The sequence below is a fragment of the Soehngenia longivitae genome (assembly GCF_004684055.1).
In the GTDB taxonomy this organism is placed as follows: Bacteria; Bacillota; Clostridia; order Tissierellales; family Tissierellaceae; genus Soehngenia; species Soehngenia longivitae.
The window spans coordinates 1-57671 of sequence record NZ_SRIB01000002.1 but is presented as its reverse complement, the minus strand read 5'-3'; the positions used below and the strand labels follow the sequence as shown (position 1 = coordinate 57671).

Below are 57671 nucleotides of genomic sequence, written 5' to 3'. Positions count from 1 at the left end.
AATCTTTCAATGTAAAATCAATAGCTGGATCTTTTGCTTCTAATTCTGGTTCATCGTTAATTATTGGGTTTTCAACTTCATTATTGTCTGCAGGAGTTTGGGTGTATATTGTTTCTCCCTCTTCAGCTACTTCTTCATTATCATTCAAAATCCAAATTCCAATAAGTGATACCGCTATGATTACTGCCAATATAATAATAGTTTTCTTTTGCATAAATGATAAACCTCCTATAATAATAAACTGGATAAAACAACTAACTTATCAAAAAATATCAATATTCCAAAGACTACTAAAATACCTCCTCCTATTAACGGAATTACTTTTAGCGCTTTCTCATATTTTGAAAGTAAAAGCGTGAATTTCGATATAAACAGTGCAGTTAATATAAATGGCACTGCCATGCCAATAGAGTAAATAAACAGCAAAATTCCTCCTTTTAATACTGAACTATCCATCGAAGCCATAAAAAGTATTGAGCCAAGTACCGGCCCAAAGCAAGGACTCCACCCACCAGCAAAAGCCATTCCCATGAAAGTTGAGCTAATCATGCCATTTACTTTCTTCGGAGCTTTTAATCTTTTGTCTTTGCTTAAAAAGCTGAAGTTTAATACCCCCATGTAATTAAGCCCAAAAATAATTATTATAATTCCACTTAACTTCATAAATAAAGATCTATTCTGAGAAAATATTTGTCCTACAAACGAGGCGCTCAATCCCATTATTATAAAAATAATTGTAAACCCTGCTATAAAAGCTAAAGTTCTTTTCAATACAATCGCCTTACTATCATTTGCTCCTTCTATATCGCCGAGTCCCGAGATATACATAATATATGCTGGTATCATAGGCAAGAGACAAGGAGAAAAGAATGACACTAAACCCGCAAAAAAAGCAGAATAACTTGTAATTTCTGTCATGACCAAACCTCCGGAATTTTTATATATAAAATTATACCCTATACAGGTATACCTGTATAGGGTATAATAAAAAATTTTATTCAAATTTAACTACTATATTTGGGTCTAATACTCTAAATGTAAATGATTCAGTTGCAAAGAATTTAACTTTATCTTTATCAGCATCTAAAAATCCTATTGCAAAATCTTGTCCAATAGTTAGTTCTAAATCTTCTGAATCAAATGGTACTAGAAAAGCTCCTTTCACTGCTTTTGCAAGTACTATATCTCCTTCTATTAGTGCAGTTATTTTCTTTTCTAATGGGTATCCTTTGTCACTTAATATAATATTTACATATTCTTCTTCTCCTACTATAAGTGAATATGGTTTATTGACATAAGCTTCTTTTAATTGTGCTACTCCCTTAGCTATAGCATTGACTATTGAATCTCTATCTTTTCCTAATGGAATAGCCTTTTTACCTGCTTTTGCTAATCCTTCAATTCCTACATCTTCAAGCCCATAATAAACAGCTTTTTCTTCAAATAGAGCCAGTTTCTTCATTGCTTCTTCCAATGGTGTTAAATCTGGGTCTTTTGCTCCTCGAAGTATATTGTCCAATTCTTTTCTATCTAACTCGAACTCCACTCTAACTTCTGTAAGTGGTTTTACATCGTAGTTTGAATAAAAAATCGCATCTGCTTCCTTTATTTCCTTTAATCTTCCTTCTCCTAAAGAATTGAAGTCCAAACCTTTTGGCCCATTAACTCTAACTACTCTTCTAGCTGTAAGGTAACTTCCCAAAACTTCTTTAGCCCTTGTATCTATTTCTTCCCAAACTTTATCAGATATTGGTGCCATATTCCTGTTAAGCATATTATCCTCCTCCTATTTCATATCTCCTATTCCTAAATCTTTGTCTTTTTCATTCGTTTCGGAACTGCTTTCTTCTACCTCAAGAATATTTTCGGTGGTAAATAGGTATTTTCTCAAGTTTTCATCCCACACGTCCATATTTCTTCTCAGCCATTCCAAAGTCATAACTGCATGTTCAATCTCTTCATCTCTATTGTGAGCTAAAACTTCTCTTAATGTCTCATCTTCACTTGCAGATACCCTTTGATTGTACCAATCAACGGCTTCTATTTCCTCTTTTAAGCTCATCAAAGCTCTAGTTATATTCATTGTTTTTTCATCCATTTTTTCAACTGGTTCATGATACTGTGTCATATATATCCCTCCAAACATTTAATAGTTACACATTGAATTTACCCTTACAACATATTTTTAAACAACTAGTTTGTAAGATTTTCTTTAATGTATTCCAAAACTTCTTCTGGGTGTGGCCCAGGTTTTACATTTCTAAATTCCTTTACTAGTTCCCCAAATTTATTGAATACAAAGGTACTTCTTTCTATGCTTTTAACTTCTTTTCCAAACATTTTTTTATTCTTTAACACTTCATACTTTTCTAAAACTTCTCCAGATTCATCAGTCAACAACATAAAATTTAAATCGTATTTTTTCTTGAAATTTTGATGCGACTTTGTAGAATCTCTACTTATTCCGATAATAACAGTATTGTGTTTTTCAAACTCTTGATTTAGATCCCTAAATCCGTTTGCTTCAATCGTTCAGCCAGGCGTATTATCTTTTGGATAAAAATAAACTACGACATTTTTACCCCTGAAATCTTCTAAAGATACTTCTTCCCCAGAATCAGATATTAACTTAAAATCATATTTACCCAAAGCTATCTCCTCCTAAGAAATTACCATTTTCAATTTGTTAATTCTCCTATCCTTTTCAACTAATGATTTTGTCTCCCCTACTTTTATTGCACCCATTTTTTCGTAAAATGGCATAACTTCATTAGACGCAACAAAATCTAATTCTAAAATCCCTCTGTTTTTACAAAACTCTATTAAATGATCCCAAAGTATTTTGCCGTACCCTTTTCTTATATAGGAGGGATCAATATAGAAATACTCTAAAACAACACCTTCTCCACTTTCTATTATGCTGTAAAATCCAATTAATTTATCATTTTCTTCTAAGACAAAAGTTGGGTTATTTATGATGTAGTCTTCACTTATTTTATATATTACTTTAAAAGTATCAAGAAATTTCTTATCATAACCCCAATAAGCTTCTGATTCTACAGCTAAATCTGTTAAAATATCAGCTTCTTTCGGATAAGCTCTGCGTATGTTCATATATTCCCCTCCCTTTTGATATTTTATACCCACAACTAAAAAAATATAGACCATTATGGTCTATATTTTTTCTAATCTATATCTATATCTACTAATTTTTCTTTTGGTTCTAATTTAAATCCTGAAATTTTATTTACTATAACTGCTATAGCTCCGTCGCCTGTAACATTGCAAGCTGTCCCAAAGCTATCTTGTGCAAGATATAGTGCTATCATAAGAGAAAGCATCGTCTGATCAAATCCCAATATGCTCTCTAAAATTCCCAATGCCGCCATGACTGCTCCACCAGGTACTCCAGGAGCTGCAACCATTGTTACCCCTAATGCTAAAATAAATCCAAAATAAGAGCCAAAGCTTAAAGGTATATCATTTAACATCATAATAGCCATAGAGCAGCTAACTAGTGTAATAGTACTTCCAGAAAGATGTATTGTCGCACATAGAGGAATTACAAACTCTGCGACTCCTTCGTTTACTCCATTTTTCTTAGTTTGCACTAGAGTTACAGGTATAGTCGCTGCAGATGATTGAGTGCCTATAGCTGTAAAATAAGCAGGTAACATGCCTTTTATCAACTTAAATGGATTTGCTTTTGCAGTAGTACCTGCTACGCTATATTGAATTATGATTATTATTATGTGAAGAGCTATAACTAATATGAATACTCTAGAGAAAACACTTAAAATCATAGCTGTCTGTCCGGAAAAAGTGAGATTTGCGAATATCCCCATGATGTGAATAGGCAAAAGTGGAATAATTATTTCCGATATCAATTTACTCACTATGTTTTGAAACTCATCCATAAATCCTTTTATGTATTTTGAATCTATGGCAGCCATTCCTATCCCCAGTGTAAAAGCTATTATAAGTGCTGTCATTACTTCCATAATAGGAGGAATGTTCATTTCAATAAAAGAAGCGGCCATGGTTTCTTCTCCTATACCACTTACATCAAATGTCCTATCTGTTAAAAAAGTAGGCAGTATAAGTGAGTTTGCAAAGTAAGCAACCGTTCCTGAAAAAATAGTAGAGACATAAGCTAAAATTGCGGTAATTGCTAAGATCCTACCTGCGCCTTTACCTAATTCGCCAATCCCAGGGGCGATAAACCCAATGATGATCAGTGGGATTGCAAAGCCTAAGAACTGTCCAAAGACTGCATTAAATGTGGCTAGTACTCTAACCAATGTTTCTGGAAATACCATCCCAAATACAATACCTAAGATAATTGCAATGATTAGTCTTGGCAGTAAGCCAATCTTTTTCTTTTTCATTTTTCTCCTCCTTTTTTTTCGTATCTTAATTGTTTAAGTATCTTAATTGTTTAATTTATCACAATTTTTATTCTATTTCAACCCCTTTTAGAATTTGTAAGGAATTTTTAATAAATGGGCAAAGAAAAAAGAAATGAAGTGATGAGGAAAAATGGCTGGAATCCAGATAAATTAATCACTTTCATTTCTTAACTCTTATTATTTTAGCTATTAATATCCCTATGATATAATTAAGTCAAACGGAGAACAAATAAGTATTTTGTTATACAAGCTACAATAAATGATCCCTCTAACTTCTTTAATTTTCTTTAATTTTTATTGGTATTGCACATTTTCATTTTATAGAGATTTTTGTCCTCTTTGCAATATCATCCATTTTTATCAGAGCATACATATATTGTACTTTTATTGTACTTTTAGTTACTATTGTTATATCTTATTTGTTACTTTTTATCAAACAAGTTTTTAAATTCTTCCAAATCAACATATTTTATACGTCGCCCTTGCTCAGTATCTACCATATCTAATAAGATATATATTTCCTTTTCATCATTTTTATTATCTACATTTGTAAATTTTATCTTGGCTGAATATGAATCTGAATCATTGGTTTTTTTAAGTTCTTCAATACTGTATTGGACTTCTTTGTATTCTTTCAAATATAAATTTGGTAATAATCTGTTCTTAATTAATCTATCAATTTCTTCTACTGTTAAAGTTTCTTCCCATGTTTTCATCCAAGAATCATCATCTAAATTGTTTAACATTTCTAGATCTATTTCATCTTTACCTAATCTAATCATTTCTGCATCTAATTTTTCAATTAAATTTTCCCAATCTTCTTCAGAATAATTAAATTGTTCAAAATATGAATTTAAAAAACTCTCTATTACCTCTTTATCTTCATCTGGTATATTTTCTTCATCATTTGAATTTATGCAAGATGTTAAAAGGATCACAATTAATAAATTTACTAGAACTATGGATATTATTTTTATTTTTCTCATATCTTAGTTTAGCGCCTCCTTTACCTATAAAATAACTTGCAATATGGAACTTTTGAATCATTTGTATATTTAATATTTTCAGGAGAAGCCTCCATAATAAGCCCATAAAGAGGAATTTCATTACCCATATATCTCATACAATAATAACCTACTTTTCCAACTGCTAATGGATCATACTCTGTAACTAATACTTCATAACACCATTTGCATTGCCAAGCAGCACCACCATTGAAAACAGTTTCTCTTGAACCATCATTATTTACTCTAATTAATTTCCCCCAACCACTACTTAGCATTTCATGATCTCCTCTCCCTGGACAAGCATCATAAACAGTTGGATACATGCTAGAAATATGATTTAAGTTTATGGGTAAAAACTCCATTTTAGTCTCATCAATTTTGAATTCTTTAAGTTCTATTTTTCTATATTCATCTTTTGAAATTAATTCTCCTGTATTCCCAAAAGCAAAATTAGTAAATGTAATAACAAGCAACAGCGACATAATTATAGTTTGTTTGAAAAATTTCATAGTATAAGCCTCCTTATTTGAGTCTAATTTTTTTTACTCTGTTTTTTCATAAGCTACTTTACAGTATCTTTTGATCCAAAATATCTTTTCATTTCCTAGATATTATTAAATTTAGATATTAACATGCTTATGATATAATTAAGTTAAACAGATGATAAATAAATATTTTTACATACAACTTACTAAATCATCTCGATGCTCTTTTAAATTTCATTGGAATCAGATCCTTTCATTTTATAGAGCTTTTCTCCTCTTAATCAATCTAATATATTTTTTGTCAGAACATGTATTGTAATTTCTTTAGCATAGGTATATCTCATTAATTGTTTGATCAAACAATTAATGAATTCAATATCACCAATTAATTAATTTAGAAAACAATTATATAATAACTTTCTAAATTAATATTAAATAATAATCCTGTATTTATATGTTGTAATAACCTACAATCCATATTTTAAACAAGTCTATTCATCTAAAAAAATAGATTTTCTAATGTATATTATTAAAAATATGATACTATTGACATGTCTTTGTGCCATCATCTACTTCTTTTCTTGATATATATGGTAGTATATCATTGTATCTGAGCCTATATTAATTATGTACCCTATCAGTCATCTTTAAATCTAATTCTAAAATTCTTTTTTATTTCATCTTTTTTGTTCTAATGCTTGTGTAATATTCTCTTATGCTTCCCCCGTTTGCTTTGTATGTTCGCATTCATGCCATTTCATCAGCTCCTATTTCACTCCATCCCATGGGCCTTGAGCTTAATCGAGAATCCTCGTAATGAACAGTCTTTACCTCAACCTAGATTGAATGAAGTCGGTATACCACTTTTCCCCTATGATTCTTCATTACCTATGATTTACAATGGTATTACCCGTGTACTCCACCTAAATTCAGAGCATATATTGTACTTTTAGTTACTATTGTTATATCTTATTTGTTATTTTTTATCAAACAAGTTTTTAAATTCTTCCAAATCAACATATTTTATACGTCGCCCTTGCTCAGTATCTACCATATCTAATAAGATATATATTTCCTTTTCATCATTTTTATTATCTACATTTGTAAATTTTATCTTGGCTGAATATGAATCTGAATCATTGGTTTTTTTAAGTTCTTCAATACTGTATTGGACTTCTTTATATTCTTTCAAATATAAATTTGGTAATAATCTGTTCTTAATTAATCTATCAATTTCTTCTACTGTTAAAGTTTCTTCCCATGTTTTCATCCAAGAATCATCATCTAAATTGTTTAACATTTCTAAATCTATTTCATCTTTACCTAATCTAATCATTTCTGCATCTAATTTTTCAATTAAATTTTCCCAATCTTCTTCAGAATAATTAAATTGTTCAAAATATGAATTTAAAAAACTCTCTATTACCTCTTTATCTTCATCTGGTATATTTTCTTCATCATTTGAATTTATGCAAGATGTTAAAAGGATCACAATTAATAAATTTACTAGAACTATGGATATTATTTTTATTTTTCTCATATCTTAGTTTAGCGCCTCCTTTACCTATATAAAAACTCCCTAATCGAACTTCTTATGAATCTAATTTTTATTAATTTGTATGCTAATATTATTTTAATCTTATCGCTTTATCTTAATTGTTTAATTTATCACAATTTTTGTTCTATTTCAACCCTTTTAGAATTTGTAAGGAATTTTTAATAATGGTAAATTTTAACTTGTCATTTAATAATTTATAAATTAGCCGATATGAATAAACAGGAATAATATACTAACACTAAGAGGATGGTGAATATGAAAGGTACTGTAGTAAATATATGGTTTAACACTATAGAAAAAATAATGGGCAAAGAAAAAAGAAATGAAGTGATGAGGAAAAATGGCTGGAATCCAGATAAATTAATCACTCCTCTGGAAGAGATAGATGATCAAAAAATACTTAGTCTTATGAGTGCATTCGCGAAAGAAAACAACATGAGTTCAAATGAAATGTGGAGAGTGCTTGGACAAAATAATATAAATTCTTTTTATAACTGGTTTCCATCGTATTTTGAAAAAAATTCTGCAAAGAGTTTCCTAGCATTGATGGATAAAGTGCATACTCAACTAACTAAAATGATTCCAGGAGCAATCCCTCCAAGGCTCATTCCAGAAGATGTTGATGACAAAACTTTAATACTTACTTATAAGTCCAAAAGAGGTTTAATTGATTATTTCTTAGGTCTTATAGAGGGCACTGGAGAATTTTTTAATGAAAAAATCGAATCCGAAGTTTTAGATAGAGAAGTAGATAAAGACGGCGTCCATATCGTAAGAGTGAAATTGCATTTCGAAAAGGGAAATAAGAAACATAAAACCTATAAGGTATCAAAGATATTGTCGCTCTCATTTATTAAATATGCACCACTAAAAATTGCTATTTACCCAACTCTATTGACATTTGCACTTATTGCAATTTTAAATGGTTTCAATGACTATGTTCTTCTTTCTGGTGTTCCAGCTATTGTATTGATTTCTACAGTATTTGTATCTAAATCAATCATTAAGCCATCTTTAGATTTGCCAGAAGAAATTAAAAAGCTTGGTGAAATTCAATTGGATGAAGATTTGATTGTCCACACCAATGATTACAACGAAATGTTATTTCAATCTGTCAATGAATCTAAGAATAGACTTAGAGAAGAAATCACTTATTTTAAAGGTGGCATGGATGATTTATATTCATTTATTGAAAAATTCTCTAAAGTTGCAGAGAATTTAGGAGATGTTTCAGACTCAATATCTAAAGCAGTTCAAGAAGTAGCAGACGGAGCAGTTCATCAAGCAAACGAGGCAGAAAATTCTGTGAGCATACTTTCTGACAATATCGACATGATAGATAAAATAAGCAAAATGCAATTAGATGGAAAGGAAAGTCTAGGCAAAGCTGTCGACCAAATTGAGACTTCTTTTGAAAACCTTGAAAAAGTTTCTTCTGATCTTGAGGAAGTAAAAAATAATTTTTCAAATGTCAACAAGCAAGGTCAAGAATTAAGTAAAAATATAAAAAATACTATTGAAATAGTAAACACAGTTGAAAGTATTGCCGAACAAACAAATCTCTTAGCTTTAAATGCTTCCATTGAAGCCGCAAGAGCAGGAGAAATGGGCAGAGGTTTTAGTGTTGTTGCAGAGGAGATCAGAAAATTAGCTGAAAACTCTAAAGGAGCTGTTAATACAATAAACTCAAGCCTAAACGAATTCACAAAAAGTGTAAACAGCATGGTAAGTAAGATCAACGATCAATTCATTCAACTTGAAAATGGGACTCAAACTGTCGCTGGAGTAGTTAAAGACAGTAGATTAGCTTCAAATATGATAAACGAGGTTAAAGATATGATTTCAGATATTTCAGAAATGCTTCTATCAGAAACTAAAAAAATCGATAAAGTCTTTGAAAATATAAATAATCTTGCGGCAATTACAGAAGAAAATAGCGCTACATCAGAGGAAATGAGCGCAAATGTAAGTAATTTTTCTGCAGAAATAATGAATTTAACTGAAAATATAAAAGAACTAGAAGAAGTAGTTTTATTCTTAAAAAAAGAATTAAGCAGGTATACCCTTTAAGAAAAGCCTCTGGCTTTTCTTCTTTTTGTTGAAAGTATTCGCTTTTTAATATACTATCTAAATGTGACTATACAATAAATGGGAGGTAATAAATTTGAGTAAATTTGCTTTTAAAGGTGGCCTCTTGATAGATGGCAGTGGTAAAAATCCCATAGATAATTCTCTTGTGTTAGTTGATGGGGGAAAAATAATTTATGCTGGAAAACTCGTTGAATTTGCTGATGATTATGAAATTATAGACATAACTAATAAAGTGATCATGCCGGGATTAATTGATACTCATCTCCATTTCAGTGGCAATCTCTCAGACAATGACAGTGAATGGGTCTTAGAGCCAGTTGAACAAAAGGCAGTAGTCGCAGTAAGCCAAGCTAGAGAAGCTCTACTTCATGGCTTAACATCTGTTGGAGAAATATCCAGATTTGGGATACATATTAGAAATATGATAGAACAAGGAATTATAGAAGGTCCTAGAGTAATCGCAACTGGGCTTGGCTTTTGTAGAACTTCAGGGCATGGAGATAGCCATAGACTCCCATTAGAATATAATAATTTATCTCACCCCTGGGCAGAAAGAGTCGATGGCCCTTGGGAGTTGAGAAAAGCTGTGAGAAAACGCCTAAGAGAAAATCCTGATGCCATAAAGATATGGTCTACAGGAGGTGGCATTTGGAAATACGATGCAAAAGCATACACTCACTACACATTGGAAGAAATCCAGGCAGTTGTAGATGAGTGTAAAATGGTAGAAATACCCGTATGGTCTCATGCAGAAGGATATGAGGGAGCCTTATTTTCTGTAAAAGCCGGTGTAGATGTGATCATACATGGTCAAGAATTAAACGAAGAATGTTTGCAGATCATGAAAGAAAAAGACATAACATTTTGCCCAACACTTCAGTTCTTCTACGAATGGTTCACTGTTTATGAACCTCCTTATAGAAAAATACTGGATAATTACGAGGGAAATACAACTGCAGAGAAAGAATTAAATCGCATAATTGACAATCTAAGAAACGCAAAAGAAAAGGGAATTAGGATAACTGTTGGTTCTGACTCATTTTGTTCGAGCTTAACTCCATATGGAAAATATGCGATTACTGAAATGTACGCACTTAAAAATGCCGGATTTAGTGAAATGGAGGTAATAGTTGCTGCTACAAAAAACGGCGCAGAAATGCTAAGAATTGATGACGTGACAGGAACTGTAGAAGCTAATAAATTTGCAGATTTACTAGTCTTGGATAAAAATCCTCTAGAAGACATTAAAAACTTAAATTCTGACAATATGAATATGATAATGAAAGAAGGAAAATTTGTAAAAAAAAATTAGGCTAGGGAAATCCTAGCCTTTTAAAATTCAATTCCATGTTCAAATATATCTTCGTCTTCTAAAACTAGATTATTGTATGCAGTTATGAATGCTCTTCCAGTGATTTCAGGAATTATGCCTTTAAAACCTCCTACCTCAACTTCTCTTCTAACTTTTCCTCTTAGCAAACTTCCTAAAACACTCATAGATGAAATACTCTCATCAATCCCTATTTCATTTTTATGATACATCAAAGCAAGTTTTGCAGATGTTCCCGTTCCACAGGGAGATCTGTCAAATTGATCTTCTCCAAATACTACTATGTTTCTATACCCCTTCTCAATGTCTTTTAATGGTTCGTAAAACTCAACTAAATCTACCGTATTGATACTAGGCAGAAGAGGATGAACTACTTCAAAGTGTTTATTGATGTAATCCCTTATCTTTATTCCTAAGTCTCTGAATTTATATATATTTTCTTTGTTTATTTCAAGCCCAAAGACTTTTGCAGGTACCATTGCAAAGAAATTTCCCCCAAAGCATATATCTACATTAAAACTTAAAAATTCATCTAAATCTACTTCTATATCAGTGGCATATACAAATGATGCTACATTTAAAAAACTTATTTCTTCAACTTTTTCGCCATTTACTTTTGCATTTACGTCTACTAGTCCTGCTGGAGTATCTATTTTAAAACTTGTGATCGGAGATTGTTTTTTAATAAGCCCCATTTCCAAAGCAACTTTAGATGTTCCAATAGTACCATGACCGCACATATTTAAGTATCCTCCATTGTCCATAAATATGACACCTATTGAGGCTTCTTTATGAGTAGGTTCTGTGATTATCGAGCCAAACATATTGTCATGTCCTCTCGGCTCTCTCATTAAAAATTTTCTCAAATCATCTAGGTTATCGCTTAAATACTTTCTCTTTTGTGCCATATCTTCACCTAATACAGGAGGAAATCCTCCGACTACGACTCTAGTAGGTTCCCCTGCTGTGTGAGAGTCAACTGTGAGTATATTCCTTTTTAGCTCCATTTTATCGTCCTTTCTTAAACTTTCGCAATGTATTCGTAATCCAATGGCACTATAGTCGCTGGTGTGGTTATCTCTACTAGAGCTTTTAATGTGTCTCTTAAAATTCCCATTTGCATTTTAACATTGTTTGGTTCACCAACATTTGCGCCCATCGGAACTCTAGGTGCAACTACTCTTGGTGCTCCATTTTGTTTGGCTACTGGAGGTAAAGCTGCTATCAAAACTGTTGGTATACCTATTTTCTCAATTGCTCTCTGCAAAATCACGGCAGAGCGATGACAAGTACCTCACCCTGCAGTTAGCACAACTGCATCTACTTTTATCTCCTTTAACTTTTCAGCGATTTCAGGTCCTGTAACATTTGTAAAAGTTTCTATATCTCCTCCACCGCCCATAGTTCCAAAATTTAATTCAGCAACTTCTTTTATAAACCCTTCTTGAACTAATTCTTTAAGTCTATCTATTGGAAACATAGAATTAATGTCTTTATTTACATCTGCATTGTCGTATCCTCCATGGCTTACCATTAAATCTTTTCCACTAGCTTCTCTTGGTATTACCCTGTAACTCGGATCTCCTGCTAAATTGAATCTTTTATCTGTTTTTAAATGTACACCAGCACCAGTCACTAAAGCTATTTTCATCTCGTCTAGTGGTTTTTTTACAGGTGCCCAAACTATTTCCGGCATTAAGGGAACGTATATTTCTGATTTTAAGTTCTTTACTACTGTTAGTTTCATATCATAATCCCCCCATTTTTCTCTGATATAACTTCTGGGTAACTCAACATAAAAGAAACTTCATCTCCTAGTTTTATCTCTTCATCAGATATTATCATTCTTCTCGAAAGACTTAATCTGCCTAATCTTCCATTTATTTCAATAACGACAGCCATATCAGAAATCTCTGTAACAACTCCTGTGAATAATCTAGGCTCTAAATTGGTTTTAATTTCTTTCATGGTCGTCTTCCCTCTCATAAATTTCTAATCTCTTTTTGCTTTTCTCTAAAATTGTCTCATTAGGGGATAATTCTATTTTTTTGCCTGTAGCTTCTTCTATTAAACTTATATTTGAGAGTTTTACATCTGAGTTGTACTTTCTTTCTGCCTGTTTTATCTTCTCCCCTGCAATCTTTGCTTTTAACATATATATTGCTCTAATTGCATCTTCTTTAGTTAAGCAGTTGTTTTCTAATATCTCGTTTTCGATCCCCTGACTCGATTTATTCAAATCTACTAATGCATCCATATACTTATTTCCAACTACAAGTTGCCCTTGTACTCCTGCAAAAGTCATCCCCACTACCTCGATACCTCGTTTCCCGATTTGCTCTATATGGCTTGCAAAATCGATATGATTATTTCCAAAACCTTCAGTAGTCACAATAGCACCATCTACATTCATAGCTTCAACAGTGTTTCCTAAAAGTTTTGACACATAAAATTTTTCACTGTTTATCTGAGGTGAGCCCACTAATATTACGGCTGTTAAATCTAATTCTTCATCGTTTAGCATCTCCAATACGAGTGGTTCCCTAAAGTAGTGTCTTGAAGTCTCTTTTGATGCCGGTCCAATGCAAGTTAATGCATGGATACATCCATCTAAGATTTGCAGCGGTGTAACTACCACTGGGACATTTCCTAAATCAACATTAGCCTTAGCACCATCTATGCCTACAGGTTCATATGGCATAATCAAGTTGTCATGCATAGCACCTTGACCCATTATTTCTTTAACAATGACAACTTTCTTTCTTCCACTGCTCTTCTTATGTTCAAATGTCTCTTCTTTATATATTAAATCCTCGCTAGCTTTCTTTAATGCATCTCTTATCTCTTTAGTTATGACCTCTGTAGCTTTATGTGCTGCCAATGGTCCTGGTCTTTCCATATTCTTTTCTCTCTCTATAACCACTCGGGTCTTTATGAGTATATCTCCAAAATCAGGCGACCCCGCCCTGTTAAACATTATGTTTCTGTCCATTTCGCCTTCAGATGAGCCGAATTCAGATATTTGATAGCCTCTCTCATCAATTCCAGTTACTACCATACACACTCCATCTATTACCCTTGTTATGCCATCACCAATTTCCCCTGATTCTTTAACAGCAATAGGTTGAACATCCATTATTGTATCGCTGTACTTTGAGTAATCCGAGCTAGTCACTATATCTAAAGTGACATCTCTAATAAGTGGATCTATTGATTTTGCTTCCTCTATCAATCCTTTTCTCAAAGTTAATCTATTGCCTTCGATCTTAGTTTCTTCACCTAGGACTACTTCTTCTATTTTTATATGTTTTCGAGTTAACCTAGATAGTAGTTTTTCTTCTTCAACATAATTTTCATCTTGAATTTTCTCTTCGTTTTGAATATTTGATGGCAATTTCTGGACATTTTGATTCATCATAAATAAAGGAAATTCAAGTTCAATGTCTTTTCCTTCTCCGATTTTTATCTTAACACTAGGAATATTTGTTAAAATATTGCCTAAATTATTATCAATAGGAACTTCTTTTTCTTCCTCTTTATGCTCTTCCCTGTTTAAATTGTTTTCCCTATTTACTCCCTCAACATACGTTTCCGTCAAAGCTGTGAGTGCATCCGCAGTCTTTTTTAATTTTAAACCAAGCACTTCGCCAATTTTAAGTGCATTTTCGGGAATAGTAAGTAAATTTGAATCGATTAAATCAGGTATTATCTCTGGGTCTTCAAGCATTGAAGGTTCAATGGTCCTTCCTTCTTCAAATCTACAACAAGTAACAGCATAATCATCCTTGTGTAGAAGTGCTTTTTCTAAATCGATTGACATCTATATCACTCCTATAATTTTATTCTTCTGATCAGTCTATGCCCATATGCTCTTAATATGTGATCTGTGCTGTGATAAACTCCAACTCCTAACCTAGGAGCCACTTCCATTATGGTATTCGTTCAGTGTTGACAGCTACCAATTAAGAGTGCCTGAGCACCTTGTCTTTTTAAATTCAATACTGATTCTGCTTGTCCAGGACATACTCCAGGAAGATTACATCTTAATCTGTTGTTGCCTATATCTTCCATTCTCTTGCAATTTAGACTCGCTACAACTTCTGCATTCATTCCTTCTGCAATTTCCTTCAGCCTTTCAATACTCGCTCCACATTCGCATCCGAGTAACCCAAGTTTTCTCTTTTCAGTTGGAAATGGCATGCTCACAGATATCCCACCTATAACTTTTGTCACTGGATAAGAAAAATCTACTTTCTTTCCAGTAAAAGCACCTCCTGCAACTATTTCTCCAAAAGGTTCTACTACTCCTTTAGACTTATCAATCATAGCTTGAAAACTCATTCCTATTGGAACATCTAAATAGACTTTACCACTTGGCGTGTCAATTACCCTTCCCCCAACTGTCAAATCCTTATCTATGACTGGTTTTCTCTCGTCTACACAAAGTGCTATGTTTTTTAGAGTTTCGACATTTAAAACTACAGCTCCTGCTTTTATGGGAAGTTCTCCAGGCTTTAATTCAACGCCTAAAAGCTCCCTTACTAGAACTCTCTCATCCCCTGATGGGTAGAGGTCTTTTACGTATTTTATAGAAATGTTTTTAGAATAAATTGCCTTGTTTAATGCTTTAATAGCATCTTCATGCTTTTCTTTAATCGCAATTATAGCTTCATTGACATTTAGAGCTTGCATGGCTAATTCTATACCTCGAATTATCAGGTCTGAATTGTTCGTAGCTAACTCTATGTTATGATGTAAATTTGGCTCACACTCGCTAGCATTTGCGATCAATATTCCATCCACTAGATTAGATTTAAGCTTAATGTGAGTTGGAAAACCAGCACCTCCATCCCCTACAATCCCTGCATCTTCAATCATTTCAATTAATGAATCTTTCTTTTCTAATCTGATATAATCATCTTTATCAAAAGAACTAGCCTCGATGATAATAGAATCTTCATTTAATTCTTTGACAAATCCATTTGCACTTGAATGAATATTTGCACCCAATCCATTTGGGATTGCAATGAGCTGACCTCTTTTTACAAATTCACCTTTGGATACAATGGGCTTTGCTATCGCTCCAGCTCCTTGCCTCAACAGAATGTTTAGTATCATTTCACACCTCCAATCCTTGTTAATTATATATCATTTATTATTGCAATTTTCATGCCATGCACCTAAATACAGCTTTTTAAGATTAAAGCCAATAAAAAATGTCTAATATTTGACGATATCGTCAAATATTAGACACATCTATGCTGTATGTATTGATTTTATAGTGAAGCGTTGATCGAGGTATCCCTAGTATTTTTGAAGCTTTAGCTACATTTCCGTCTGTAGACTTTAAAGTGTTTAAAATCATCATCTTTTCATATTCTGATATCGCTTCCCTTAAAGTCTTTTTGTCATTATCATATTCTATTTTAGTGCTCTTAAGTATGTATTCAGGTAAATCATCTTTTTTTATCAAATCTGACGATGAAAGTATCGCAATCTGTTCGGCTGCATTTTTTAATTCTCTTATATTGCCTTTCCAACTATATTTTGTCAAGATTTTGACAGAGTCTTTATCTAATCTAAATTTCACACCTTTTTTATCTTTTTTGTCCTTGTTTACTTCTTTTAAAAAATGTTCTAATAATGGGATTATGTCTTCTTTTCTCTCTCTTAAAGGTGGTAAGTTTATCCTTATGACATTTAACCTATAATATAAGTCTTCTCTAAATTTACCTTCCTCTACTTGCTTTTCTAAACATTTATTTGTGGCAGCTATTATCCTCGTGTTTATCTCTATGTATTTCTCTGCACCTACCCTTTTTATCTGCTTATCCTCTAACGCCCTTAACAGCTTAGATTGCATAAATAGAGGTAAATCCGCTATTTCATCAAGAAATAAAGTGCCATCTTTTGCCATTTCGAAAAATCCTTTTTTCCCTGAGGTATTAGCTCCTGTAAAAGCTCCTTTATCATAGCCGAAGAATTCACTCTCAAATAAATCATTTGGTATGGCACTGCAATTGACTGGAATAAAGCTTCCCTTTACTTTGCTTTGTTCGTGGATAGCCCTTGCGAATACTTCTTTCCCTGTGCCACTTTCACCAGTTATTAGAATGCTTGCAGTGGTTGGTGCTGCTCTTTTAGCTATCTCTATCATGGTTTGCATTTTTTTGTTTTTACTTTGAATTGAGTTCCAAGAACCCGTTAACCTCATTATCTCTTCTTCTAAAAATTCTGCCCTCTCTCTTATCTTCTCAAGTTCATGATTTATGCTTTTTATGGCAGATATGTCTTTTTCTGTGCTTATAACTCCTTTAAACTCACCGTCAACGATTATTGGTGCTGCATTTATGATTATATGGCTTCCTTCTCGAGGTGAGTGATAGACATCTCGGTATATCCTCTTGTCCTTAGCAACTTTTATAGCTATTGCATTCGAGAAATAACTATCTATTCTTTCACCTACGATTTCAGTTCTATCGATATTGTAGAGTTCTTCTGCGTATTTATTCCAATACATCACGATACAGTCTTTATCTGTTATGCAGATAGCCTCTTGAAGATCATTTAAAAGTGAATCAATTATCTTTATAATACCTTTTTTGTCTTCATAAGAATACATAATTTCCACCTTTACATGTAGTTTTAATCATATTATATCACAATATGTCTACATGAATAGCAATGTGAAAAAATCAATTTTTATGCATCTTATTAAGGTTTAATTGGTAAAAATACAGTAAATACACTTCCTTCTCCTACTTTTGATCTAACTTTTACTTCTCCACCTAAGATTTCTACATTTTCTTTAACTATATATAGCCCTATTCCCTCTCCTTGTTCAGTTTCATTTAAACCTCTATAATAGGCGTTAAATATCTTATTTAATTCACCTTCTCTTATTCCTTTTCCTTGGTCCTTAACTTCTAATACAAATTTATCATTTTCTATCCTATATGAGATATTCACTTTTTTATCAGGCTCAGTGTATTTATAGGCATTTGTCAAGAGATTAAATAATATCTGTGTGAATTTATACTTATCAGTAAGGATTGTTATGTCATCATCATTGTCTATGGTAAGAAGTATTTTTTTATTTTCAAATTGATTTTTTAATCCATTGACTATTTGCTTGATTAATTTATTTATCTCAACTTCTTCTATTTTTAGATCAGCTGCGCTATCATCGTCTTCAATTATTCTATTTAAATTGCTTATTAGAAAAGTTAAATTTTCTACTTGGCTTTTTAATACCTCTATTTCTTCATGATTTGATTCAACAATTCCATCTTCAATAGCCTCAAAATGAGAATTTAAAACTGTTAAAGGGGTTCTTGTTTCGTGAATTAATTGATCTAATAATTCTTTTTTTGCCTTTTGTTTCAATTTTAGCTTAACGGATAGATCTTCAAGACTGTTTCTTAAATTATTTATCTCTTTTATCTTTGTGTTCTTTGCTTTTACAACTTTTCCTTGTTGGATCTCTGTCGCTAGATTTGATGTGTATCGTAAATCAGTGCTTATTTTTCGGCTTGTTATCAATGCAATAAACACTGAAATGAGCATTGCTATTCCAATTGATATTAAACTATTTATAAAAAGTGTACTTCTAAACATATTGGCAATTATTGAACTATCATAGTCCTCAAATCTTGTTATATAAACAGTACCAATTATTTCATTGTCATTTTTTATTTCAAACACATCAGTTGTTGTTTCTGTAGAGACTCTTCTAAAAGGCATTCGCATATTCATCCTGCCATTCATGTTTCCACTAGGAATATTAGCTATAGTTTCAACATCAGCTAATAGGGTATCGTCCTTAAAAACCCTAATTCTTACTATAGGATCCAATAGATGTGTTTCAAGTTCTGCTTCGAGCTTATCGTAATTCAAATCTTTTGAGGTCAAAGCAGAAGAAAGATAAGTAGATATCTGCTCTAAATGTTTCTCATAGGCTTTATCTAAATAATCTAAAAAATACCTATCAGTTAAAGACGCAAATATAGAGGAGTTGATGATGACAGTTATTAAACATACTCCCAAGAGTAGTATTAATAGTAGTTTTCTAATGCTCATCATTTTCTCCTCCAAACATATAACCTGCTCCGTATTTAGTTACTAAATATTTAGGATTTGCTGGATCATCTTCTATTTTTTTCCTTATTCTTCTTATGTAGCTATCAATGTTTCTGTCAAATCCTTCATAATCGTTTCCAAAACTCAAAGCTATGATTTGATCTCTATTTAATATTATACCTCTATTTTCCATAAAAACTTTCAATAAGTTAAACTCAGTAGTAGTAAGATCTACTTCTTCATCATTTTTTACCAATTTCATGCTTTTTAAGTAAAGTTTTAATTCTTTATATTCTATTATACTTTCATTGCTTTCGTTGTAAAGTCTTCTGAATATAACTTTTACTCTTTTAACTAATTCTCTAGGGCTAAAGGGTTTGACCACATAATCATCCGCACCTAGATCAAATCCTTTTAGCCTATCAACTTCTAATTCCCTTGCTGTAAGCATAATTACAGGTGTATTTGAAAATTTTCTTATTTCTTCTAATATCTGAAATCCATCAATAAAAGGAAGCATTATATCTAAAATGATAAGATGAAAGGTGTCACTGGCTATATAATCTAATGCACTTAGTCCATCATAGACGCATTCTACTTCATAGCCTTCTTTTTCAAGATATTTAGCGACAATATCACTTATGTCTTTTTGATCTTCAACAACTAATATTTTCATATTTTCACCTTCATCTTATCATTTGTTTTCTCCCAAGATACTCTGTGTTATTTCCCTCTTAGTGCTTTTTTCTTAGCTAAATATTCTTCATCTGATATCTCACCATTGATGTATTTTTGATTTAAAATTTGAACGAATTCATTGGATTCAAACTTTCTATTGTTACTCTTTTTGACGAACAACACTACCAATACAACAACTGCAACAAATACTACAAATGCCATAAATGCCATGAATATCATAGCAGGATGGAAAAAATCAAAACCTCTATTTACACCATCTTCAAAGTATCTATATCCATTTTCTCCAAAAAATCTATCAAATCCGTTATATCCCCTTAAGTGCATCATTTTTTACACCTCCTAGCTTTCAATGTTTTTCTTCATTCTCAAATATGTTTCTTCATCAATCTCTCCGTTTACATATTTTTCTTTCAATTTTCTTAAACTCTCATCTTCTTGGTGTTTAAAATCAAGTTGACCGTTTTTATACAATACAAATAGTATTAAAATCACAATTAATAATATCACTAATACTCCCTCCTTTTAGTACTATTATGTGTTTAAATTGTTGCTAAATTATGACTAAAAAATAAATCTGTAAAAAATTTATGTTTCTTTAAATTTAATTATCTTTTATTGCTTATTATTTTGCCTTTAATTCTATAACAGGCAAATGAATTCTGTTGTTTATCCTAAAAGGTATCACACTTCGCCCCAATCCTCTGCTTACTATCATTACTCCACCATTGTTTGATTTGTATGTTCCTGAAGTATATTTAGGAAAAAACCCTTGATTAGGTGCAATAAATCCTCTTTTAGTAAATGGTAATCTAAATTGACCTCCATGTGCATGCCCTGTCAGTACGAGTGATGGTATAATAATATTTGTTTCTCGGAAGTACTCATCAAATAATTCAGGTCTATGTGCTAACATCACTATTGGTTTGCCTTTGATTTTTTCTATGTTTTTTATCTTTTCTTGACTGAATTTTACATTATCTTTCAATCCTATAAAAGCAATTTCTTTTCCACCTTTAGCATATATATCAAATTCATTCTCGAGTAGATTTATGTTGTGTGTTTTTAGCAGCTCTTTATATTTCTCAATATATTTATTCCCAGTTTCATGATTACCTAATACAGCATAAACTTTTGTTATTTCTGACAAATCATCAAGCAGTAATTCTAATTGACTATAGTCTAAATTTGTTCCTCTGCTTATAGTATCTCCAGTCAAAACTATTACATCCGGATTTTCTTTCTTCACTAAATCAGTCAATTTACCTATTTCTATTTCATTTTGTGGTATATGTAAATCAGATATTTGGACAATTTTAAATCCATCCAATTCGATTGGTAAATTATTCATTTCTATTATGATTTCTTCTTTATCTAACCAATTATTCTGCGAAAATAAATATATTCCTATTATTACTAATAATAAAAAAATCTTCACTTTTTTAATCCTCAATTCCTTAATGTTATTCATATTTAATACCTTCTAAATGGTTTTTTTTAATTTATTATTTGTGATAAGTTTCATTGTTTATTATCTTAAAAGCTCTATAGATTTGTTCAATCAAAATTAATCTCATTAGCTGATGAGGAAATGTAAATTTTGAAAAAGATAATTTCAAATCGCTTTTGTCTAGAACATCTTGGGATAGTCCTAAACTTGCACCTATAATAAATGTAATAGAAGAATATCCATCTATCATAATCTTAGACAATGTTTCTGAAAATTCAACAGAATCTAAAGTTTTTCCATTTAATGCTAAACTAATTATATAATCTTTAGATTTAATATGTGAAAGTATCTTGTTGCCTTCTATTTGCTTTATTTTCTCTATTTCTTTGAATGATATATTTTCTTTTAATTTTTCATCTTGTATTTCTATTATATTTACTTTAGCAAATTTTGAAAGTCTTTTTATGTACTCATCTATGCCATCTTGTAAGTACTTTTCTTTTAATTTACCCACTGCAATTATATTTATCTCCATTGTTCCTCCTATAAAAAAAGCCTTCCAAAAGGAAGGCTTATAATAGTTCTTTTGCTACTTCTATTGGTTTATCATAGTCAGGGTGATTTGTCCCTTCTTTTACATATTCAACATACTTTACAGTGTTGTCTTTATCTAATACTATAACTCCTCTAGCTAAAAGTCTATTTTCTTCCATCACAAAGCCGTACTTAAGACCAAAATCTAAATCTTTGTGGTCTGATAAAGTTAAAACTTTATCTATATCATGAGCTGAACAGAATCTCTTTTGTGCAAATGGAAGATCCACAGATATTGTAAGCACAATCACATCATCTAGTTTTGCAGCTTCCTCATTAAACCTAATTGTTTGCAATTCACATACTCCTGTGTCTAATGAAGGTACTACTGAAATTATCTTTACTTTATCTCCAGCATCTTTTAATGAATATGGTGTTAGATCTCCCTTTAAAACAGTGAAATCTGGTGCTTTATCTCCTACTTTTATCTCTTTGCCCAAAAGGGTTACTGGTTTTTGTCCAAAAGTTATTGCGCCTTCTCTTCTTTCGATGTTATCCATTGTATCAATCACTCCTTTGTTTATTCTAATCAATTGATACCCAAGTTTCATTTTTATATTCATTTCATTTTTAGATTGAATTTACAATCAATTCTTCCAATTGCTTGATTGCATCAAAATTTGTAAAATCATACTTTAATGGGGTTAGAGTTGGATAACCATTATGAAGATAATATCTATCAGTTCCCATTACTTTTTCGCTATCATCTCTGCCAATTGCTTTATATATTATTTCTCCATTCCCATTGTGATGTGTGCTATAAAAGTCATAAATAGGTCCACCAATTTTACATATTTTCATTTGAGCTAAATCTTCTTTGAGCTTGAATGGAGTGTTTAGATTTAAGACCATAGGTGCAAATGAAAATTGTTTTAGTTTCTCAACAAGTTTCAAAGCATACTCTGCGGCTATTTCATAATTCACTTTTCCTTCTGTCCACTCAGCTGATACAGCTATACTAGGTATGCCAAATAAATTCGCTTCTATCGCAGCAGATACTGTACCAGAATACAATATATCTGTGCCAGTATTTGCGCCCATGTTTATTCCAGAAATGACTAAATCGATGTTTTCTTTTTTAAAGAGTTGCATTCCTATCCTAACACAATCTGCAGGTGTCCCCGATGTGCTATATGCTTTAGTCTCTAAATCTTCCAGTTTTACTTCTTTTATAATTAAAGAATCTAAAAAAGTTATAGTATGGCTTTGTCCGCTTCTTTCAACATCTGGTGCTACTATCATTATTTCATGCTCTTTTGACAGTTTTTTAGCCATGGTGTATAAGCCTTTTGCAAATATCCCGTCGTCATTTGTTAACAAAATTCTCATTATTTTCCCCCATTACTCAAATTCTATTGTTAAATTCAATATCTCACCATTTCGGTTGATTTCTATTTCTACTTTATCCCCCGATTGATAGTTATAGAGTTCTTTTCTTAATGCAGATAAACTGCTTATTTCTTTATCTCCAAGCTTAGTTATGACATCCATCGGTTTTATACCTGCTTTATCAGCTGGTGAATCTGGTATCACTTCAACAACCAATACTCCTTTTTCTGCTTTTATCTCTGCACCCATTTGCCTTTCATATAGGTCTATGTCGCTACCAGAAATTCCTAATGAAACAGGCTCTATATTTTTATCTCTTATTACACTTTCTATAATAGGCTTGACCGTATTTATAGGGATAGAAAATCCTAACCCTTCACCTGTTTGAATTTTAGCAGTGTTTATTCCGATTACTTGCCCTTTAGCATTTAACAGTGGCCCTCCGCTGTTTCCAGGATTTATAGAAGCATCAGTTTGAATTAAATCTTCCATTACATTGTATCTAGTAACCTGGATAGACCTATGAAGTCCGCTTATCACTCCTGCGGTAACAGTTCTTTGAAATTCAAGCCCAAGTGGATTACCAATTGCTATTGCAATTTCTCCGACTTCTAACTTATCTGAATCTCCCAATTCAGCAGCTATTAGATTTCTTGCATTTACTTTTATAATTGCTAAATCCAAAGTAGGATCATACCATATAACTTCCGCTTCCTTTGAATCTCCATTTTCAAATAACACATTTATTTCTCTTGCTTTCCCATCTGCTATTACGTGAGAATTTGTCAATATATAACCATTGCTATCGACTATTACCCCTGAGCCAACACCTTCGACTGTTCTAGACCAAATAAATTCCTGTTGTACTTGAATTGTAGTAATACCTACAACGGAGCTCATCCCTTTTTTTGCCACAGCTGAAACAGTGTTTATTTCATCTGTTGGTTTTATGTCTATTGTGTTTATTATCGGCGCTTCAGAATTATACTGATATATCTCAGGTAAAGGTATTATATTCCCATACAGATAAGTTGGTGCAACATATGCAGTTATTATTCCACCTATTATAGCGCCAATTATCGCAACTAAAAAATATGAAAATTTACTGGGTTTTTTTGGTTTTTGATAGTAATTTCCATAATTGTCCATTTGCTTTCCTCCTAAATGTGAAAAATTTCAGTGTGATTGTCCCTATTTGTTAAATAGATATTTACTTCCTTATCAACATCATATCCACTTCTTTTAAGCCCATCATGAATGATCTTATATGCTAATTGAGGAAGATTGTTTTCTTTGCTTAAATGAGCTAATAGTACCCGTTCGTTTTCTCCAACTAATACTTCATTTAATATTTCGAGGCAAGCATCATTTGATAGATGGCCTTTTTGACTTAATATCCTTTCCTTTAAATATATAGGATATGAACCATTTCTTAGCATTTCTACATCATGATTTGCCTCAATAAAAAATAAATGAGATCCTCTTATTTTTGATTTTATACCCTCATTTACGCATCCTGTATCTGTTAATATAGTGATTTTTTTCATTTCATTAAACAATAAATATCCTAATGGATCTAAGGCGTCGTGACTCACATTGAATGGATGTACGAGAATGTCTTTAATCTCAAAGTTTTTATTTGCATTAATTATTTTAATGTTTTCTGATTTTACTGTCTTTATGATTGGTTCCATCGCTATCCATGTTTTTTCATTTGCATATATGGGTATATTGTATTTTCGCGACAATATCCCCACGCCTTTAGCATGATCTATATGTTCATGTGTCACAAGTATTGCATCTATTTCTTTTGGATCCACATCGATATTATTTAAAAGCTCTATTACTCTTTTTCCAGTAAATCCAGCATCTACTAATATTTTAGCGTTTTTAGTTTCTATATATTGACAGTTACCGCTACTCCCACTTGAAAGCGAGCAAAATGAAAATGACATATTAATCCTCCTAGTTATTCTATTCGAAGTCAAGTATTATCTTATACCCATCGCTAAATTGAATTCTCCATGCTGGAATAGTTCTACCCTCAACTATTTCTTTGTATCTTGAAAAATAATCTTGTTTCTCAGGATCAAAATAATAGCATATGGATATATCTGTAATTGTCTTACCATACACTTCTTCTCTCATTAAAAGTTCCATTAGTGCTTTTTTTGCCGGTATAGTCTTTAATACAACATCTTCGATTTTATTTACATCAAGCCATGTTCTCTCCATCTTAAATACTTTTCCATTTCTAGTTTCAACAGTTGTAAAAGAAGTTTCTAGATAATTTTCATCAAAAATATTTGAATATGACAGATAACATTCTTCTGCTGTTAGACTTAAAAAAGTGAGTTTCATATCATCAGTTGAAAATCCTCTGTTCTTCATAAATTCCATAGCAATTTCATTTGCTCTCCCTGATGAATTTGGTGAATCCATAATTTCATAATCTAAATTTTCTTCTGTTTCAGTTTCTACTTCATAGATGAGAAGTTTTCCGTTTATCACTGTTACTATTTCATTTTCATGTGATACTTCATATATATCCTCATTTATATAGTTTATAGAACCTTCTCCATCAAAGAATCTTTCATTTATATCATTAGCATCATATATTTCATATTCTACTACAAGTCCATTTAACTCATTATTTCCAGTGGGTATTTTAACATCTAATAATATTCCCTTTTCATTTAATTTGTTAATCACTTCTGCTTCATCAAATTCATGTGACTTTGCTTCCATTCTTTCAATTAAAAAAATACTTCCTATCAACAAATTTACGATAATAAGTGCTATAAGTAAAATTGTCTTAGCTTTTGACCAATCCAAAAAAAACCCTCCTAATCGACATACATCAATACACCATTATATACATTAAATAAGTAATTTTTACCAAATGCTTCTATTGCCCAGACAGGTATGAGCCTTTCATTTTTTAATTTCAAATTGGGATCAAAATAAGCTGGATAAGCATCTGTTATTTCGCTTATTACCTCTTGTTTTGTTATTTTGTCTTTATCATTTATCTCCTTATTTTCTATAAATTGTGCTTTTAAATAATCATAATTTTTATCAATGATTTCCGAGTAACTTAGCATTGAAGAATTATCTTCATACGAGGTATAGCTTAATTGTTCCTTTAATTTAAATATTTGTTTAAAATTCCTTACTTCATTGTTAAATACTTCTATCACGATATCATGAGAGCTTTCTTTGTTCTTTACAAATGTTTTTATACCATTGTCCTTATAGCTTAAAATAAATTTATATCCTTTATTTTTGCCTGCTTCTATTGGTATTATCTCGTCTAGTGTAAATTCATATGGGAAGAGGGAATTTTTCGTTATGAAATTCACAGCTGTGTTCAAACTTAAAAACAAGTTTCTTTCATTTTCATCATTTTTCAATGGGCTATAATAAGACACGAGTCCATTTGGATTTATCTTTAAAACATTTGAATTATAAAAGTATATAACCGAACCATTGTCTTCTTTTATTTGTCTAATATAATATTTGTCCACTCCGAAAAATCTTTCAGCTAATTTATCTTTCTCTTCCATATTGATTAAAACAACTTCGTTTGATACATAAGTTATAGGCATCTTCATCATTATTTCGTCATGAACCAATAAATTTTTTTTCATTTGACTTAAATCCAAATTTGTCAAATTTACTTCATTTAAATTATTTTTATCTATAACTTTCTTAAATCTCACTATCATATTTGACATATCAAAATCATCATCTTGAATTAAATAATCCTTATCTTTGTTAGATAAAAGTAGAGAATATTCGCCATCATATAAATATATGCCAAAACTACTAATACTTTTTATTGTGTCTATTTTGGGATTAACTTCTTCAATATCATACGCCTTTAAAAGCAAGTTCAAGTTGATCTCATATGGATAGCAAAACACAATGTCAGGAAATTTTAGTTCTTTATTATCCTCATCTACTTCATTAATTTTTAAAGTACTCTTAGAAAGTATCTCAGACAAAGTATTCATTGCAGTATCAAAAAATTTTTCACTTGTTACATCATAAATTGTAAAAATTTTGCTGTCTGAAGTCTTTAAATAAGCTTTGTTTGGTACTAATATATCTAGGGGAGTGTAAGTATAGTCTTGTGTAATAGCAAGATTTTCTGTGTTTTTCTGTTCGATTTTATTTGCGGTAGAAAATTTATATATAAGCACTATACTATTTAACACAAGTATGATTATAAGGAGTGTCTTTAGTTTTTCTTTCATTTTATTATACTTCCCTCTTTAGATGTTATCTGATTCCTGTATTATTTCTTCTAACAACGGCAACTTAATTTTAACGATAGTTCCAGTTAAATTTTCACTTTCTATCTGAATTTTACCATCGAAAGCTTCAATTATCTCTTTAGCTATTGATAGACCTAAACCAGTACCACCTAGATCTCTACTTCGTCCTTTTTCTACTCTATAAAATCTATCAAACACTCTGTCTATATCTTCTTTTGGTATCCCTATTCCATTGTCAATTATTTCAACGACAACATAAGGGTCTTCTTTAGTCATATTTACTTTTACATATCCATTGTTTTCAGTATATTTTATTGAATTGATAATTATATTTTGAAAAACTTGTATAAGTCCATCTTTGTCAGCATAAGTATAGTAGTTCTTATCTGAGTTAAAAGTCATTGAAATGTTTTTTTCATTTGCCATGATCTTTAATTTTGATATTATGTCTTCTATTATTTCATTTATATAAAGTTTCTCTTTATTCCACTTAGTTTTTTTGTAGTCTATATTTGAAAGCTGCAAGAGATCACTTACGAGTCTACTCATTCTATCACACTCTTCATCTATTACAGTTAAAAATTTCTTTTTATAAGCCTCATCTACATCATCAATCATAAGCGTTTCAGTGTAACTTTTAATGGTAGTTATAGGTGTTTTGAGCTCATGGCTGACATTTGCGACAAATTCTTTTCTCATCTTGTCTAGATTGTGCTCTTGAGTGATATCTTGATATACTATGATAAGACCTTCTATTGACTGATTTTCGTTTCTATAAGGTGCATATTTAACTTTGTAGACATTTCCGCTTATCTCAATTAGCTTTTCTCCATTTAACGTGGTCTCATCTTTATAACTAATCCCCAATAACCCTAACTTGCTTAAATCCAAAATGTTTTTTCCATTATCGATTTCAATGTTTTCTATGCTTAGCAGTTTTTTCCCAATTGGATTGGCATGAATTAATTCTCCGTTTTTATCTATTGCTATTACGCCTTCTGCCATATAACTAAAAATTGTGTCCAATTTATTTTTTTCTAGTTCCATTTCATTCAATGTTTCATTGAGCTTTAAAGTTAGCTGATTAAACATATTAGCTAATTGACCTATTTCGTCATTGGATTTAACTGAAACATATTGATTGAAATTTCCTTGGGTCATCTCAAAAGCTTTTCTAGTTACGTCTCTTATTGGTTCAGTTATGCTGTTTGCTATCAAAAACCCCAAAAGTATAGTAGTAGAAAGCGCGATCATAGTCGCTCTGGTTAACACAGAGCGAGTATAGCTTAAAGTACTTTCCACAGTTGATAGATCAGATGTCATGTATAGTACTCCTGATATTTTTCCGCTAGTTGAATAAATTGGATATGCTATGTGTTTAAGAATCTTTCCATCTAATTCATCTGTTAACACGGCTTCTGAAATGACACCGGAAAATGTATCAATGACAAGCTTAGGGTCGATGAATTTATTTGAAAGAGCACCTTTTCCGATTAAGTAGATATCTTCTCTTGATGATGTAGCAATTATTTTGGGCACATCTTCATCGTAAATAGCATATATTGTCTCTCCTTGAGCAAGCCTCCAATCGTTTAGAGTGTTTTGTATCTGCTCTTGGTTTTCAAGCCAATTGTCACTTGTAAAATAGCTAGAAGTATAAGATATTGCTTCGATGTTATTTTTCATAGATACAGTTACATTTTCGAGCTGCTGGGCTTCCAATCTATTTACAATGAACGCTCCAACTATAGCCATTGCTATGAACACTAAGAGAAAATACACTACAATAAATCTCCATTTTATGCTTGAAAACATGTCATTCCCTCCTAAAGTAGTAGCCTACTCCTCTTTTAGTCAATATATACTTAAAATCTTCATCAGGTGTTTCTATTTTCTCTCTAAGCCTTCTCACTGTAACATCAACTGTTCTTATATCTCCGAAATATTCATAACCCCACACATTTTCCAACAGATGCTCTCTAGTAAATACTTGCCCACTATTTAAAGCTAAGTGTTTTAAAAGTTCAAATTCTCTAAGGGTTAAATTTATGATTTCTCCATTCTTTCTAACTTCGTATTTAGACAGATCTATACTAAGTCCATCGGTTTCTATGATTTCATTTAAATCCTGCTCGCCATTAAAATCTATTCTCCTTAAATTCGCTTTTACTCTGGCAATCAATTCTCTCATGCTAAAAGGCTTTATTATATAATCATCAGCCCCCAATTCTAACCCTGTTATCTTATCTTCTTCGTCTTCCTTCGCTGTCAATATGATTATTGGCATTTTATAATCTGGCCTAATTTCCTTTAACACTTCGAATCCATCTTTTTTAGGCATCATAATATCTAAAAGTATCAGTTGATAACTGTTTTCTTTAATTAATTTAATACATTCTTCACCGTCAAAACAAAGTTCAGCTTCAAATCCTTCTTTTTCCAAATTAAATTTGACTATATCTCCAATAGCTTTTTCATCATCAGCTACCAATATCTTTGCTATCATTTGATCACCCCATGATAAATTGATAATTAAATTATTACTTATATTGGTCAATAAGTCAATGTTAACCAAAACTTAATTTGGGTAATATAAATATGTATTGAATTTAGGGAGTCTTTCTACTATAATAGAGTATATCAAAAGGGAGTAGCTAGAAAAAGATAGTCGTCAATACGGTTTAAACCCGGCTATCACCTATTTAGGTAGCAAGACTTTTGTTCATGTTTATGGGCAAGAGTCTTTTTTTCTATTAGCTCATAAATATTACTAAATGAAAGAGGTGTTATTTGATGAATTGGTATAACAAAAGTGCCGATGAAGCTCTCAAAGAGCTTAATGTCGATCCTACTAAGGGCTTAGACACCGCAAGTGCAAAAGAAAGACTTGAAAAATACGGTGCAAATGAGCTAAAGGAAGAGAAAGGTAAAAGTTTCTTTAAAAAGTTATTGGCACAATTCAGTGATTTTCTTGTCTTAATTTTAATCGCAGCTGCTTTAGTTTCTTTTTTTATAGGAGAAACGCAAGATTCAATAGTTATAATTGCGATTGTAATTGTTAATGCGATGTTAGGTCTTTATCAAGAGGGAAAAGCTGAGAAAGCATTAGACGCTTTAAAAAAGATGGCCTCACCTACTGCAAAAGTAGTAAGAGATGGAAAAACTGTAGAGATAGGTTCAAGAGAACTTGTACCTGGGGATATAGTAATTTTAGAAACAGGCGACATCGTTCCTGCAGATTTGAGGATCATTGATTCAAAAAATTTAAAAATTGAAGAAGCATCTTTAACTGGTGAATCTGTAGCTGTCGAAAAAGATTCATCAAAAGTTTTAGAAGGTGAAGTTGCTTTAGGTGACAGAGTAAATATGGCATATATGAGCACTATAGTTACTTATGGAAGAGGTAAAGGTGTTGTAGTTGGGACAGCTGCTGATACTGAAATAGGTAAAATCGCTACTATGATTCAAACTTATGAAGATGAAGCTACACCCCTTCAAAAGAAATTAAATCAGCTGGGAAAAATACTAGGAATAGCAACTATTTTAATTTGTATTGTCGTATTTGCTGATGGTCTAATCCAAAACAGAGATCCATTGGAGATGTTTATGGTATCTGTAAGCCTTGCAGTAGCAGCTATACCTGAAGGATTGCCCGCAATTGTAACAATAGTACTTGCTATTGGAATGAACAAAATGGTCAAGAGAAATGCTATTGTAAAAAAATTGCTAGCAGTTGAAACCCTTGGTGCTACTTCTGTTATATGTACAGATAAAACTGGTACTTTAACACAAAATGAAATGACAGTAGTAAAGGTATACACCAATGATAAAATAATTGATATCGAGGGAGTTGGATATGAGCCTAAAGGGGATTTCAAATTAGGTGATGAAAAAATCTCTCCACTCGAAGATAAAAATGTTCAAAGCTTATTGTTGATGGGTACATTGGTAAATGATGCAGAGCTTGTCGAAAATGGCGGTCAGTATAAAATCGTTGGAGATCCTACTGAAGGTGCATTGGTTACATTGGCAGCTAAGGGCGGCATCGAGCTAGATTCTTTAGATGAGAAATACCCTAGAATTCAAGAGATACCTTTTGATGCGTCAAGAAAAATGATGACTACATTTCATGAAGGTTATATTGAAAATAAAATAACAGCTATTACAAAAGGCGCACCTGATTTATTGATTCAAAAATGTTCTCATATTCTTTTAAATGGCGAAGTGGTTCCATTTACTGAGGAACTTAAAAAGAAAGTTTCAGATACTAATATAAACTTTTCAAAACAGGCATTGAGAGTACTGGCAGTTGCTTATAAGGTGTTTGACAAACTCCCTGATAATCTAGATCCAGAGAATATAGAAAAAGACATGATATTTGTTGGATTATCGGGTATGATAGACCCTCTAAGACCAGAAGCAAAAGAAGCAATCAAATTGTGTAAAAAAGCTGGCATTGATATCAAAGTTATAACTGGAGATTATAAAGAAACTGCATTTGCCATAGCAAAAGATTTGGGTTTAGTAGAATCTGAAGATGAAGCTATGATGGGAGAAGAATTAAATAAAATTTCCGATGAAGAATTAAGAGAAGTTGTAAAAAGAGTAAAAGTATTTGCAAGAGTTTCTCCTGAACATAAAGTAAGAATTGTAACTGCACTAAAAGAAAATGGTGAAATCACAGCAATGACTGGCGACGGAGTTAACGACGCTCTAGCTATTAAGAAAGCAGATATAGGTATTTCAATGGGTATAACTGGAACCGACGTTGCAAAAAATACAGCTGATATGATTTTAACCGATGATAACTTTGCGAGTATAGTGTCTGCAGTTGAGGAAGGAAGAATAATATTTAGCAATATAAAGAAATTTGTTTTCTTCCTGTTATCCTGTAATATTGGTGAGATTTTATTAGTATTTTCAAGTATTGCAGTATTCAACTGGCCAATACCATTGTTGCCTATTCAGCTCTTGTGGTTAAACTTAGTAACTGATAGTTTCCCTGCTCTCGCATTAGGTGTGGAAAAAGGCGAACCAGATATAATGAGTCATCCTCCAAGAAATACAGATGAAGCAATTCTCGATAGAAAAATGCTTTTGGGAGTATCATTCCAAAGTTTAGCTATAGCAGCAGCATCGCTGTTATCATTCTGGTGGGCACAAAATTCTTATGGTAGTGAAAATTTAGCTCTTGTTAGAACAATAGTATTTACAACATTGATAACTGCAGAGTTGTTGAGAGCTTATTCTAGTAGATCGCAAAAATACACTCTATTTAAAATAGGATTTTTCTCAAACAGGCAAATGGTGTTAGCAACTCTCGGAGCATTTGCTTTGTTGTTAGTTGTACTTTATGTACCATTTTTACAAGATATTTTCTATACACAAGCACTCACTTTTAATGAATGGAAAGTAATAATTCCTTTAGCTTTCATACCTTTAATAGTCGGTGAATTGTCAAAAATAGTTCTATCTAGATTTCATAAATAATCGCAGATTAAAAGCTCTGGCAAATTTGCCAGAGCTTTATTTTATATCAATACCTATCATTGATAACTAATAAATATATGAAGCAGGATTTTTATTTACTCCATTTTTTAACACTTCAAAATGAAGGTGAGAACCTGTCGAATTTCCAGTGGAACCCATTTTCCCTATAACTTGTCCTTTATATACTCTCGTGCCAGAACTTACGAGTATTTTACTTAAGTGAGCATATCGTGTAGTGTACCCATTTTCATGGTCTATCTCTATCATATAGCCATAACTTCCTTGATATCCTGTGTATACAACTTTTCCCCCATCTGCGGCATAAATACTAGTTCCTACACTATTTGCAATATCTATTCCTAAGTGCATCCTAGATCCTCTATTTCCATAAGGTGATGATAATCTTCCTCTAGTTGGCATCATGAAAGTTCCTGTTGCCATTGTCTTTGGCGGCTCTTTTGTACCTTTAGCCACCACTTCTGTTCTCGGTTCTGTAATTACTGTTTCATTAACTACTTTCGTTTCAACTAATATTCCATTGTGTCTTATTTCATTTGCAGTAACTTCTGCTTCCCCTTTAGTTCCTTTAGTTATGATCTTCTTTTGGGTGTTGTACATTGAATCGTCTTCTTTAACAGTTACTTCATAATCTAATTCTTTAGTATACTCAACTTCTTCGACAGTTACTACAGTTAAGAGAGGTTGAGGTACAATCAGATTTACTTCGTCTCCGGGTTTTAAGTCTTCTGGTACTACGTCGGGATTTGCTGCTATAAGCTTCTCAACATCTGTGTCATACATCAAGGATATAGTCCATAAACTTTCGCCGACCTCAACAATATGAGTTTTCTTTGCTTCTTTTCCATCTTTTATCTTTTGAAGTACTTCTTCTGCATTCGCTATGTCAGCTACATTTACTTTTACTTTTTGTATATCAATATTCTCTAAGAACTTGACCTCTTTTAATGTACTTTCTCTATCTTTTATTTCTGTGTATGGTTTTTTGACATCTTCTAAAATTTTCTCTATCTCTGAGCTATTCTTAAATACCCCTATAGTCTCTCCATCGATTACTAATGCGAATCCATCTACCTTGAAATCAATCTCTCTTTCAACATTCTTCTTTAGATCTTCTTTATCTGTATATTTGTCTCCAAAAATATTAGTTTCTTTAAAAATAATCTCATCTTCTAGCTCGATTTTAGCATCATATGTATCTTCTAACTCTTTTTTAATTTCATCGTAAATAATTAGTGCTTCCTGCTTTTCTTTTACTACCCCCACTACATTTTCTCCTATTGAAACAGAATAAGCTTTAGTAACAGTATTTACTATTGAAAAGCTTACAATAATTACAGCAACAGCCGTAAAAGAAATTATGATTTTATGAAAGTTTTTAGTATCGTTTTTTAAATCTATTACTTTTGTTTTAAATCTATTCCAATAGGTTTTAATCGGCTCCTTTTTCATCTCTACCTCCATTGAACACCTAATGTGAAAATTTTTGTAACTGTTTTGTAACAATTACTAGTTAATTATACCAATATGAACTTTTATTGACAACTTCTTAATAAAAAACATAAAAAAAATGTAAACCAAAATATATCTGATATTTTCTTTTCTATATCAGTTATATTAACGTTTACATCATTGTCAATTTATGGCTTTATAATTATAATTAAATGTTACAAAAATTTAATATTTTATTTTTAGTTTTTTATCTTGTTTTTTGGTTTATTTTACCTCTTTATATCTTCATCGCCTGATATGTTTCTGAATTATTTAAATCCGATTTCTTTCTCTCCTCTTATTGCTCTATCTATTGCTATCATCTCTTCAGGAGATAACGGAACATTCGATTCACCATTTTTTATCGGTTTTGCAAAACTAACAGACTTTTCTCTCCCATATATACTTGTCAAAACAAACCCATTGTTGTATTTATCTAATAACGCAATTGAAAAACTAAGTTCACTTCCCATGTCAGCAAAAGCATTGTATCTTAAAAACCCAATCTTTTGAAGTGCAAATGTTAAATTTGTCTCTACAGTAAGTAAATTATTTTCAAGTTCCTTTAATTTTGAATTTATGTCATTTATATCAGAATTGATATGTATGAAAAGCTCTTCAAAATTTACTCCAGTTAGCCCTTTTGTGAGGGATTGATACTTTTCCCTCTCTTTTTTTATCCTATTGTTTTGTACTAAGACAATGATAAATAATACGGCTGTAAAAAAAGTTATTCCTAATATAATATATGTTGTATAATCTTCAACTAGTTTTAAAAATTGTTCCATTCTATCACCCTTATATTTGTTTAGTAATTTCGAATATTGCCCTTATTAAATATTCTACTTCTTCTTCTGTATTAAAAGGACCAAAACTAAATCGAACTGCTCCTTGCTCCATTGTGCCTATAGTTTCATGTGCAAGTGGTGAACAGTGAAGCCCTGGTCTTACATATATATCGTATCTATCATCTAATATATATGATATTTCAGATGAGTCCATATCCATTATATTAATTGGAACGACACCTACCCTTTGTTTTATATCAGTAGGACCATATATTTTAACCACTTCTATTTTCCTCAATTCTTCGATGAAAAATTTTGAAAGTTCTTCTTCCTTTTTTCTTATGTTTTCTATACCTGTTTCTAATATATAATTTAAGCCTTCTTTAAGCCCTACGATACCTGGCATATTCAATGTGCCACTTTCAAATTTATCTGGCATTATCTCAGGTTGGTAAATTGAATAAGATTCACTCCCTGTGCCACCTTGTATGATTGTATCTGTTCTCAAGCCGTCTCTTATGAATAATCCCCCTGTCCCCTGTGGACCCAATAGACCTTTGTGGCCGGGAAAAGCAAGGAAATCAATATTGGTTTTATTTACATCTATTGGAATAACACCAGCTGATTGGCTTGCATCAACAAGAAAAAGTATACCTTTTGATTTAGCTAATTCTCCTACTTCTTCAATGGGCATTATCGTACCTGTAAGGTTTGATACATGTGTCATTGCAATCATCTTAGTATTTGTCCTTATGGCTTTTTTTATACTATCTGTTGATATAGATCCATTTTCATCTGCATATACTATTGTATTTTCTACACCGAGTAGTTCTAAATGTTTTATTGGTCGAAGCACTGAGTTATGCTCCATAGATGTAGTTATTACATGGTCTCCTTCTTTTAAAGTTCCTTGTATGGCCATGTTAAGTGCTGTAGTGCAATTGGGCGTAAAAATTAAATTAAAGCAATCCTCAATATGAAAGAACTTGGAAATCAAAACCCTAGCATCATAAACCTCCCTATTTGCTTTAAGTGCCATTTTATGTCCAGATCTTCCGGGATTTGCTGCATATTCTTTCATTGCTTCGTAGACTTTATCGTAAACTCTATCTGGTTTTGGAAAAGTTGTTGCTGCATTATCAAAATAGTACATTTTCTTCACTCCTATGAGAGAATATCTTTATTTTATTCTAACACCCTTTTCTCCTATAAACAACATAAAACTACCTCTAATCGAAATTCATCGACTAGAGGTATTAACTTAACTCAATCTTTTATATACAATTCCAAGAATTTCTTCCTTTAGTTCTTTTCCTTTTTCCAAGCTCTCTTTAACTGCTTTTTCAATTTTTTCTCTATATTCTTCATCTTTTATACTTTTTAAGTTTATAGTAACGTTGAAAAGTGCGCCTTCTAATCCTGAATATGCGAGTAAAGTACCGACTCCTACATCGGTTATTGCATTTACATTTCCGTATTCTGCAAAGACCTTTTGTAAATTTAAAGTTTCTAAACATTTTTGAGCACATTTAAGTGGCACTTCTAGAGCTTTTTTATAACCTAATTGTATTTTTTCTGATCTTATTTGTTTCTCTTCTTCTGTAGATTTTGGAAGTTTAAATGCTTTCATTACATCATCAAATGCAGTGGAGTCCTCATCTATTATTGAGAGAAGATCATCTATTAAAAAACTTAATTTTTCTTGATTTATTTCTAACAAAGTTCTTTTTTCTTCTGGAATTTCCTCATATTTCCCTTTTCCTATCGTTAGATTCCCAACCATATTTGACAAAGCTGCGCCTAAACTACCAGCAAGGGCAGAAACACTACCTCCGCCTGGTGTCGGATTGTCACTTTTCACCTCATAGATAAAATCTTTAACACTTTTTTCAATCAACATATTATCCCTCCGTATTAAAATTTAATAATTCCCTCTATTACTTTTACAGCACTTCCTCCTACTTTTACTCTAAAACCTTCTTTGCTTTCTTCAATAAAACATTCTATTATACTTGGCCTGTCCAAAATATAACCTTGACTAACTTTTAAAGTATTTCCTTTTAAAAATCCATTTTTCTTCAAATAATATATAAGTGCTCCATTCGCAGTTCCTGTAGCAGCTTCTTCATCTATACCTACTGCAGGTCCAAAGTTTCTAGCATAGGCTTTTGAATTATCTTTTTCATCTAAAGTAAATGCATGCAATCCAACTACTCCAAGTTCTAATGAATAATCTTTTAATTTTCTTAAATCTACATTCATATTATCTAATATAACTTTACTCCTTATAGGGCATATTATGTCTTTTAAACCCGTTGAAATGATCTCTGGTATGGCAGTTTCTCCATTGATTCCAATATCTTCTTCATTAATGTTCAAAATTTCAGATAGCTTTGATATGTCATTTATAACCCCAAAGCTTTCAGGTTTTTTTTGCTCCATAACTACTGAGATTGGGAGAAAATTATCATACATTATATCAACTAAAATATCGCCTATCTTAGTATTAAAAAGGATTGATTTTGTTCCCTCTTTTATGTTAGCAATGTAGCCCTCGCAAGCCAATAAAAACACCGCTCCTATTGTAGCATGACCACAGAGGTCCACTTCACACTCGGGAGTGAAATACCTTACTTTATATTTCTCTTTTTCAACTTCAGTTACAAATACAGTTTCGGAAAGATTCATTTCTTTAGCAATCTGTTGCATTATACTGTCTGATAGCTTTTTATTTGATATGACTACTCCGGCAGGGTTTCCCCCAAAAGCTCTGTCTGTAAATGCATCAATTTGAAATATATTTAGTTCCATATCATCACCTCCAAAATGTTCCACGTGGAACATTACTTTATAATCAAGTCTACAAGCCTATCTAGATCATCTTCATTATAAAATTCTATTTCAATAGTTCCTTTAGCTTTGGTTTTGTTGATAGTTACTTTAGTTCCTAAGTTTGTGATGAGCCTTTCTTCAACTTCTTTTATATAAAGGTCTTTATCTTTGTTTTTTTTGATTTTCTTTTTTTTATCTATTAGTTCCTCAGTCTTTCTAACTGATGAATTAGTCTTAACTATATTAAGAGCCTTTTTATATTGAGCATCTTTGTCTTTTATCCCTAGTAAAACCTTCCCATGTCCTGTCGTTAAATCGTCATTTTTAATAAATTCTATTACTCTTTCGTCTAGGTTTAATAGCCTTATAGTGTTCGCCACATAAGACCTACTTTTCCCGATCGCTTTAGCTAATTCTTCTTGAGTTAAATTGTACTCATCAATTATCCTTTTATAGCCGTATGCCTCTTCTATAGGATTTAGATCCTCTCTTTGAATATTTTCAATTAAAGCTATTTTAGAGGCAGTAATTTCATCTATTTCTCTCACAATGCAAGGTATCTTTTTTAAATTGGCTATCTTAGAAGCACGATATCTTCTTTCTCCAGCTACAATCTCATAATATTCATTTTTCTTTGCAACCAGCAAAGGTTGAAGTACACCATTTTCTTCAATTGATTTTGCTAAGCTTTCTAAACTCTCTTTATCGAATTTCTTCCTTGGCTGATCCTCTTTTGGTCTTATCTTATCGATATCGAGTTCTAAAATTTTAGTGTCATTTCTTGATATGTCATTGATTAAATTGTCAACTCTTTCTTTGTCTTGTATAAGTGCAGAAAGTCCTTTCCCAAGTCCAGTCCTTTTTTGAACCATTAGTATCACCTCTATCTTTCATCTTGCATATCAAGAAACTCATTTGCTAACTCTAAATAAGATTCAGCGCCCTTTGATTTAGCGTCATAGTCGTGAACACTAATTCCATATGATGGAGATTCAGCAAGTCTTACATTTCTCGGTATGATACTAGTGAATACTTTCCCTTTGAAAAATTTCTTTACTTCTTCTACTACTTGAATTGATAGGTTTGTTCTGCCGTCAAACATGTTTAAAACAACGCCTTCTAATTCTAGATTAGGATTTTGATTTTTTCTAACCAGCTCAATTGTTTTAAAAAGTTGGCTTACTCCTTCAAGCGCATAATACTCACATTGAATTGGAATGATTACGCTATCAGCAGCAATCAAGCCAATAACGCTCAATATGCCCAATGAAGGTGGGCAATCTATAAAGCAGAAATCGAACTCTTCTTTAATACTCACTAATACATTTTTTAATGTGTTCTCCCAATCATCGACTCTAGCCAATTCAATTTCCACTCCTGCGAGTTCACTGTTGGAAGGTATAATGCTCACATTTTCGGCAGATGTGGCTTTTACAGCTTCGGCTATGCTCACTTTTCCAGTAAGGCAGTCGTAGATTTGAACATCTACATTGTCCTTATCTATCCCTAATCCACTTGAAGAGTTCCCTTGTGGATCTAAATCTACAAGCAGCACTTTTTTTCCGAGTTTACCTAGACCTGCTGACAAATTAATGCTGGTTGTGGTTTTGCCTACCCCACCTTTCTGATTAAATATGGCGATTGTTTTACCCATACGAAACTCACCTCAAATTCTATTTACTTATATGATATCATACTAAAAAAATAAATAAACAAAAAATGTTCCACGTGGAACATTTTTGTCTTGTTTATTTATTTTACAACGGATTTTTCTTTGGTTTTCCTTGTTGTCTTGGGTATTTATTTGGAGTTTGCTTAACTTTTTTTATCATTATCAATGTATGAGTTATATCCAGATATGGTAGTTTTATTTCTTTTATGCTTTCAAGTTCTCCTCCTAGTATATCAATTGCATTTTTGGATTCTTCTACTTCTTCTTTGACATCTGGTCCTTTCATCGCTATAAAATAACCGCCAACTTTTACAAATGGCAAACAATATTCAGAGAGTGTATTTAAACTTGCTACCGCTCTAGACACTGCTATATCATATTTTTCTCTGTGTTCGTTTGCTATTCCAAGTTCCTCTGCTCTTTTGTGTATTGTTTTCACATCTGATAAATTTAAGTTTTTTATAACTTCATTTAAAAATATGATCCTCTTGTTTAAGCTATCCATCAGAGTCATATCTAACTCTTCATTGTATATCTTCAGTACAAGTCCAGGGAATCCTCCACCAGTGCCTACATCAATTACTCTTTTTTTATCATCAAATAATTTTGTATTGATTAGGCTTAAGCTATCGCAAAAATGCTTTATATATATCTCGTCTTCTTCAGTGATTGTAGTAATGTTAAACTTCTCGTTCCATTCAACTAACATATCTTTATATATTTCATATTTTTGTAAAGTATCACAATCTAAAATAACACCTAATTCTTTTAGAGAATCAGTAAATACACTATTTGTCAAGTCTTCCCCTCCTTTTAAGTTGTTCTAAATGAATTAACAAAACATTTATGTCCGAAGGAGATACACCAGAAATCCTTGATGCTTGTCCTATCGACTCTGGTCTGATTTTTTCAAGTTTTTGTAGTGCTTCTGTGCTTAAGCTTTTTACTTGTTTATAGTCTATGTCCTCAGGTATTGCCTTGTTTTCCATTCTTTTAAACTGCTCAATTTGTGACATTTGCTTTTTAATGTACCCTTCGTACTTTATCTCAATTTCAACTTGAATTCTGATTTCTTTAGGCAAATCTGGTCTATCTGGGTCTAATTCTTTTATGGAATCGTAACTCAACTCTGGCCTTTTTAGAAGATCATATAAGCTCACACCTGTCTTTATAGTGTTATTTGTGAGTTGGTATAAAAATTCATTTACTTCCTTTGTAGGTGTTACAATTACTTTTTTCAATCTATCTAATTCTTCATTCACAAGTCTCTCTTTTTCTAAGGTCTTCTCATATCTTTCTCTTGAAACTAATCCTAACTCATAACCTTTTTTTGTCAATCTCAAATCGGCATTGTCTTGTCTTAGAGTTAGCCTATACTCCGCTCTTGAAGTCATCATTCTATAAGGTTCATTAGTTCCTTTAGTTACTAAATCATCTATTAATACACCTATATAGGCTTCAGATCTATCAAGTATAAAGGGTTCTCTACCCAATACGTTTAAACTTGCATTTATCCCTGCCATAAGCCCTTGAGCTGCTGCCTCTTCATAGCCACTTGATCCATTTATTTGACCTGCGAAAAATAAATTTTTGATTTCTTTATGCTCTAAAGTCCTCTTTAACATAGTTGAATCGATTGCATCATATTCTATTGCATATGCAGTTCTCATAAATTCGACTTTTTCTAGCCCCTTTATGTTTTTATACACTTCTATTTGCACTTCCTCTGGAAGAGAAGAGCTCACACCCTGCACATACATCTCTTTAGTATCAAGTCCCTCTGGCTCTATAAAGACTTGGTGCTTCTCTTTATCAGGAAATCTCACTACTTTATCCTCTATAGAAGGACAATACCTAGGGCCAACTCCTTCAATAAGTCCAGAAAACATAGGGGATCTATCTATATTTTCTCTTATTATTTCGTGTGCTCTTTCACTTGTATAAGTTAAATAGCAGGATACTTGCTTGACGTTAAAATCTTTACCCATGTTCATAAAACTAAATGGAATGATCTCCTCATCCCCAGGTTGTTCCTCCATCACACTAAAGTCTATACTGTCTCTATCAACTCTTGCAGGTGTACCTGTCTTCATTCTCCTTAAGAAAAATCCCTTTTCTTTCATAGCTTTTGAAAGTATTATCGAAGGAAATCTCCCATCTGGACCTGATTCAAAATTAACTTCTCCTATATAAACTCTTCCTCCTAAATATGTTCCAGTTGCTATTACACATGATTTTGTATAATAAACTGCTCCGGTTCTCGTTACTACTCCTCTGATCTCATTATTTTCAATGATTAAATCTACTACCTCTGCCTGTCTCAATGTCAAGTTCGGTTCATTTTCAAGGGTTTTCTTCATTTCGGTATGATACTTCTTCTTATCCGCTTGAACCCTCAATGAGTGCACAGCAGGTCCTTTAGATAGATTTAACATTCTACTTTGAATAAAAGACTTGTCAATATTTAAAGCCATTTGTCCGCCTAAAGCATCTATTTCTCTTACTAGATGCCCTTTTCCAGTGCCTCCAATATTTGGATTGCACGATAGTGCTGATATAGCATCTAAGCTAATAGTCAATATGAGAGTTTTAAGCCCCATTCTTGCACTAGCTAAAGCAGCCTCAACTCCCGCATGTCCTGCTCCTACTACAACACAATCATATTCTCCTGCATTATATCTAATATCTTCTTGCATTTTCTCCCCAACCTTTACTTTCCAATACAAAATTCACTAAAAATCTTATCTAGGATATCCTCAGTTATTGATTGTCCTGTAATTTGACCTAAGCTCTCCCATGCGTCTTTTATGTCAACTTCCAAGCAATCTATTGGCTCATTAAGAGCTATTTCCTCTTCTAATTCCAATATGCTTTTGTATGCTTTCAATAGCATATCTTTATGCCTTATATTAGTTAAAACAACTTCAGATTCAATCTTTATGTCCTCTTTGTAGAACATATCTTTTATAGTCTCTATTAACTCTTCTATACCTACTCCTGTGGTTATTGAAGAATTGATAATTCGTGCATTTGGAAAATTTTCTATGAAATAATTTTCATCAAGTTTTTTTTCTAAATCAGATTTATTTAACATGATTATGATTTTTTTATCTCTTACCAATTCCATTATTTTCTTGTCTTCATCAGTTATATCAGATGATACATCAAACAATGATATGACTAAGTCTGCTTTATTTATCGTCTCTTTTGTCTTAAGAACCCCAATCTTTTCTACATAATCTTCGGTTTCCCTAATTCCTGCAGTGTCTATGAGCTTTAGTGGTATTCCGTCGATATTTATATATTCCTCAATTATATCTCTTGTAGTTCCGGGAATATCTGTAACTATAGCCCTATTCTCCTTTAATATAGCATTTAATAAAGAAGATTTTCCCACATTTGGCTTGCCTAGTATCACTGTATTTAAACCATCTCTTAAGATCTTCCCCCTGTCAAAGCTATCAATGAGTTTTTTTATCCTCTCTTCTGCCTTTTTTGAATCTTCTAACAAAGTCTTATGCGATATCTCTTCTACCTCATCTTCGGGAAAATCAATATTAGCTTCTATAAATGCCATCATCCTCATCAATATATCTTGTATTTCTAAAACTTGTTGTGTTATACTTCCTTCAAGTTGTCTTAGAGATACTTCATAGCTTTTTTCAGATTTTGCCTTAATAATATCTATGACTGCCTCTGCTTGAGTTAAATCCAATCTCCCATTCAAAAAAGCTCTTTTTGTGAATTCCCCTTTTTCAGCAAGGCTTGCACCTTTTTTTAAACACAGTTCAAGAATTTTCTTAACTGGAATTATTCCTCCGTGTGAATAAATCTCAACCATGTCCTCTCTTGTATATGTGTTTGGTGCTTTCATAAACGCTATTAAAACCTCATCTAAGACTTTTCCATCATCAACAATATGTCCATAATGAAGCTTTTTATTTTCAAATTGAAAGTTTTCTCTTGTGCTTTTAAAAATTTGTTTTCCTATATATAAAGCATCTTTGCCACTCATTCTGACGATGCCTATCCCTGCTTCTCCAACTGCTGTTGATATTGCAGCAATTGTATATTCCATAAAATCACCTCAAAAATTATATACTTATTTTATTGTTATCATTATACATTTTTTAGAGATTAAAGTAAAAAAATAAAGTCCAACAGGACTTTATTTTTTATAAGTTATTACAACTCTCCTATAAGGCTCACTACCCTCTGAATAAGTAGTAACTCCATCAAAATTTTGAAGAGTTTCGTGAATTATCCTTCTTTCATAAGGGTTCATGGGTTCAAGCTTTATTGGTTTTTTATAAGTCAACACTTTCTTTGCCATTTTATTTGCGACATTTACTAATGTTTCTTCCCTTTTCTTACGATAATTATTTGCATCTACTACGGTCTTATAAAAATTATCTCCATTCTTATTTACTGCTAAATTAAGAAGGTATTGGATAGCATCAAGTCCACTGCCTCTTTTACCGATTAAAACTCCTATATCGTCTTCAGATAAGTCAACAATATCTACTTTTATAATATCATCGTCTAAAGTCACGATACAATCGGCAACAAACCCCATCCTTTTTAAAAGATTGTCAATAAAATTTCGGGCTATTTCCTTAGGATCATCTTTCTTTGTCACTTTGATTTTTGCTTCTTTTCCACCAATAATTCCGAATAAACCCTTTGTAGGTTCCTCAAGTATTTCTACTTCAACCTCATCTTTTGTAGCATCTAACTCAATTAGTGCTTCTTTTAGGGCATCTTCTATGGTTTTGGATGTTTTTATAACAAATCTCATTTTTTTTGCCCCCCTGCTTTTTTAACAGATCTGTTGACTATAAGCTGCTGAATGATGCTAAATATATTACTTATTACCCAATAAAGAGCAAGTCCAGCTGCAAAACCTCTTGCTGAAATAAATATGATAAATGGCAACATGATATTCATTATCTTTTGCGTAGATTGTGTAGATGGATCAGCGTTAGGATTAGCTGACATCATAGTTATGCTTTGAACATACGTTGTTAATCCTGCCAAAAGTGGCAATCCCCATAAATAAGGATCAGACAAGTCTAGATTACTAATCCAAAAAAAGTTCTTTGCCATGCTTTCATACATTCCAGGATCAGTAAAAGCATATGTAGCTGGATCTCTAAATACTGCAAAAAAAGCGAAAATGATTGGCATTTGAATTATCAAAACTAAACACCCTGAAGCAGGATTGTACTGATGCTCTTTATATAGTTCCTGCATTTTTACCTGCATTGTTTTAGGATCACTCTTGTATTTTGTTTGTATTTCTTTTATTAATGGCTGAAGTTCAGTCATTCTTCTACTCGAATTAATCTGTTTAAGACTTATAGGCAATAATATAAGTTTAAATATAATAGAAGTTATTATAATAGCGATTGCGTAATAAGATATATATGATGGTTCACTAGGTAATACGCTACTTACAAACGTATATACATATCTTAGAATAGATCCCATGATATTTCCAAGAAAATTAATCATTTATTCAATAAACCCCCTGTTCATTTAAGCGGGTCATATCCTCCTTCATGAAATGGATTGCACTTTAGTATTCTTTTTATGCTAAGATAACTAGCTTTAAAAAATCCATATTTTTGATAAGCTAAAAGTGAATACTCAGAACAAGTAGGATAAAACCTGCAGTGGCTGCCAACTAATATATATTTAGATATATAGTTTTGATAAAATTTGATAAGGTAAATCATTATTTTTTTCACAAAATCACCTTTTTAATATACCTGCTAAATTGTAAATGTGCTCTACCGATTTTTTTAATTCTTCAAAAGATAAATCTACTGTGTTTTTTTTAGGTATCAAAACGATATCATAGCCCTCATGTATATAAGATAACAATTCTTTGTTGATTTCTCTTACTCTTCGTTTTATTTTATTTCTAACAACTGCTTTCCCAAGTTTTTTAGTTACAACTATTCCAAACCTTGTGTAATTTAAATCGTTTTTCTTTACATACAATGTGAAATTTCTATTCCAGTAGTTTTTACCCCTTGAATAAGCCTTTTTGAATTCTGTACTTCTTCTAATTCTGTGTTTTTTTTCCATAAAAATGAATCACCTTTGGCCTTTAATAAAAGGCCACTAATTAGCGGCCTAAGCGGAAAGCACCTTTCTTCCTTTTCTTCGTCTAGCTTTTAATACTGCTCTACCTGATCTGGTCTTCATTCTCTTTCTAAAACCATGTTCTTTACTTCTTTGTCTTTTCTTAGGTTGATATGTTCTTTTCATATAAAACACCTCCTTTATGTACTATAACAAATATATTAAATTACACTATTTATTTCATAGCATAAAACACTACCTTAAATTATATGTATAAGGTAGGGGCATGTCAAGAAATATAATTATCTAAAACTATTATACACCTTTTCAACTAAAAAAACGATTATTTATAAATAATAATCCACAATGCTGTAGATAATTTTTAACATCCTGTGGATAATTTTATTGAATGTGGGTCTTATTTTTGATATTATATATTTAGTGTTAATAATTTTATAAATTTGTGGATTATTTAAAGTTATACACATTTTGTGGATAGTTTGTGCATAACTTTAAATAATTCATCTAATTTTTATTTCAAATCTTTAATTTTTAAACTAAGTTATCCACAGATATTCTTTGTTAATTATGTGGACAATTTAATTTTTATTCATAAATTGTCTTTTATCCACAAGATGTTGATGTTTTATCAACATTATCCACAAAGAGAATAGTTTTTAAATGTGTTGTTGATAATGCAAAATTTAGGAGGTAATAATCGATGAATTTATCATTGACTGATCTATGGGAAGAGGTGCTGAGTCTAATAAAAGTAGAATTGACTGAAGTTAGCTTTAACACTTGGCTTAAAACGATAAATCCTATTTCTCTTAGTGATGATGAAATAACTTTAGCTGCTCCAAATGATTTTACAAAAGGCATATTGGAGGGAAGATACTTAAATTTAATTAAAAATGCAATTAAAGAAGTATGCAAAAAAGATTATAAAATAAATTTTATAGTACCTGGAGAAGAAATAAATATAAAAATATCTTCAAATGAAAAAAAAGTAGTGGAATCTGAATTTAAAACTCAATTAAATCCAAAGTATACTTTTTCTACTTTTGTCACTGGTAAAAGCAATGAATTTGCTCATGCTGCTTCTCTTGCTGTAGCAGAGGCTCCGGCACAAGCCTACAATCCTCTATTTATATACGGTGGAGTAGGTTTAGGCAAAACCCATTTAATGCATGCAATCGGACATTACATATTAACTCAAAATCCAAAATCTAAAGTAGTATATGTATCAAGTGAAAAATTTACAAATGAGTTGATAAATTCAATAAGAGAGTATAGAAACGAAGAATTCAGAAACAAGTATCGAAATGTAGATGTATTATTAGTAGATGACATTCAATTTATAGCAGGGAAAGAAGGGACGCAAGAAGAATTTTTCCATACTTTCAATGCTCTACATGAAGCCAATAAGCAGATTATAATCTCAAGTGATCGTCCTCCTAAAGAAATACCTACATTAGAAGATAGACTTAGATCAAGATTTGAGTGGGGTTTAATAACAGATATCCAACCTCCTGATTTTGAAACGCGAATTGCCATATTAAAAAAGAAAGCAAATATTGAAAATCTCACAATACCAGATGAAGTTTTTCATTTAATTGCAAATAACATTCAATCAAATATAAGAGAATTAGAAGGAGCACTCATAAAAATAGTTGCTTATTCTTCACTAACAGGTAAATCTATAACTGAAGAATTAGCTGAAGAGGCTCTTAAAGATCTCGTGAACACAAATAAAAAGAAAGAAATTACTGTTGACTTAATCAAAGACATGGTATCAAAAGAATTTAACATTAGAATTGATGATTTTGATTCTAAAAAAAGAACAAGGGAAATAGCTTTCCCTAGACAGGTAGCAATGTATTTAACCAGAGAACTTACAGATTTATCTTTGCCTAAAATTGGTGATGAATTTGGTGGAAGAGATCACACCACAGTAATTCACGCTTATGATAAAATAACAAATGATATGAAAAACGACATGAGCCTAAAGATAAAAATCGAAAAAATAATAGAAGAATTAAAAAAATAACTTGTTGATAGTTTACAATATCTTTTAACTTTATCCACATGTTATTAGATTGTGTTTTTTATAAGATTTCAATTGAAAAATGACTTATCCACATATCAACATGTACTACTACTATTACTACTAATGTTATTAATTCTAATATACTAAAAGGAGGAAGTACTTTGAAATTTAGAGTGCAACAAAATGAATTAAATAAACACTTAAACATAGCACAAAGAGGGATCTCAAATAGATCAACTTTACAAATTCTAGAAGGAATACTTATAGAAGCAAAAGACAATAAACTAAAATTGACATCAACAGACTTAGAAATAAGTATAGAAACTACATTAGATGCTAATGTAATAGAAGAAGGGAAAGTCGTAATAAACTCAAGAATAATCGGAGATATTGTTAAAAAATTACCGAATGATGAAGTGTTTTTTGATATAGTAAACAACAAAGTAAATATAAAATGTCAAAAATCCGATTTTAATATAATTTCAAATCCTGGGGATGATTATCCTGAATTACCTATTGTCATTGAAACTTCTAAATTTGATATTCCTCAAAATATATTAAAAACTGCTATAAGACAGACTTCGTTTACCACTTCTCAAGATGAAAGCAGAGCTGTTTTAACAGGAGTGCTGTTTGAAATAGAAGATGGAATACTTACATTTGTATCACTTGATGGATATAGACTGTCTATGAGAAAAGAAAATATAGGTGTAAAAGAAAGCTTAAAATTAATTGTACCTGCAAGAGTATTAAATGAATTAAATAAAATTATTGAAGACAATGATGAACCTATTTCACTAGCAATAGCAAATGGACAAATCATATTTACATTAAAAGATACTGTAATATACTCAAAATTATTAGAAGGACAATTTTTCAATTATAAAGATATAGTTAGAACAAATCACAATACTACAGTATTGGTAAATAGAAAAAATTTACTTGATTCTTTAGAAAGGGCAAGTTTATTAGCTAGAGAACAGAGAGCGAACTTGGTTAAATTATCCATTACAGACGACTATTTATCAATCAAATCAAATTCAGAAATTGGAGATGTCTTTGAGGAAATAGAATTGATAAAAAAAGATGGAGAAGATGTGAACATAGCTTTTAACTCTAGATATTTAATGGATGGAATAAGAGTTATCGACAGTGATGAAATAGAACTCAATTTTGTGTCAAGTCTAAATCCATGCATCATGAGAGCAAAAGATGATGAAAAATACATTTACTTAGTACTACCAGTAAGACTAGCGCAAGATGACTTTTAAGAGGTGAAAATATGGAGAAAGTAAGTATAAATACAGAATACATTAAATTAGAGCAATTATTAAAATTAGCAAGTGTAACTCAAACTGGTGGGGAAGCGAAGTTAATGATAAAAGAGGGCTTAGTTAAAGTAAATGGAGAAGTTTGCACTCAAAGAGGAAAAAAATTAAGAATTAACGACAAAATAGAAGTAAATGGTAAAATATATGTTGTGGTATAATTAATTGTGCTTATAAATAGGGAGTGTATTTTTTGAATATATACGAGCTTAAGTTAATAAATTTTAGAAATTACTACGACTTAAAAATTGAATTTTTCCCAGGTATAAATATTATTTATGGAGACAATGCTCAAGGAAAGACTAACCTTTTAGAAGCTATAAATTTAATTTCTACAGGAAAGTCCTTTAGGACAAATAGAGAAAAAGAGATGATCAACTTCAATAAAGACAAAGCATATGTTGGTGCAAAAGTATTTGGAGAAAATTTCGAAAAATTAATAGAAATAAAATTAGACAAAAATGAGGTAAAAAAACAGAGAATAAATGGAAAAGAAGTAAAAAGCCAAAAAGAATTATATGACAGCTTTAAAGCTGTTATATTTTCTCCAGATGACATAAATCTAATCAAAGATGGACCGAATATAAGAAGAAATTATATTGATAATTTAATAATAAATCTTAAACCAACTTATCAGTACAATTTGAACAGATATAATAAAATAATATTTCAAAGAAACAATTTATTAAAATCTAATTATTTAAATTTAGATAAAAACTTAATAGATATATTCAATTTACAATTATCTAAATTGGCAAGTCTTATAATTTTAGAGAGAATTTCAATTTTAAAGAAAATAGATAAAATTTCTAAGGTAATTCATTCTAATTTTACAGCAAATGCCGAAGAAATATGTTTTCAATACAATTCTACTGTCGAATTCAATAAAGAAGATGCAAAAGAAATACAGGAAAGTACATTAAATATGTTGAGAGAAAATGAAAAAAAGGACATAGAAGCAAAGACAACTCAAATTGGTCCTCATAGAGATGATATCTTAATAAAGATAAATGATAAAGAGATAAGGGCATTTGGTTCACAGGGTCAAAAGAGGTCAGCAGTGCTTACTATGAAACTTTCTGAAGTAGAATTGATAAAGAATGAAACTAATCATTACCCAATACTCTTATTAGATGATGTTTATTCTGAATTAGACCAAAATCGAAAAAATTATTTAAGCAGGCTGTTTAAAAATGTCCAAACTTTTATAACCACGACTGATGTAGATAGCATTGGAGATTTATCAAACTTAGACATAGTAAAGATACAGATTAAAGATGGGAAATATGTTAAAAGATAGTATGGAGGGAAATACATGACGATAGATAATAACGGAAATAATAGGCATTATACCGCCAATGAAATACAGGTTTTAACAGGACTTGAGCCTGTAAGAAAAAGACCTGGTATGTATATAGGCTCTACTGGTCCAAAGGGACTTCATCATCTTGTCTATGAAGTAGTAGATAACAGCATAGATGAGGCATTAGCTGGAATTTGCGACACTATAGAAGTGATAATTCATGAAGATGGATCAGTTTCTGTAAGAGACAACGGAAGTGGAATACCCGTAGAAACACACCCACAAACAGGGAAATCAACAGTAGAAACAGTTTTAACTATACTTCATGCAGGAGGTAAATTCAATAACTCAGCCTATAAAGTATCAGGAGGATTACACGGAGTAGGAGTATCAGTAGTAAATGCACTTTCAAAGTGGCTGATTGCAAAAGTCAGAAGAAATGGAAAAGAATACATGCAAAAATTCGAAAGAGGTATAGCTGTAACAGAACTTACTGAAATTGGTGAAAGTGATGAGACTGGTACAACTATACATTTTTTGCCAGATGACGAAATATTTGAAACTGTAGAATTCAATTTTGAAACATTGGAACACAGATTTAGGGAAATGGCTTTTCTAAACAGAGGAATAAAAATAACTTTAGAAGATAAAAGAAATGATTTTAAAAAAGAATTTCATTACACAGGTGGAATAAAGTCATTTGTGGAATACATCAATAAAAATAAAAATCCTCTACACAAAGAAGTCATTTATTTTGAAGAAGAAAAAGATTTAGTGACAGTGGAATTAGCGATGCAATACACAGACTCATATTCAGAAACCATGTTGACATTTGCAAATAACATCAACACAATAGAAGGTGGAACTCACCTTGCTGGCTTTAGATCCGCATTAACTAGAAGCATAAATGACTACGCAAGAAAGTTTAACTATTTAAAGGAAAAAGATGAAAATCTTTCAGGTGATGATGTAAGAGAAGGATTGAGTGCAGTTTTATCAGTAAAACTACCAGAGCCACAGTTCGAAGGGCAAACAAAAGCTAAACTTGGAAATACTGAAGTGAGAGGGATAGTAGATACTTTAACATATGAACATATATCAAGCTATTTTGAAGAAAATCCTAAGACAGCTAAAATCATATTAGAAAAAGCTATAAATTCTCAAAGAGCAAGAGAAGCAGCCAGAAAAGCAAGAGATTTAACACGAAAAAGAAGTGTGTTAGATAACACAACTTTACCTGGAAAATTAGCTGATTGCCAATCTAATGACCTAAATGAAACAGAAGTATTTTTAGTAGAGGGGGATTCTGCTGGAGGAAGTGCAAAACAAGGAAGAGATAAGAAATTCCAAGCGATACTTCCATTGAAAGGTAAGATAATGAATGTCGAAAAAGCAAGACTCGACAAGATACTCGGATATGAAGAGATAAAAGCGATGATAACTGCTTTTGGAACTGGTATCGGCGAAGATTTCAACATAGAAAAATTAAGATATGGTAAAATAATCATAATGACAGATGCCGATGTAGACGGTGCTCATATTAGAACACTTTTATTGACTTTCTTTTACAGATACATGAAAGACCTAATCGAAAAAGGTCATGTTTATATAGCACAACCTCCTTTGTATAAAGTTAGCAAAGGAAAGACTGAGCATTATTGTTATTCAGATAAAGAGTTAGAAAAATATCTAAATGAAATTGGAAGAGGAAATTACACAATACAAAGATACAAAGGTCTTGGGGAAATGAATGCAGATCAGCTCTATGACACTACAATGGATCCTAATAACAGGATTCTTTACAGAGTTTCGATAGAAGATGCAGTAGCTGCAGATGAGATTTTTACAACACTCATGGGAGATAAAGTCGAACCAAGAAGAGAATTCATCGAACAAAACGCTAAATATGTCAAAAATCTTGACATATAGGAGGTAAATATGGAAGAAAACAAAGAGAACTTAATTGATATAAATATAGAAGATGAGATGAAAAACTCTTATCTAGATTATGCTATGAGCGTAATAGTAAGTAGAGCGTTACCTGATGTAAGAGATGGACTAAAACCTGTTCACAGAAGGATACTCTACGCAATGAGCGAACTCAATCTTTCATCTGACAAACAGTACAGAAAATCAGCCAGAGTAGTAGGGGATGTACTTGGTAAATACCATCCACATGGGGATTCTTCAGTATATGGTGCAATGGTTAGACTAGCTCAAGATTTTAACACAAGATATCCTTTAGTAGATGGCCATGGTAACTTCGGAAGTGTAGATGGAGATGGAGCGGCAGCAATGAGATATACCGAAGTAAGAATGACACCTTTAGCTATGGAGATGTTAAAGGATATAGAAAAAGAGACTGTAGATTTCATGCCAAATTTTGACGAAACATTAAAAGAACCAGTTGTATTGCCAAGTAAATTTCCAAATCTACTAGTAAATGGTTCATCGGGAATTGCAGTAGGAATGGCAACAAACATACCACCCCACAATTTAAAAGAAGTAATAGATGGATTGATTATGCTCATCGACGATGAAGAAATAAGTATTGATGACTTGATGAAAGTCATAAAAGGACCCGATTTTCCTACTGGTGGGATAATCATGGGCAAAGAGGGAATAAAGAGATCTTTCAAAACAGGTAGAGGAAAGTTAACTATAAGGGCTGTAGCTGAAATAGAAGAAAACTCTAAAGGTAAAAGAAGCATAATTGTAACAGAAATACCTTATCAAGTTAATAAGTCAAATCTGATTGAAAAAATAGCAGAATTAGCTAGAGATAAAAAAATAGAAGGCATTTCAGATTTAAGAGACGAATCAGATAGAGAAGGCATGAGAATTGTCATAGAACTTAAAAGAGATGCTAATCCAAATGTAGTACTGAACAATCTGTATAAACACACTCAAATGCAAATAACTTTTGGAACTATAATGCTTGCATTAGTAAATGGAGAGCCTAGAGTATTAAATATAAAAGAAATATTAAAATACTATATCAAACACCAAGAAGAAATCATAAGAAGACGAACCCGTTATGATTTGAGAAAAGCAGAAGAGAGAGCGCATATTGTTGAGGGTTTGAGAATTGCATTAGATCACATTGATGAGATAATTAAGACGATAAGAAATTCAGCAAACGATCAGAAAGCCAAAGAAAGTTTAATGAATAAATTTTCTCTTTCAGAAATCCAAGCTCAAGCTATTTTGGACATGAGGCTTAGAAGACTTACTGGTCTTGAAAGAGAAAAATTAGAAGAAGAATATGAAGATTTAATAAAGAAGATAAATTCATATAAAGAGATATTAGCTAATGAGAGATTAGTGTTAGAAATAATTAAAAAGGAACTCATTGAAATACGAGATAAGTATTCTGATCATAGAAGAACTAGAATTATGGCATCTAAAGAAGAGATAAGCATGGAAGATATGATACCCGATGAAGATGTAGTAATAACACTCACTCACTTAGGGTATGTCAAGAGGATGCCTGAAGGCACCTATAAACCTCAAAAAAGAGGAGGAAGAGGAGTAATAGCGCTTACAAAGAAAGATGAAGATTTTGTTGAAGACCTATTTATAACTTCGACTCACAGCACATTGTTGTTCTTCACAAATAAGGGGAGAGTGTATTCTTTAAAGGCATATGAAATTCCTGAAGCTAGCAGACAAGCAAAAGGAACTGCAATAGTAAATCTGTTAGACATAAATCAAGATGAAAAAATTACAGCCGTCATACCGATAGAAGAGTTTAGAAAAGATTTAAAACTCATGATGATAACTAAAAAAGGAATTATCAAAAAAACTGATCTTGTACAATTTAACAATATTAGAAAAAGTGGTATGATAGCTATATCATTAAAAGATGAAGATGATTTAATAAGTGTAAAACTTCCAAAAGAAGAAGACGAAGTCATAGTAGTCACTAAAAAAGGCATTGCTATAAGATTTAGTCAAAAAGATGTAAGAACAATGGGCAGAAATGCAATGGGAGTAAAAGCAGTAACCTTAAATGAAAATGATGAAGTAGTATCAATGGAAATTGCAGAAGATAGTAAATATCTATTAGTAATCACAGAAAAAGGATATGGGAAAAGGACTCCTTTAACTGAATATAAAACTCAAAGAAGAGGAGGCAAAGGGATAAAAACTTATTCCATAAAAGCAAAAACTGGAGATATAGTATCCGCAAAAGTAGTAAACAGTCAAGATGAGATAATGATTATTTCATTAAAAGGAACAATTATAAGATTGCAAATAGATGATATATCGATCATGGGAAGAAGCACTCAAGGAGTTACACTGATGAAGATGAACGACGATAGAGTAGTAGCATTAGCAAAATATGTCGAAGGATAAAGACAAGGAGGGTAAATAAATGGCTTTGCAAACCAAAGTAGAATACAACTATGATGAAGAAAAGTGGGTATTCAAGCCTATTGGAGAGATTGATATTTACACATCTAATGAATTTAGAGACAATGTATTAAAAGCTTATGAAAAAAAGAATGCAGATTTAGTGATAGATGGAGAACATTTAGAGTATATCGATTCTACAGGACTTGGAGCACTGATAGGATTATTGAAGATCATGCAAGATACTCCCTATAAAATATATATTGAGAACATAAAACCAAATATTCGAAAATTATTTGACATCACAAAATTGGACAGCTTGTTTATCTTTAGAGGTGAAAGTGATGAACAATGATACTTTAAAACTAATCGTACCAAATAAAAAAGACTATTTAAGCATAATTAGACTTACAGCATCTGCCATCGCTAGTAAATTGGGATTTAACATTGAAGAAGTAGAGGACGTAAAGGTATTGATGGGAGAGGCTAACATAATAACACTCTGCTCTGATAACACTAATCAACTTGAAATAGAATTTAATATCAAAGAAAAAGCTTTAGAAATACTAATAGAATTAGATGGTGAAATAAATAAAGAAATTTTAGATAAAAAAGAAGTGGTTATGAGTAAGATGATAATCGAATCTCTAGCAGATGAAGTAGAATACTCTAAGAGTTCTATAAGATTAACTAAATTAATTAATTAGCAAGGATGGTATCCTATGAACCATAATGGATCAAAAAAATATAAAAATCATAATAAAGAGGACACTAAAGAATTATTTAGGCGCTACAAAGAAAATCCAACTAAAGAGATTAGGGACACTCTCATAGAAGAGCATCTATATATAGCTGAAATTCTAGCAAAGAAATATGCAAATCGCGGCATAGAATACGATGACATATTTCAAGTAGCAAGCATTGGTTTAATCTATGCAATAGATAGATACGATATTGACAAGGGATATGAATTTTCAAGTTTTGCAACTCCAACGATAATTGGAGAGATAAAAAAGTACTTTCGTGATAAAGGCTGGACGATTAGAGTACCCAGAAGAATACAGGAACTATCTAAAAAAATAAACTTAGCAAAAAATGAGTTAAGCCAAGAATTGCAAAGAGTTCCAACAATTGAGGATATAGCAAAGTATTTAGGCATCACAGAAGAAGAAGTTTTAGAGACTATGGAAGCAAGTAAAGTTTATACACCTCAGTCTTTAGATGTAACTTATGACTCTCAAAGCGAAGACAAAGAGGTCAATCTAGCTGAATTGATTGGAGAAGAAGACTATTATTTTGATAGAATTGAAAACAATGATTTTCTCATGAGAAGTATGGAAAAATTAAACGACATGGAAAAAGAGATATTGGTAGAGAGATATTTCAATAAAAAAACTCAAGTAAGCATCGCAAAAAGCATGAATATTTCTCAAATGACCGTTTCGAGAATTGAAAAAAGAGTATTGGAAAAATTAAAAAAAGAAATCGAAAAAACAATGAATTAAATAAAGGCAGCTACAGTTGTTATTACTCTGTGGTTGCCTTTGTTATTTAGGGTATATTATTTGATAACAAAAGGTAAAGGAGGATAAAGATGTACGATTTTGATGAAGAGATAAATAGAAAAGATACCAATTCTACAAAATGGGACAATTGCAAAGAGGTTTTTGGAAGAGATGACATCATACCTATGTGGGTAGCTGACACTGATTTCAAAGCACCCAAAGAAGTAATCGAAAGCATAAAAAAAAGAGCAGACCACGGGGTATTTGGCTATACATATAAGAGGTGACTCTAAAATGAGAAAAAGAATCCTGCTTTTAATTTTGGTAATGTTTGTTTTAACTAGCTGTGATAGTGTAGATAACAATGTTAAAATAAAAGAGACAGAAAATAAAATAATCATCGATGAAAAGGCTGTTGAATTGGTAAATAAAGAGGCTAATATCATATTAGAAAGATACAATACCCCTGAAGGATTTCAAAGAATAGATGTCGAAGATGGTAGCTTTGGAGAATTTTTAAGAAAACAAAAATTAAAACCTTATGGAGAAAAAGTATTGTATTATGACGGCAGAGAGAAACCTTTTGGAAACGTCTATGACAGTGTTTTAGATGTAGAGATAGGAGATAGAGATCTTCACCAATGTGCCGATGCTATCATGCTTCTAAGAGCAGAATACTTTTATTCTACGGGACAATATGAAAAAATAAAGTTTAATTTTGTGTCAGGGTTTGAGGCCAAATACAGTGAGTGGATGAATGGCGCAAGAATAAAAATAGACGGAGAAAATGTAAGTTACTATAACGCAACTGAGCCTTCAAACACGTATGAAGATTTTAGAAAGTTTATGGACATTGTATTTGCATACTCAAGTACTCTATCATTAGAAAAAGAATTAGAAAGTATAGACATAGATGAAATGTCAATAGGAGATGTATTTATCGAAGGAGGAAGCCCTGGGCATGCAATAATCATAGTAGATGTGGCAGAAAACGAAAAGGGAGAAAAGATATTTTTATTAGCACAATCATATATGCCGGCTCAACAAACTCAAATTTTGTTAAATCCAAATGATGATAAAATAAATCCATGGTATTCATTAAAAGGATATGATAAACTAGTCACACCACAATGGACCTTTGAATTAGATCAGTTAAAAAGATTTAATTGAATAAATATGTTCAAAAATACTGATATTCACGAATAAAGAAAAATAATAAAAAATTTAAAAAAGGTATTGACACAAGATATTGAAAGATGTTATACTAACAAAGTCGCTGAAAGAGCGGCAATGAACCAAGAAAACTAAACAGTGTGAAACTTTGAATAAACTACAAAGTTAATTTTAAAAAAGAAACAAAAATAAGTAATTGAGCTAAATCAAACTATTAAATGAGAGTTTGATCCTGGCTCAGGACGAACGCTGGCGGCGTGCCTAACA

Annotated in this window: 60 protein-coding genes (1 of these 60 running past the window's edge); 14 read left to right on the top strand and 46 right to left on the bottom strand. The window is 31.7% G+C overall.

Annotated features, from left to right (window positions below; genetic code table 11):
* The 10 genes from E4100_RS01870 to E4100_RS01825 form a co-directional block, all read right to left on the bottom strand.
* Positions 1–214 carry the 5' end (the start) of a TlpA family protein disulfide reductase gene (locus tag E4100_RS01870; protein ID WP_135270292.1) on the bottom strand. The gene continues 374 nt to the left of window position 1, outside the view, so the window shows 214 of its 588 coding nt (coding positions 1–214); its start codon is at positions 212–214; the stop codon falls past the left edge of the window.
* A gap of 14 nt (positions 215–228) precedes the next feature.
* The gene (locus E4100_RS01865; RefSeq protein WP_135270290.1) at positions 229–918 is read right to left on the bottom strand and encodes a cytochrome c biogenesis CcdA family protein; all 690 of its coding nucleotides are present in this window, start codon (positions 916–918) and stop codon (positions 229–231) included.
* Between the two features lie 76 nt (positions 919–994).
* Positions 995–1774: a family 1 encapsulin nanocompartment shell protein gene (locus E4100_RS01860; protein ID WP_135270288.1), complete on the bottom strand. Its 780-nt coding sequence runs from the start codon at positions 1772–1774 to the stop codon at positions 995–997.
* 12 nt (positions 1775–1786) lie between these two features.
* On the bottom strand, positions 1787–2128 hold the full coding sequence (locus tag E4100_RS01855) for an encapsulin-associated ferritin-like protein (RefSeq protein WP_135270286.1): 342 nt from the start codon (positions 2126–2128) through the stop codon (positions 1787–1789).
* A 65-nt stretch (positions 2129–2193) separates the two neighbouring features.
* Complete coding sequence (locus tag E4100_RS01850) at positions 2194–2649, bottom strand: peroxiredoxin (RefSeq protein WP_209315222.1); 456 nt, start codon at positions 2647–2649, stop codon at positions 2194–2196.
* A gap of 12 nt (positions 2650–2661) precedes the next feature.
* The gene (locus E4100_RS01845; protein WP_135270283.1) at positions 2662–3114 is read right to left on the bottom strand and encodes a GNAT family N-acetyltransferase; all 453 of its coding nucleotides are present in this window, start codon (positions 3112–3114) and stop codon (positions 2662–2664) included.
* 71 nt (positions 3115–3185) lie between these two features.
* Positions 3186–4388, bottom strand: a complete 1203-nt coding sequence (locus E4100_RS01840) for a dicarboxylate/amino acid:cation symporter (RefSeq protein ID WP_135270281.1) — start codon at positions 4386–4388, stop codon at positions 3186–3188.
* A gap of 443 nt (positions 4389–4831) precedes the next feature.
* Positions 4832–5395, bottom strand: a complete 564-nt coding sequence (locus tag E4100_RS01835) for a hypothetical protein (RefSeq protein WP_135270278.1) — start codon at positions 5393–5395, stop codon at positions 4832–4834.
* A gap of 20 nt (positions 5396–5415) precedes the next feature.
* Positions 5416–5925: a hypothetical protein gene (locus tag E4100_RS01830; protein ID WP_135270280.1), complete on the bottom strand. Its 510-nt coding sequence runs from the start codon at positions 5923–5925 to the stop codon at positions 5416–5418.
* Positions 5926–6877: 952 nt separating this feature from the next.
* On the bottom strand, positions 6878–7441 hold the full coding sequence (locus tag E4100_RS01825) for a hypothetical protein (protein ID WP_135270278.1): 564 nt from the start codon (positions 7439–7441) through the stop codon (positions 6878–6880).
* 273 nt (positions 7442–7714) lie between these two features.
* Here E4100_RS01825 and E4100_RS01820 point away from each other — a divergent pair, with 273 nt between their 5' ends.
* Together E4100_RS01820 and E4100_RS01815 are read left to right on the top strand one after the other, a co-directional pair.
* The gene (locus tag E4100_RS01820; RefSeq protein ID WP_167792045.1) at positions 7715–9529 is read left to right on the top strand and encodes a heme NO-binding domain-containing protein; all 1815 of its coding nucleotides are present in this window, start codon (positions 7715–7717) and stop codon (positions 9527–9529) included.
* Between the two features lie 94 nt (positions 9530–9623).
* On the top strand, positions 9624–10862 hold the full coding sequence (locus tag E4100_RS01815) for a metal-dependent hydrolase family protein (RefSeq protein ID WP_135270274.1): 1239 nt from the start codon (positions 9624–9626) through the stop codon (positions 10860–10862).
* A gap of 20 nt (positions 10863–10882) precedes the next feature.
* On the opposite strand, the gene E4100_RS01810 is transcribed toward E4100_RS01815, so the two are convergent.
* From E4100_RS01810 to E4100_RS01715, 21 genes are all read right to left on the bottom strand, one after another.
* Positions 10883–11887 carry a proline racemase family protein gene (locus E4100_RS01810; RefSeq protein ID WP_135270272.1) on the bottom strand — a complete coding sequence of 335 codons (1005 nt, stop codon included), beginning with the start codon at positions 11885–11887 and terminating at the stop codon, positions 10883–10885.
* Positions 11888–11901: 14 nt separating this feature from the next.
* The gene (locus E4100_RS09635) at positions 11902–12147 is read right to left on the bottom strand and encodes a hypothetical protein (RefSeq protein WP_209315221.1); all 246 of its coding nucleotides are present in this window, start codon (positions 12145–12147) and stop codon (positions 11902–11904) included.
* Positions 12148–12174: 27 nt separating this feature from the next.
* Complete coding sequence (locus E4100_RS09630; protein WP_209315220.1) at positions 12175–12627, bottom strand: glycine/sarcosine/betaine reductase selenoprotein B family protein; 453 nt, start codon at positions 12625–12627, stop codon at positions 12175–12177.
* A complete protein-coding gene (locus E4100_RS01800; protein ID WP_135270268.1) occupies positions 12624–12848 on the bottom strand; it encodes a CBO2463/CBO2479 domain-containing protein in 225 nt (74 codons plus the stop codon). Before E4100_RS01800 ends, E4100_RS09630 begins: the two co-directional genes overlap by 4 nt.
* A complete protein-coding gene (gene prdA, locus E4100_RS01795; protein ID WP_135270267.1) occupies positions 12835–14700 on the bottom strand; it encodes a D-proline reductase (dithiol) proprotein PrdA in 1866 nt (621 codons plus the stop codon). The genes E4100_RS01800 and prdA overlap by 14 nt, the downstream gene beginning before the upstream one ends.
* Before the next feature lie 11 nt (positions 14701–14711).
* Positions 14712–15998, bottom strand: a complete 1287-nt coding sequence (gene prdC, locus E4100_RS01790; RefSeq protein ID WP_282097101.1) for a proline reductase-associated electron transfer protein PrdC — start codon at positions 15996–15998, stop codon at positions 14712–14714.
* A 121-nt stretch (positions 15999–16119) separates the two neighbouring features.
* Positions 16120–17502 carry a sigma 54-interacting transcriptional regulator gene (locus E4100_RS01785; protein WP_135270263.1) on the bottom strand — a complete coding sequence of 461 codons (1383 nt, stop codon included), beginning with the start codon at positions 17500–17502 and terminating at the stop codon, positions 16120–16122.
* A 92-nt stretch (positions 17503–17594) separates the two neighbouring features.
* Positions 17595–18959, bottom strand: a complete 1365-nt coding sequence (locus E4100_RS01780) for a HAMP domain-containing sensor histidine kinase (protein WP_167792044.1) — start codon at positions 18957–18959, stop codon at positions 17595–17597.
* Positions 18949–19635, bottom strand: coding sequence for a response regulator transcription factor (locus tag E4100_RS01775; protein WP_135270259.1), 687 nt, complete (start codon positions 19633–19635; stop codon positions 18949–18951). Before E4100_RS01775 ends, E4100_RS01780 begins: the two co-directional genes overlap by 11 nt.
* A 47-nt stretch (positions 19636–19682) precedes the next feature.
* Positions 19683–19985, bottom strand: a complete 303-nt coding sequence (locus tag E4100_RS01770; protein ID WP_135270258.1) for an SHOCT domain-containing protein — start codon at positions 19983–19985, stop codon at positions 19683–19685.
* A 12-nt stretch (positions 19986–19997) separates the two neighbouring features.
* Positions 19998–20165, bottom strand: a complete 168-nt coding sequence (locus E4100_RS01765; protein ID WP_135270256.1) for an SHOCT domain-containing protein — start codon at positions 20163–20165, stop codon at positions 19998–20000.
* 115 nt (positions 20166–20280) lie between these two features.
* Positions 20281–21126 (bottom strand): metallophosphoesterase, encoded by an 846-nt coding sequence (locus E4100_RS01760; RefSeq protein ID WP_135270254.1) that lies wholly within the window; start codon positions 21124–21126, stop codon positions 20281–20283.
* Positions 21127–21160: 34 nt separating this feature from the next.
* The gene (gene rlmH / locus E4100_RS01755; RefSeq protein WP_135270252.1) at positions 21161–21640 is read right to left on the bottom strand and encodes a 23S rRNA (pseudouridine(1915)-N(3))-methyltransferase RlmH; all 480 of its coding nucleotides are present in this window, start codon (positions 21638–21640) and stop codon (positions 21161–21163) included.
* 37 nt (positions 21641–21677) lie between these two features.
* On the bottom strand, positions 21678–22190 hold the full coding sequence (gene tpx, locus E4100_RS01750) for a thiol peroxidase (RefSeq protein WP_209315232.1): 513 nt from the start codon (positions 22188–22190) through the stop codon (positions 21678–21680).
* 79 nt (positions 22191–22269) lie between these two features.
* A complete protein-coding gene (gene surE / locus E4100_RS01745) occupies positions 22270–23028 on the bottom strand; it encodes a 5'/3'-nucleotidase SurE (RefSeq protein ID WP_135270248.1) in 759 nt (252 codons plus the stop codon).
* A gap of 12 nt (positions 23029–23040) precedes the next feature.
* Positions 23041–24177, bottom strand: coding sequence for a serine protease HtrA (gene htrA, locus E4100_RS01740; protein WP_135270246.1), 1137 nt, complete (start codon positions 24175–24177; stop codon positions 23041–23043).
* 11 nt (positions 24178–24188) lie between these two features.
* Positions 24189–24983, bottom strand: a complete 795-nt coding sequence (locus E4100_RS01735; protein WP_135270244.1) for an MBL fold metallo-hydrolase — start codon at positions 24981–24983, stop codon at positions 24189–24191.
* Between the two features lie 19 nt (positions 24984–25002).
* On the bottom strand, positions 25003–25863 hold the full coding sequence (locus E4100_RS01730) for a two-component system regulatory protein YycI (RefSeq protein ID WP_135270242.1): 861 nt from the start codon (positions 25861–25863) through the stop codon (positions 25003–25005).
* Between the two features lie 11 nt (positions 25864–25874).
* Positions 25875–27287, bottom strand: coding sequence for a hypothetical protein (locus E4100_RS01725; RefSeq protein WP_135270240.1), 1413 nt, complete (start codon positions 27285–27287; stop codon positions 25875–25877).
* Between the two features lie 18 nt (positions 27288–27305).
* Positions 27306–29123, bottom strand: coding sequence for a HAMP domain-containing sensor histidine kinase (locus E4100_RS01720; RefSeq protein ID WP_135270239.1), 1818 nt, complete (start codon positions 29121–29123; stop codon positions 27306–27308).
* A gap of 1 nt (position 29124) precedes the next feature.
* Positions 29125–29814, bottom strand: coding sequence for a response regulator (locus tag E4100_RS01715; RefSeq protein ID WP_135270237.1), 690 nt, complete (start codon positions 29812–29814; stop codon positions 29125–29127).
* Between the two features lie 287 nt (positions 29815–30101).
* On the opposite strand from E4100_RS01715, the gene E4100_RS01710 reads away from it, so the two are divergent.
* The gene (locus E4100_RS01710) at positions 30102–32798 is read left to right on the top strand and encodes a cation-translocating P-type ATPase (protein ID WP_135270235.1); all 2697 of its coding nucleotides are present in this window, start codon (positions 30102–30104) and stop codon (positions 32796–32798) included.
* Positions 32799–32864: 66 nt separating this feature from the next.
* Here E4100_RS01710 and E4100_RS01705 read toward each other — a convergent pair whose 3' ends face one another.
* The 15 genes from E4100_RS01705 to rpmH all read right to left on the bottom strand — a co-directional run bounded on the left by E4100_RS01705 (position 32865) and on the right by rpmH (position 45875).
* Positions 32865–34268, bottom strand: coding sequence for a M23 family metallopeptidase (locus E4100_RS01705; RefSeq protein ID WP_167792043.1), 1404 nt, complete (start codon positions 34266–34268; stop codon positions 32865–32867).
* Positions 34269–34576: 308 nt separating this feature from the next.
* Positions 34577–35095 carry a DUF4446 family protein gene (locus E4100_RS01700; RefSeq protein ID WP_135270231.1) on the bottom strand — a complete coding sequence of 173 codons (519 nt, stop codon included), beginning with the start codon at positions 35093–35095 and terminating at the stop codon, positions 34577–34579.
* Between the two features lie 10 nt (positions 35096–35105).
* Complete coding sequence (locus E4100_RS01695; protein WP_135270229.1) at positions 35106–36248, bottom strand: aminotransferase class V-fold PLP-dependent enzyme; 1143 nt, start codon at positions 36246–36248, stop codon at positions 35106–35108.
* A gap of 108 nt (positions 36249–36356) precedes the next feature.
* Positions 36357–36995, bottom strand: coding sequence for a cyclodeaminase/cyclohydrolase family protein (locus tag E4100_RS01690; RefSeq protein WP_135270227.1), 639 nt, complete (start codon positions 36993–36995; stop codon positions 36357–36359).
* A gap of 14 nt (positions 36996–37009) precedes the next feature.
* Positions 37010–37906 carry a PhzF family phenazine biosynthesis protein gene (locus E4100_RS01685; protein WP_135270225.1) on the bottom strand — a complete coding sequence of 299 codons (897 nt, stop codon included), beginning with the start codon at positions 37904–37906 and terminating at the stop codon, positions 37010–37012.
* A gap of 32 nt (positions 37907–37938) precedes the next feature.
* The gene (locus E4100_RS01680) at positions 37939–38799 is read right to left on the bottom strand and encodes a ParB/RepB/Spo0J family partition protein (RefSeq protein WP_135270223.1); all 861 of its coding nucleotides are present in this window, start codon (positions 38797–38799) and stop codon (positions 37939–37941) included.
* 11 nt (positions 38800–38810) lie between these two features.
* On the bottom strand, positions 38811–39581 hold the full coding sequence (locus E4100_RS01675) for a ParA family protein (protein WP_135270221.1): 771 nt from the start codon (positions 39579–39581) through the stop codon (positions 38811–38813).
* 103 nt (positions 39582–39684) lie between these two features.
* Positions 39685–40398, bottom strand: a complete 714-nt coding sequence (gene rsmG, locus E4100_RS01670) for a 16S rRNA (guanine(527)-N(7))-methyltransferase RsmG (RefSeq protein ID WP_135270219.1) — start codon at positions 40396–40398, stop codon at positions 39685–39687.
* On the bottom strand, positions 40388–42295 hold the full coding sequence (gene mnmG / locus E4100_RS01665; protein WP_135270217.1) for a tRNA uridine-5-carboxymethylaminomethyl(34) synthesis enzyme MnmG: 1908 nt from the start codon (positions 42293–42295) through the stop codon (positions 40388–40390). Before mnmG ends, rsmG begins: the two co-directional genes overlap by 11 nt.
* Positions 42296–42309: 14 nt before the next feature.
* Positions 42310–43677, bottom strand: coding sequence for a tRNA uridine-5-carboxymethylaminomethyl(34) synthesis GTPase MnmE (gene mnmE / locus E4100_RS01660; RefSeq protein WP_135270215.1), 1368 nt, complete (start codon positions 43675–43677; stop codon positions 42310–42312).
* A gap of 90 nt (positions 43678–43767) precedes the next feature.
* Positions 43768–44397, bottom strand: coding sequence for an RNA-binding cell elongation regulator Jag/EloR (gene jag / locus E4100_RS01655; RefSeq protein ID WP_135270213.1), 630 nt, complete (start codon positions 44395–44397; stop codon positions 43768–43770).
* Positions 44394–45113 carry a YidC/Oxa1 family membrane protein insertase gene (locus E4100_RS01650; RefSeq protein ID WP_135270212.1) on the bottom strand — a complete coding sequence of 240 codons (720 nt, stop codon included), beginning with the start codon at positions 45111–45113 and terminating at the stop codon, positions 44394–44396. The genes jag and E4100_RS01650 overlap by 4 nt, the downstream gene beginning before the upstream one ends.
* 20 nt (positions 45114–45133) lie before the next feature.
* Positions 45134–45349, bottom strand: a complete 216-nt coding sequence (gene yidD, locus E4100_RS01645) for a membrane protein insertion efficiency factor YidD (RefSeq protein ID WP_209315219.1) — start codon at positions 45347–45349, stop codon at positions 45134–45136.
* Positions 45350–45353: 4 nt separating this feature from the next.
* Positions 45354–45692, bottom strand: coding sequence for a ribonuclease P protein component (rnpA, locus tag E4100_RS01640; protein ID WP_135270210.1), 339 nt, complete (start codon positions 45690–45692; stop codon positions 45354–45356).
* Positions 45693–45740: 48 nt separating this feature from the next.
* Entirely contained in the window at positions 45741–45875 is a 135-nt protein-coding gene (gene rpmH / locus E4100_RS01635; RefSeq protein ID WP_135270208.1) for a 50S ribosomal protein L34, read from the bottom strand.
* A 535-nt stretch (positions 45876–46410) separates the two neighbouring features.
* Between rpmH and dnaA the strand changes: the two genes are divergently transcribed.
* The 11 genes from dnaA (at position 46411) to E4100_RS01580 (ending at position 57401) form a co-directional block, all read left to right on the top strand.
* The gene (dnaA, locus tag E4100_RS01630) at positions 46411–47739 is read left to right on the top strand and encodes a chromosomal replication initiator protein DnaA (RefSeq protein ID WP_135270206.1); all 1329 of its coding nucleotides are present in this window, start codon (positions 46411–46413) and stop codon (positions 47737–47739) included.
* Between the two features lie 161 nt (positions 47740–47900).
* A complete protein-coding gene (dnaN, locus tag E4100_RS01625) occupies positions 47901–49010 on the top strand; it encodes a DNA polymerase III subunit beta (protein ID WP_135270204.1) in 1110 nt (369 codons plus the stop codon).
* Positions 49011–49021: 11 nt separating this feature from the next.
* On the top strand, positions 49022–49228 hold the full coding sequence (gene yaaA / locus E4100_RS01620; protein WP_135270202.1) for a S4 domain-containing protein YaaA: 207 nt from the start codon (positions 49022–49024) through the stop codon (positions 49226–49228).
* 32 nt (positions 49229–49260) lie between these two features.
* Positions 49261–50367: a DNA replication/repair protein RecF gene (gene recF, locus E4100_RS01615; protein WP_135270200.1), complete on the top strand. Its 1107-nt coding sequence runs from the start codon at positions 49261–49263 to the stop codon at positions 50365–50367.
* A 15-nt stretch (positions 50368–50382) separates the two neighbouring features.
* Entirely contained in the window at positions 50383–52299 is a 1917-nt protein-coding gene (gyrB, locus tag E4100_RS01610; protein ID WP_135270198.1) for a DNA topoisomerase (ATP-hydrolyzing) subunit B, read from the top strand.
* A gap of 9 nt (positions 52300–52308) precedes the next feature.
* On the top strand, positions 52309–54729 hold the full coding sequence (gene gyrA / locus E4100_RS01605; protein WP_135270196.1) for a DNA gyrase subunit A: 2421 nt from the start codon (positions 52309–52311) through the stop codon (positions 54727–54729).
* Between the two features lie 19 nt (positions 54730–54748).
* Complete coding sequence (locus E4100_RS01600) at positions 54749–55081, top strand: STAS domain-containing protein (RefSeq protein ID WP_135270195.1); 333 nt, start codon at positions 54749–54751, stop codon at positions 55079–55081.
* The gene (locus tag E4100_RS01595) at positions 55071–55433 is read left to right on the top strand and encodes an ATP-binding protein (protein ID WP_135270193.1); all 363 of its coding nucleotides are present in this window, start codon (positions 55071–55073) and stop codon (positions 55431–55433) included. The genes E4100_RS01600 and E4100_RS01595 overlap by 11 nt, the downstream gene beginning before the upstream one ends.
* Before the next feature lie 15 nt (positions 55434–55448).
* Entirely contained in the window at positions 55449–56231 is a 783-nt protein-coding gene (locus tag E4100_RS01590; protein ID WP_135270191.1) for a SigB/SigF/SigG family RNA polymerase sigma factor, read from the top strand.
* Positions 56232–56320: 89 nt separating this feature from the next.
* Positions 56321–56518, top strand: coding sequence for a hypothetical protein (locus tag E4100_RS01585; protein ID WP_135270189.1), 198 nt, complete (start codon positions 56321–56323; stop codon positions 56516–56518).
* Positions 56519–56525: 7 nt separating this feature from the next.
* Complete coding sequence (locus tag E4100_RS01580; protein WP_167792042.1) at positions 56526–57401, top strand: DUF4846 domain-containing protein; 876 nt, start codon at positions 56526–56528, stop codon at positions 57399–57401.
* Positions 57402–57671 lie beyond the last annotated feature (270 nt).

Bases quoted from the DNA above. Each gene is read 5' to 3' on its own strand.
- E4100_RS01865 (WP_135270290.1), bottom strand. From the start codon at position 918: ATGACAGAAATTACAAGTTATTCTGCTTTTTTTGCGGGTTTAGTGTCA.
- E4100_RS01860 (WP_135270288.1), bottom strand. From the start codon at position 1,774: ATGCTTAACAGGAATATGGCACCAATATCTGATAAAGTTTGGGAAGAA.
- E4100_RS01855 (WP_135270286.1), bottom strand. From the start codon at position 2,128: ATGACACAGTATCATGAACCAGTTGAAAAAATGGATGAAAAAACAATG.
- E4100_RS01845 (WP_135270283.1), bottom strand. From the start codon at position 3,114: ATGAACATACGCAGAGCTTATCCGAAAGAAGCTGATATTTTAACAGAT.
- E4100_RS01840 (WP_135270281.1), bottom strand. From the start codon at position 4,388: ATGAAAAAGAAAAAGATTGGCTTACTGCCAAGACTAATCATTGCAATT.
- E4100_RS01835 (WP_135270278.1), bottom strand. From the start codon at position 5,395: ATGAGAAAAATAAAAATAATATCCATAGTTCTAGTAAATTTATTAATT.
- E4100_RS01830 (WP_135270280.1), bottom strand. From the start codon at position 5,925: ATGAAATTTTTCAAACAAACTATAATTATGTCGCTGTTGCTTGTTATT.
- E4100_RS01825 (WP_135270278.1), bottom strand. From the start codon at position 7,441: ATGAGAAAAATAAAAATAATATCCATAGTTCTAGTAAATTTATTAATT.
- E4100_RS01820 (WP_167792045.1), top strand. From the start codon at position 7,715: ATGAAAGGTACTGTAGTAAATATATGGTTTAACACTATAGAAAAAATA.
- E4100_RS01810 (WP_135270272.1), bottom strand. From the start codon at position 11,887: ATGGAGCTAAAAAGGAATATACTCACAGTTGACTCTCACACAGCAGGG.
- E4100_RS09630 (WP_209315220.1), bottom strand. From the start codon at position 12,627: ATGAAACTAACAGTAGTAAAGAACTTAAAATCAGAAATATACGTTCCC.
- E4100_RS01800 (WP_135270268.1), bottom strand. From the start codon at position 12,848: ATGAAAGAAATTAAAACCAATTTAGAGCCTAGATTATTCACAGGAGTT.
- prdA (WP_135270267.1), bottom strand. From the start codon at position 14,700: ATGTCAATCGATTTAGAAAAAGCACTTCTACACAAGGATGATTATGCT.
- E4100_RS01785 (WP_135270263.1), bottom strand. From the start codon at position 17,502: ATGTATTCTTATGAAGACAAAAAAGGTATTATAAAGATAATTGATTCA.
- E4100_RS01780 (WP_167792044.1), bottom strand. From the start codon at position 18,959: ATGAGCATTAGAAAACTACTATTAATACTACTCTTGGGAGTATGTTTA.
- E4100_RS01775 (WP_135270259.1), bottom strand. From the start codon at position 19,635: ATGAAAATATTAGTTGTTGAAGATCAAAAAGACATAAGTGATATTGTC.
- E4100_RS01770 (WP_135270258.1), bottom strand. From the start codon at position 19,985: ATGATGCACTTAAGGGGATATAACGGATTTGATAGATTTTTTGGAGAA.
- E4100_RS01760 (WP_135270254.1), bottom strand. From the start codon at position 21,126: ATGAATAACATTAAGGAATTGAGGATTAAAAAAGTGAAGATTTTTTTA.
- rlmH (WP_135270252.1), bottom strand. From the start codon at position 21,640: ATGGAGATAAATATAATTGCAGTGGGTAAATTAAAAGAAAAGTACTTA.
- surE (WP_135270248.1), bottom strand. From the start codon at position 23,028: ATGAGAATTTTGTTAACAAATGACGACGGGATATTTGCAAAAGGCTTA.
- htrA (WP_135270246.1), bottom strand. From the start codon at position 24,177: ATGGACAATTATGGAAATTACTATCAAAAACCAAAAAAACCCAGTAAA.
- E4100_RS01735 (WP_135270244.1), bottom strand. From the start codon at position 24,983: ATGTCATTTTCATTTTGCTCGCTTTCAAGTGGGAGTAGCGGTAACTGT.
- E4100_RS01725 (WP_135270240.1), bottom strand. From the start codon at position 27,287: ATGAAAGAAAAACTAAAGACACTCCTTATAATCATACTTGTGTTAAAT.
- E4100_RS01720 (WP_135270239.1), bottom strand. From the start codon at position 29,123: ATGTTTTCAAGCATAAAATGGAGATTTATTGTAGTGTATTTTCTCTTA.
- E4100_RS01715 (WP_135270237.1), bottom strand. From the start codon at position 29,814: ATGATAGCAAAGATATTGGTAGCTGATGATGAAAAAGCTATTGGAGAT.
- E4100_RS01710 (WP_135270235.1), top strand. From the start codon at position 30,102: ATGAATTGGTATAACAAAAGTGCCGATGAAGCTCTCAAAGAGCTTAAT.
- E4100_RS01705 (WP_167792043.1), bottom strand. From the start codon at position 34,268: ATGAAAAAGGAGCCGATTAAAACCTATTGGAATAGATTTAAAACAAAA.
- E4100_RS01700 (WP_135270231.1), bottom strand. From the start codon at position 35,095: ATGGAACAATTTTTAAAACTAGTTGAAGATTATACAACATATATTATA.
- E4100_RS01695 (WP_135270229.1), bottom strand. From the start codon at position 36,248: ATGTACTATTTTGATAATGCAGCAACAACTTTTCCAAAACCAGATAGA.
- E4100_RS01690 (WP_135270227.1), bottom strand. From the start codon at position 36,995: ATGTTGATTGAAAAAAGTGTTAAAGATTTTATCTATGAGGTGAAAAGT.
- E4100_RS01685 (WP_135270225.1), bottom strand. From the start codon at position 37,906: ATGGAACTAAATATATTTCAAATTGATGCATTTACAGACAGAGCTTTT.
- E4100_RS01680 (WP_135270223.1), bottom strand. From the start codon at position 38,799: ATGGTTCAAAAAAGGACTGGACTTGGGAAAGGACTTTCTGCACTTATA.
- E4100_RS01675 (WP_135270221.1), bottom strand. From the start codon at position 39,581: ATGGGTAAAACAATCGCCATATTTAATCAGAAAGGTGGGGTAGGCAAA.
- mnmG (WP_135270217.1), bottom strand. From the start codon at position 42,295: ATGCAAGAAGATATTAGATATAATGCAGGAGAATATGATTGTGTTGTA.
- mnmE (WP_135270215.1), bottom strand. From the start codon at position 43,677: ATGGAATATACAATTGCTGCAATATCAACAGCAGTTGGAGAAGCAGGG.
- jag (WP_135270213.1), bottom strand. From the start codon at position 44,397: ATGAGATTTGTTATAAAAACATCCAAAACCATAGAAGATGCCCTAAAA.
- E4100_RS01650 (WP_135270212.1), bottom strand. From the start codon at position 45,113: ATGATTAATTTTCTTGGAAATATCATGGGATCTATTCTAAGATATGTA.
- rnpA (WP_135270210.1), bottom strand. From the start codon at position 45,692: ATGGAAAAAAAACACAGAATTAGAAGAAGTACAGAATTCAAAAAGGCT.
- rpmH (WP_135270208.1), bottom strand. From the start codon at position 45,875: ATGAAAAGAACATATCAACCTAAGAAAAGACAAAGAAGTAAAGAACAT.
- dnaA (WP_135270206.1), top strand. From the start codon at position 46,411: ATGAATTTATCATTGACTGATCTATGGGAAGAGGTGCTGAGTCTAATA.
- yaaA (WP_135270202.1), top strand. From the start codon at position 49,022: ATGGAGAAAGTAAGTATAAATACAGAATACATTAAATTAGAGCAATTA.
- gyrB (WP_135270198.1), top strand. From the start codon at position 50,383: ATGACGATAGATAATAACGGAAATAATAGGCATTATACCGCCAATGAA.
- gyrA (WP_135270196.1), top strand. From the start codon at position 52,309: ATGGAAGAAAACAAAGAGAACTTAATTGATATAAATATAGAAGATGAG.
- E4100_RS01600 (WP_135270195.1), top strand. From the start codon at position 54,749: ATGGCTTTGCAAACCAAAGTAGAATACAACTATGATGAAGAAAAGTGG.
- E4100_RS01595 (WP_135270193.1), top strand. From the start codon at position 55,071: ATGAACAATGATACTTTAAAACTAATCGTACCAAATAAAAAAGACTAT.
- E4100_RS01590 (WP_135270191.1), top strand. From the start codon at position 55,449: ATGAACCATAATGGATCAAAAAAATATAAAAATCATAATAAAGAGGAC.
- E4100_RS01585 (WP_135270189.1), top strand. From the start codon at position 56,321: ATGTACGATTTTGATGAAGAGATAAATAGAAAAGATACCAATTCTACA.
- E4100_RS01580 (WP_167792042.1), top strand. From the start codon at position 56,526: ATGAGAAAAAGAATCCTGCTTTTAATTTTGGTAATGTTTGTTTTAACT.